Source organism: Methylobacterium sp. 2A (assembly GCF_009806555.1).
GTDB lineage: Bacteria > Pseudomonadota > Alphaproteobacteria > Rhizobiales > Beijerinckiaceae > Methylobacterium.
The window spans coordinates 1-53,741 of the sequence record NZ_VUOK01000046.1; the positions used below are offsets into that span (position 1 = coordinate 1).

The 53,741-nt window shown below is 69.6% G+C and carries 58 protein-coding genes (1 of these 58 running past the window's edge); 21 read left to right on the top strand and 37 right to left on the bottom strand.

The genetic code is table 11. The annotated features are described in order from the left end of the window. Positions 1 to 73 precede the first annotated feature (73 nt). Entirely contained in the window at positions 74 to 895 is an 822-nt protein-coding gene (locus FVE89_RS20860) for a DUF429 domain-containing protein (RefSeq protein ID WP_160536181.1), read from the bottom strand. Positions 896 to 999: 104 nt separating this feature from the next. Here FVE89_RS20860 and FVE89_RS20865 point away from each other — a divergent pair, with 104 nt between their 5' ends. The 3 genes from FVE89_RS20865 (at position 1,000) to FVE89_RS20875 (ending at position 4,889) form a co-directional block, all read left to right on the top strand. Next, positions 1,000 to 1,881, top strand: coding sequence for a CoA ester lyase (locus FVE89_RS20865; RefSeq protein ID WP_160536184.1), 882 nt, complete (start codon positions 1,000 to 1,002; stop codon positions 1,879 to 1,881). Continuing rightward, positions 1,878 to 2,348, top strand: a complete 471-nt coding sequence (gene dut / locus FVE89_RS20870; RefSeq protein WP_160536186.1) for a dUTP diphosphatase — start codon at positions 1,878 to 1,880, stop codon at positions 2,346 to 2,348. The genes FVE89_RS20865 and dut overlap by 4 nt, the downstream gene beginning before the upstream one ends. A gap of 411 nt (positions 2,349 to 2,759) precedes the next feature. Continuing rightward, positions 2,760 to 4,889, top strand: a complete 2,130-nt coding sequence (locus FVE89_RS20875) for a TonB-dependent siderophore receptor (RefSeq protein ID WP_160536187.1) — start codon at positions 2,760 to 2,762, stop codon at positions 4,887 to 4,889. 7 nt (positions 4,890 to 4,896) lie between these two features. Here FVE89_RS20875 and FVE89_RS20880 read toward each other — a convergent pair whose 3' ends face one another. Next, positions 4,897 to 5,772, bottom strand: a complete 876-nt coding sequence (locus FVE89_RS20880; protein ID WP_160536189.1) for an ATP-binding protein — start codon at positions 5,770 to 5,772, stop codon at positions 4,897 to 4,899. A gap of 167 nt (positions 5,773 to 5,939) precedes the next feature. On the opposite strand from FVE89_RS20880, the gene FVE89_RS20885 reads away from it, so the two are divergent. From FVE89_RS20885 to FVE89_RS20905, 5 genes are all read left to right on the top strand, one after another. Continuing rightward, positions 5,940 to 6,383 carry an OsmC family protein gene (locus FVE89_RS20885; RefSeq protein ID WP_160536191.1) on the top strand — a complete coding sequence of 148 codons (444 nt, stop codon included), beginning with the start codon at positions 5,940 to 5,942 and terminating at the stop codon, positions 6,381 to 6,383. Between the two features lie 65 nt (positions 6,384 to 6,448). Further along, positions 6,449 to 6,814, top strand: coding sequence for a nuclear transport factor 2 family protein (locus FVE89_RS20890; protein WP_160536193.1), 366 nt, complete (start codon positions 6,449 to 6,451; stop codon positions 6,812 to 6,814). 83 nt (positions 6,815 to 6,897) lie between these two features. After that, positions 6,898 to 8,238, top strand: coding sequence for a serine--tRNA ligase (serS, locus tag FVE89_RS20895; protein ID WP_160536195.1), 1,341 nt, complete (start codon positions 6,898 to 6,900; stop codon positions 8,236 to 8,238). Continuing rightward, the gene (surE, locus tag FVE89_RS20900) at positions 8,238 to 9,002 is read left to right on the top strand and encodes a 5'/3'-nucleotidase SurE (protein ID WP_160536197.1); all 765 of its coding nucleotides are present in this window, start codon (positions 8,238 to 8,240) and stop codon (positions 9,000 to 9,002) included. The genes serS and surE overlap by 1 nt, the downstream gene beginning before the upstream one ends. Then, complete coding sequence (locus FVE89_RS20905) at positions 8,999 to 9,646, top strand: methyltransferase domain-containing protein (protein WP_160536199.1); 648 nt, start codon at positions 8,999 to 9,001, stop codon at positions 9,644 to 9,646. Before surE ends, FVE89_RS20905 begins: the two co-directional genes overlap by 4 nt. 366 nt (positions 9,647 to 10,012) lie before the next feature. Here FVE89_RS20905 and FVE89_RS20910 read toward each other — a convergent pair whose 3' ends face one another. The 8 genes from FVE89_RS20910 to FVE89_RS20945 all read right to left on the bottom strand — a co-directional run bounded on the left by FVE89_RS20910 (position 10,013) and on the right by FVE89_RS20945 (position 16,334). Next, positions 10,013 to 10,303, bottom strand: a complete 291-nt coding sequence (locus tag FVE89_RS20910; RefSeq protein ID WP_160536201.1) for a transcriptional regulator — start codon at positions 10,301 to 10,303, stop codon at positions 10,013 to 10,015. Further along, on the bottom strand, positions 10,303 to 10,680 hold the full coding sequence (locus FVE89_RS20915) for a type II toxin-antitoxin system RelE/ParE family toxin (RefSeq protein WP_246731075.1): 378 nt from the start codon (positions 10,678 to 10,680) through the stop codon (positions 10,303 to 10,305). The genes FVE89_RS20910 and FVE89_RS20915 overlap by 1 nt, the downstream gene beginning before the upstream one ends. A 178-nt stretch (positions 10,681 to 10,858) precedes the next feature. Next, positions 10,859 to 11,737, bottom strand: a complete 879-nt coding sequence (locus FVE89_RS20920; protein ID WP_160536203.1) for a phytoene/squalene synthase family protein — start codon at positions 11,735 to 11,737, stop codon at positions 10,859 to 10,861. Then, positions 11,737 to 12,135 carry an MTH938/NDUFAF3 family protein gene (locus tag FVE89_RS20925; protein WP_160536205.1) on the bottom strand — a complete coding sequence of 133 codons (399 nt, stop codon included), beginning with the start codon at positions 12,133 to 12,135 and terminating at the stop codon, positions 11,737 to 11,739. The genes FVE89_RS20920 and FVE89_RS20925 overlap by 1 nt, the downstream gene beginning before the upstream one ends. Before the next feature lie 13 nt (positions 12,136 to 12,148). Next, positions 12,149 to 13,090, bottom strand: a complete 942-nt coding sequence (secF, locus tag FVE89_RS20930; RefSeq protein WP_160536206.1) for a protein translocase subunit SecF — start codon at positions 13,088 to 13,090, stop codon at positions 12,149 to 12,151. 235 nt (positions 13,091 to 13,325) lie between these two features. After that, positions 13,326 to 14,930, bottom strand: coding sequence for a protein translocase subunit SecD (secD, locus tag FVE89_RS20935; RefSeq protein ID WP_160536208.1), 1,605 nt, complete (start codon positions 14,928 to 14,930; stop codon positions 13,326 to 13,328). 57 nt (positions 14,931 to 14,987) lie between these two features. Continuing rightward, positions 14,988 to 15,320, bottom strand: a complete 333-nt coding sequence (gene yajC, locus FVE89_RS20940; protein ID WP_160536210.1) for a preprotein translocase subunit YajC — start codon at positions 15,318 to 15,320, stop codon at positions 14,988 to 14,990. Positions 15,321 to 15,452: 132 nt separating this feature from the next. After that, complete coding sequence (locus FVE89_RS20945; protein ID WP_160536211.1) at positions 15,453 to 16,334, bottom strand: alpha/beta hydrolase; 882 nt, start codon at positions 16,332 to 16,334, stop codon at positions 15,453 to 15,455. 124 nt (positions 16,335 to 16,458) lie between these two features. Here FVE89_RS20945 and FVE89_RS20950 point away from each other — a divergent pair, with 124 nt between their 5' ends. After that, complete coding sequence (locus FVE89_RS20950) at positions 16,459 to 16,863, top strand: YidB family protein (RefSeq protein WP_160536212.1); 405 nt, start codon at positions 16,459 to 16,461, stop codon at positions 16,861 to 16,863. 1 nt (position 16,864) lies between these two features. On the opposite strand, the gene FVE89_RS20955 is transcribed toward FVE89_RS20950, so the two are convergent. Beyond that, on the bottom strand, positions 16,865 to 17,125 hold the full coding sequence (locus FVE89_RS20955) for a hypothetical protein (protein ID WP_160536270.1): 261 nt from the start codon (positions 17,123 to 17,125) through the stop codon (positions 16,865 to 16,867). Between the two features lie 153 nt (positions 17,126 to 17,278). Between FVE89_RS20955 and FVE89_RS20960 the strand changes: the two genes are divergently transcribed. After that, positions 17,279 to 17,632: a YidB family protein gene (locus tag FVE89_RS20960; protein ID WP_160536213.1), complete on the top strand. Its 354-nt coding sequence runs from the start codon at positions 17,279 to 17,281 to the stop codon at positions 17,630 to 17,632. Between the two features lie 64 nt (positions 17,633 to 17,696). On the opposite strand, the gene FVE89_RS20965 is transcribed toward FVE89_RS20960, so the two are convergent. Then, complete coding sequence (locus FVE89_RS20965; protein WP_160536214.1) at positions 17,697 to 19,166, bottom strand: peptidoglycan DD-metalloendopeptidase family protein; 1,470 nt, start codon at positions 19,164 to 19,166, stop codon at positions 17,697 to 17,699. 191 nt (positions 19,167 to 19,357) lie between these two features. On the opposite strand from FVE89_RS20965, the gene FVE89_RS20970 reads away from it, so the two are divergent. Then, on the top strand, positions 19,358 to 19,912 hold the full coding sequence (locus FVE89_RS20970) for a GNAT family N-acetyltransferase (protein WP_160536215.1): 555 nt from the start codon (positions 19,358 to 19,360) through the stop codon (positions 19,910 to 19,912). Positions 19,913 to 19,955: 43 nt separating this feature from the next. On the opposite strand, the gene FVE89_RS20975 is transcribed toward FVE89_RS20970, so the two are convergent. The 6 genes from FVE89_RS20975 to FVE89_RS21000 all read right to left on the bottom strand — a co-directional run bounded on the left by FVE89_RS20975 (position 19,956) and on the right by FVE89_RS21000 (position 25,270). Further along, positions 19,956 to 20,213, bottom strand: a complete 258-nt coding sequence (locus FVE89_RS20975) for a hypothetical protein (protein ID WP_246731077.1) — start codon at positions 20,211 to 20,213, stop codon at positions 19,956 to 19,958. A gap of 333 nt (positions 20,214 to 20,546) precedes the next feature. Further along, positions 20,547 to 21,833, bottom strand: coding sequence for an outer membrane beta-barrel protein (locus FVE89_RS20980; RefSeq protein ID WP_160536217.1), 1,287 nt, complete (start codon positions 21,831 to 21,833; stop codon positions 20,547 to 20,549). A 223-nt stretch (positions 21,834 to 22,056) separates the two neighbouring features. Further along, positions 22,057 to 22,905, bottom strand: a complete 849-nt coding sequence (gene rlmJ / locus FVE89_RS20985; protein ID WP_160536218.1) for a 23S rRNA (adenine(2030)-N(6))-methyltransferase RlmJ — start codon at positions 22,903 to 22,905, stop codon at positions 22,057 to 22,059. Positions 22,906 to 22,961: 56 nt separating this feature from the next. Beyond that, positions 22,962 to 23,624, bottom strand: a complete 663-nt coding sequence (locus tag FVE89_RS20990; RefSeq protein ID WP_160536219.1) for a ribonuclease T2 — start codon at positions 23,622 to 23,624, stop codon at positions 22,962 to 22,964. 16 nt (positions 23,625 to 23,640) lie between these two features. Further along, positions 23,641 to 24,102 carry a hypothetical protein gene (locus FVE89_RS20995; RefSeq protein ID WP_160536220.1) on the bottom strand — a complete coding sequence of 154 codons (462 nt, stop codon included), beginning with the start codon at positions 24,100 to 24,102 and terminating at the stop codon, positions 23,641 to 23,643. A gap of 178 nt (positions 24,103 to 24,280) precedes the next feature. Continuing rightward, the gene (locus FVE89_RS21000; RefSeq protein ID WP_160536271.1) at positions 24,281 to 25,270 is read right to left on the bottom strand and encodes an extensin family protein; all 990 of its coding nucleotides are present in this window, start codon (positions 25,268 to 25,270) and stop codon (positions 24,281 to 24,283) included. A gap of 109 nt (positions 25,271 to 25,379) precedes the next feature. Here FVE89_RS21000 and FVE89_RS21005 point away from each other — a divergent pair, with 109 nt between their 5' ends. Beyond that, entirely contained in the window at positions 25,380 to 26,609 is a 1,230-nt protein-coding gene (locus FVE89_RS21005; RefSeq protein ID WP_160536221.1) for an amidase, read from the top strand. A gap of 157 nt (positions 26,610 to 26,766) precedes the next feature. Here the strand turns inward: FVE89_RS21005 and FVE89_RS21010 are convergent, their stop codons facing one another. Beyond that, positions 26,767 to 27,912: an AI-2E family transporter gene (locus tag FVE89_RS21010; RefSeq protein ID WP_160536222.1), complete on the bottom strand. Its 1,146-nt coding sequence runs from the start codon at positions 27,910 to 27,912 to the stop codon at positions 26,767 to 26,769. A gap of 202 nt (positions 27,913 to 28,114) precedes the next feature. On the opposite strand from FVE89_RS21010, the gene FVE89_RS30625 reads away from it, so the two are divergent. After that, on the top strand, positions 28,115 to 28,261 hold the full coding sequence (locus FVE89_RS30625) for a hypothetical protein (RefSeq protein ID WP_202130968.1): 147 nt from the start codon (positions 28,115 to 28,117) through the stop codon (positions 28,259 to 28,261). Positions 28,262 to 28,267: 6 nt separating this feature from the next. Here the strand turns inward: FVE89_RS30625 and FVE89_RS21015 are convergent, their stop codons facing one another. After that, positions 28,268 to 28,735 (bottom strand): molybdenum cofactor biosynthesis protein MoaE, encoded by a 468-nt coding sequence (locus tag FVE89_RS21015; RefSeq protein ID WP_160536223.1) that lies wholly within the window; start codon positions 28,733 to 28,735, stop codon positions 28,268 to 28,270. Between the two features lie 192 nt (positions 28,736 to 28,927). Here FVE89_RS21015 and FVE89_RS21020 point away from each other — a divergent pair, with 192 nt between their 5' ends. After that, positions 28,928 to 29,947: a gamma carbonic anhydrase family protein gene (locus FVE89_RS21020; RefSeq protein ID WP_160536224.1), complete on the top strand. Its 1,020-nt coding sequence runs from the start codon at positions 28,928 to 28,930 to the stop codon at positions 29,945 to 29,947. Positions 29,948 to 29,964: 17 nt separating this feature from the next. Here FVE89_RS21020 and FVE89_RS21025 read toward each other — a convergent pair whose 3' ends face one another. From FVE89_RS21025 to FVE89_RS21080, 11 genes are all read right to left on the bottom strand, one after another. Beyond that, positions 29,965 to 30,213 carry a hypothetical protein gene (locus tag FVE89_RS21025; protein WP_160536225.1) on the bottom strand — a complete coding sequence of 83 codons (249 nt, stop codon included), beginning with the start codon at positions 30,211 to 30,213 and terminating at the stop codon, positions 29,965 to 29,967. Between the two features lie 290 nt (positions 30,214 to 30,503). Continuing rightward, positions 30,504 to 31,232 (bottom strand): amino acid ABC transporter ATP-binding protein, encoded by a 729-nt coding sequence (locus tag FVE89_RS21035; protein ID WP_160536272.1) that lies wholly within the window; start codon positions 31,230 to 31,232, stop codon positions 30,504 to 30,506. Between the two features lie 151 nt (positions 31,233 to 31,383). After that, entirely contained in the window at positions 31,384 to 32,076 is a 693-nt protein-coding gene (locus FVE89_RS21040) for an ABC transporter permease subunit (protein ID WP_160536227.1), read from the bottom strand. A 50-nt stretch (positions 32,077 to 32,126) separates the two neighbouring features. Continuing rightward, positions 32,127 to 32,849, bottom strand: a complete 723-nt coding sequence (locus tag FVE89_RS21045) for an amino acid ABC transporter permease (protein ID WP_160536228.1) — start codon at positions 32,847 to 32,849, stop codon at positions 32,127 to 32,129. Positions 32,850 to 33,098: 249 nt separating this feature from the next. Then, a complete protein-coding gene (locus FVE89_RS21050) occupies positions 33,099 to 34,022 on the bottom strand; it encodes an amino acid ABC transporter substrate-binding protein (RefSeq protein ID WP_160536229.1) in 924 nt (307 codons plus the stop codon). A 396-nt stretch (positions 34,023 to 34,418) separates the two neighbouring features. Further along, positions 34,419 to 35,540, bottom strand: a complete 1,122-nt coding sequence (locus tag FVE89_RS21055) for a branched-chain amino acid ABC transporter substrate-binding protein (RefSeq protein WP_160536230.1) — start codon at positions 35,538 to 35,540, stop codon at positions 34,419 to 34,421. A gap of 49 nt (positions 35,541 to 35,589) precedes the next feature. Continuing rightward, positions 35,590 to 35,958 (bottom strand): DUF6867 family protein, encoded by a 369-nt coding sequence (locus FVE89_RS21060; protein ID WP_160536273.1) that lies wholly within the window; start codon positions 35,956 to 35,958, stop codon positions 35,590 to 35,592. A 5-nt stretch (positions 35,959 to 35,963) separates the two neighbouring features. After that, positions 35,964 to 36,761 (bottom strand): ABC transporter ATP-binding protein, encoded by a 798-nt coding sequence (locus tag FVE89_RS21065; protein WP_160536231.1) that lies wholly within the window; start codon positions 36,759 to 36,761, stop codon positions 35,964 to 35,966. Beyond that, the gene (locus FVE89_RS21070; RefSeq protein ID WP_160536232.1) at positions 36,758 to 37,663 is read right to left on the bottom strand and encodes an ABC transporter ATP-binding protein; all 906 of its coding nucleotides are present in this window, start codon (positions 37,661 to 37,663) and stop codon (positions 36,758 to 36,760) included. Before FVE89_RS21070 ends, FVE89_RS21065 begins: the two co-directional genes overlap by 4 nt. Continuing rightward, entirely contained in the window at positions 37,663 to 39,057 is a 1,395-nt protein-coding gene (gene livM / locus FVE89_RS21075; RefSeq protein WP_160536233.1) for a high-affinity branched-chain amino acid ABC transporter permease LivM, read from the bottom strand. Before livM ends, FVE89_RS21070 begins: the two co-directional genes overlap by 1 nt. Further along, on the bottom strand, positions 39,057 to 39,974 hold the full coding sequence (locus FVE89_RS21080; protein WP_160536234.1) for a branched-chain amino acid ABC transporter permease LivH: 918 nt from the start codon (positions 39,972 to 39,974) through the stop codon (positions 39,057 to 39,059). Before FVE89_RS21080 ends, livM begins: the two co-directional genes overlap by 1 nt. 240 nt (positions 39,975 to 40,214) lie before the next feature. Here FVE89_RS21080 and FVE89_RS21085 point away from each other — a divergent pair, with 240 nt between their 5' ends. From FVE89_RS21085 to FVE89_RS21105, 5 genes are all read left to right on the top strand, one after another. Then, positions 40,215 to 41,495 carry a dicarboxylate/amino acid:cation symporter gene (locus FVE89_RS21085; protein WP_160536235.1) on the top strand — a complete coding sequence of 427 codons (1,281 nt, stop codon included), beginning with the start codon at positions 40,215 to 40,217 and terminating at the stop codon, positions 41,493 to 41,495. Between the two features lie 270 nt (positions 41,496 to 41,765). Further along, on the top strand, positions 41,766 to 42,680 hold the full coding sequence (locus FVE89_RS21090; protein WP_160536236.1) for an amino acid ABC transporter substrate-binding protein: 915 nt from the start codon (positions 41,766 to 41,768) through the stop codon (positions 42,678 to 42,680). 77 nt (positions 42,681 to 42,757) lie between these two features. Further along, positions 42,758 to 43,432 carry a DUF1007 family protein gene (locus FVE89_RS21095; protein WP_160536237.1) on the top strand — a complete coding sequence of 225 codons (675 nt, stop codon included), beginning with the start codon at positions 42,758 to 42,760 and terminating at the stop codon, positions 43,430 to 43,432. Next, the gene (locus FVE89_RS21100; RefSeq protein WP_160536238.1) at positions 43,423 to 44,415 is read left to right on the top strand and encodes a nickel/cobalt transporter; all 993 of its coding nucleotides are present in this window, start codon (positions 43,423 to 43,425) and stop codon (positions 44,413 to 44,415) included. The genes FVE89_RS21095 and FVE89_RS21100 overlap by 10 nt, the downstream gene beginning before the upstream one ends. Before the next feature lie 61 nt (positions 44,416 to 44,476). Beyond that, the gene (locus FVE89_RS21105) at positions 44,477 to 45,193 is read left to right on the top strand and encodes a hypothetical protein (RefSeq protein ID WP_160536239.1); all 717 of its coding nucleotides are present in this window, start codon (positions 44,477 to 44,479) and stop codon (positions 45,191 to 45,193) included. Here FVE89_RS21105 and FVE89_RS21110 read toward each other — a convergent pair whose 3' ends face one another. Together FVE89_RS21110 and FVE89_RS21115 are read right to left on the bottom strand one after the other, a co-directional pair. Next, positions 45,194 to 45,781 (bottom strand): histidine phosphatase family protein, encoded by a 588-nt coding sequence (locus FVE89_RS21110; protein ID WP_160536240.1) that lies wholly within the window; start codon positions 45,779 to 45,781, stop codon positions 45,194 to 45,196. It abuts the gene before it with no gap. 46 nt (positions 45,782 to 45,827) lie between these two features. Then, on the bottom strand, positions 45,828 to 46,223 hold the full coding sequence (locus tag FVE89_RS21115) for a VOC family protein (RefSeq protein WP_160536241.1): 396 nt from the start codon (positions 46,221 to 46,223) through the stop codon (positions 45,828 to 45,830). A gap of 432 nt (positions 46,224 to 46,655) precedes the next feature. On the opposite strand from FVE89_RS21115, the gene FVE89_RS21120 reads away from it, so the two are divergent. Further along, a complete protein-coding gene (locus tag FVE89_RS21120; RefSeq protein ID WP_160536242.1) occupies positions 46,656 to 48,347 on the top strand; it encodes a methyl-accepting chemotaxis protein in 1,692 nt (563 codons plus the stop codon). 109 nt (positions 48,348 to 48,456) lie between these two features. Here the strand turns inward: FVE89_RS21120 and recF are convergent, their stop codons facing one another. Both recF and dnaN read right to left on the bottom strand, forming a co-directional pair. After that, the gene (gene recF, locus FVE89_RS21125; protein ID WP_160536243.1) at positions 48,457 to 49,611 is read right to left on the bottom strand and encodes a DNA replication/repair protein RecF; all 1,155 of its coding nucleotides are present in this window, start codon (positions 49,609 to 49,611) and stop codon (positions 48,457 to 48,459) included. A gap of 209 nt (positions 49,612 to 49,820) precedes the next feature. Further along, entirely contained in the window at positions 49,821 to 50,942 is a 1,122-nt protein-coding gene (gene dnaN, locus FVE89_RS21130) for a DNA polymerase III subunit beta (RefSeq protein WP_160536244.1), read from the bottom strand. Between the two features lie 210 nt (positions 50,943 to 51,152). Here dnaN and FVE89_RS21135 point away from each other — a divergent pair, with 210 nt between their 5' ends. Next, a complete protein-coding gene (locus tag FVE89_RS21135) occupies positions 51,153 to 52,457 on the top strand; it encodes an MFS transporter (RefSeq protein WP_160536245.1) in 1,305 nt (434 codons plus the stop codon). Here the strand turns inward: FVE89_RS21135 and FVE89_RS21140 are convergent. Next, positions 52,454 to 52,675 carry a hypothetical protein gene (locus FVE89_RS21140; protein WP_160536246.1) on the bottom strand — a complete coding sequence of 74 codons (222 nt, stop codon included), beginning with the start codon at positions 52,673 to 52,675 and terminating at the stop codon, positions 52,454 to 52,456. The genes FVE89_RS21135 and FVE89_RS21140 overlap by 4 nt on opposite strands. A 90-nt stretch (positions 52,676 to 52,765) precedes the next feature. Then, positions 52,766 to 53,741 carry the 3' portion of a hypothetical protein gene (locus FVE89_RS21145; RefSeq protein ID WP_342389600.1) on the bottom strand. Its footprint extends 278 nt past the window's final position, so 976 of the gene's 1,254 nt are visible here — the last part of the coding sequence; the start codon falls outside the window, past its right edge; its stop codon occupies positions 52,766 to 52,768.

The window sequence follows — 53,741 nt, forward strand, 5'->3', positions numbered from 1 at the left end:
TGATGGCATCGCCGGCTCCTTCATCCGTCAACGCCGCAAACGCTGATCCGTCGCAACGTCTGCGGGAATAGCTCTAGGGCTCCTGGCCGCGTGACAACGCGCTTGCGTCCGAAAGAACGGCTTCGCCACCGAAATCGATGTCCCCGATGGCGGGCGCCCCCTTCGGCTCGGCCGGAGCCCAGATCACCACCGGCAGCCCGTAAGCGTCGCGCTCCGTCGCATCCGGCATCGGCACGGCCTGGCCTGCGAGGATGTCGCGCGCCACCGCCAGCGCGGCGAGCGCATCGAGATGATCATCGGCTGGGACACCCTTGGCGCGGGCCTCGATCAGCGCCCTGGGGAGCCCCGCCGCGGCAAGCAGTCCGCGCCGCAGGTCGAGCCCCTCCCGGGCTCGTGGTCCCTTCTTGGGCAGGCCGAGCGGCCGGCCGCCGTTGAGGGCGTGGAACGCCACCTCCGGGTGGACCTCATGGACCCGGCTGCACAGCTCCGGCCGCGCCCGCAGGAGCATGTCCACCGCGCGGACATAGCGGAAGATGTTGTAGCCCTGGATCGAGGGCGCGAAGGGCGGGTCGCTGGCCGCCCGGGAGACCGCCTTGGCCGCTTCGTAATCGGCCGCGTAGATCGCAGCCCGCGGCGGCATCGGGAAGACCGACGACCGCGCCGGGCCGAGCTTGGCGCGCGCCGCGAGATCGGCCGGCCGGCCGCCGCCGAGGATCCGGTCGGGCAGGCCGATCGGCACGTCGATCCCGACCACGAGCGGCTGCTCCGGCGCGTCGAGGAGCGCGACCACGTCCGGGAAGAGGGCGCAGCGGTGCCGGTCGGGGTCGTCGAGGTCGAGCAGGGCCCCCGCCCAGGCGCCCCGGCAGCCGTCGAGCCCCGCGATCCACCGCGCCATCGCGCTCCTCCCCGTGTGCAACCCGGCCCGCGCTGCCTTCTTGTCCGGGCTGGCGCGGACAGCTATCCGCATCGCACGGCCGCCGCCGAACCGGGAGTAGCGTGATGAGCGAGATCCGTCCCCGCCGCAGCGTGCTGGCGATGCCCGGTTCCAACGCCCGGGCGCTGGACAAGGCGCGCACGCTGCCCGCCGACGTCATCCTGATCGACCTCGAGGATGGAACCGCGCCGGAGGCCAAGGAAGCCGCCCGCGCGCAGGTCGCGGCCGCGGTGGCGGCCCGGGGCTTCGGGGCGCGCGAGGTCGTGGTGCGGATCAACCCGCCCGAGACCGAGGACGGCGAGGCCGATCTCGTGGCCCTCGCCCCCGCCGCCCCGGACGCCATCCTGGTGCCGAAGGTGCGCAGCTCCGATACGCTGATCGCCGTCGGCTCCCGTCTGCGCCGGCTCGGCGCGCCGCTGGCGACGCGGGTCTGGGCGATGATCGAGACGCCGATGGCGGTCGTCAACGCCGCCGAGATCGCCGGGGCGGCGCGGGACGTCGACGGGCGGCTCGCCGCCCTGGTGATCGGCCCAAACGACCTCCTGAAGGCGGCCCGGATCCCGCCGCCGGGACGGGCCGCGCTGGTTCCCTGGCTGATGACGGTGCTGGCCGCCGCGCGGGCCTACGAGATCGAGGCGATCGACGGCGTCTTCACCGACCTGACCGACGCGGCCGGCTTCGAGGCCGAGTGCGCGCAGGGCCGCGACCTCGGCTTCGACGGCAAGATGCTGATCCATCCGAGCCAGATCGGCCCGGCCAACCTGGCCTTCGGGCCGGACGCCGAGGCCGTCGCGAAGGCGCGGCGGATGCTCGACGTGTTCGCTGCCCCTGAGAATCGCGAGCGCGGGGTCGTGACCGTCGACGGCAAGATGGTCGAGCGCCTGCACGTCGAGGCGGCCCGGCGGATTCTGGCGCTGGCCGAAGCGATCGAACGGCTCGGCGCGTGAGCGACCTGCCCGAGGTGGGCCTGCGGATCCTCGACCCGCGCCTGACGGGTTGGGGCTTCCCGCGCTGGGGCTCGGCGGCGGCCGCCGGCCTTGATCTGCACGCCTGCCTGGACGCGCCGCTGATCCTGCCGCCCCGCGAAGCGCCAGCCCTGATCCCGGCCGGGTTCAGCGTGCTGATCCGGGACCCCGCATGGTGCGGGTTGATCTTCCCGCGGTCCGGCCGCGGCCACCGGGAGGGGCTGGTGCTGGGCAACGGCACCGGCGTGATCGACGCGGATTACGAGGGGCCGCTGATGGTCTCGGCCTGGAACCGTGCCGAGGCCGGCCCGATCCGGATCGAACCCGGCGAGCGGATCGCCCAGCTGGTCTTCACGCGCATCGCCCGGCCGGTCCTGACCGTGCTGGAGGGCGAGGCCGGCTCCGGCTCGGGGCGCGGCACGGGCGGCTTCGGGTCGAGCGGGCGCTGATCCGAAGGCCGATCTCCGCGCCCCCAGCGAAAAGGGCTCTGTCACTCTGCGCGCGTCCGAGCGGATATGATGAGCCCGCAGCTGTTCGACATAAATATAGGTCACAGCTGTACAAGCTCGGTGACTGTATTAACAATCATATCTCGACCTTCTGCGCTTTCGCGTGGCCATATCGTCGCAGCGAAGTGCCGAAGCGCAAATTTAGACTTGAATTCATTCTAAATCATGACGCTTGATCCCCGATTTTACGTTTGATAACGGCATATCATGCCGGATCATTAGCAGATCACACCGACCTGAGCCGGCCGATTTGACCGACCAGACGGTGTATTTGTGCCAAAATCCACAAAAATGCTCTTTATCTTATCCGAACTCATAAATGTTCGGCGCGCGCGCCGGATCGCTCTGCTGATGACCTGTCTTTCGACCGCGGCCTCACCAGGACGCGCCGAGGATGCCGGCGTCACATCGGTTCAGCTCGACACACTCTCGGTGGAATCCCATGGACCGGCTGGGGCGAACACCCTGCCGCCGTCCTTCGCGGGCGGGCAGGTGGCCCGCGGCAGCCGGCTCGGGCTGCTCGGCAACCGGGACTACATGCAGACGCCGTTCAGCACGGCGAGCTACACCGAGAAGACCATCCGCGACACGCAGGTGATCAGCGTCGGCGATCTCCTGACCCGGACGGACCCCTCGGTGCGCGCCGCGATCGGCAGCGGCAACCGCTATGACGCCGTCACGATCCGGGGCTTCCGCATCGAGAACCGGGAATTTGCGCTCAACGGGCTCTACGGCCTCGTGCCGGACTACCGCATCGACCCGGCGCCCCTGGAGCGGGTCGAGATCCTGAAAGGTCCGGCCGCCTTCCTGTTCGGGGTGCCGCTGAACGGCGGAATCGCCGGCACCGTGAACGTCGTCACCAAGCGGGCGGGCGACGAGCCCTTGAACCGGGTCACGGTCGACTATGCCTCCCCGGGCCGCGGCGGCGCCGAGGTCGACGTGGCCCGGCGCTACGGCGATGCGAAGCAGGTCGGCGTGCGGATCAACGCCGCGGGCCTCGACGGCACCACGCCGATCGACCTGACCGGGCAGCGCAACGCCGTGGGCTCGCTCGGCCTCGACTATGCCGGCGAACGCCTGCGGCTCTCAGGGGACGTGATCTATCAGCACGACGCCTATGACAGCCAGACCCGGGGCGGCAACCCGCTGCCCGGCATCCGGATTCCCCGCGCGCCCGACCCGCGCAGGAACCTGTCCCAGCGCTTCGACTTCTCCCGCTCCGACAGCATCACCGGCCTGGCCCGCGCGGAATACGACCTGACCCAGGACCTGACCCTGTTCGCGGCTTTGGGTTCGAACCACTTCACCTACGCCAAGCAGGAGAACCCGGCCTTCACGCTCCTCGACGCGACGGGCCGGGCGCGGTCGAATTCCGTCTTCCAGAGCGGCGACACGGTCTCGATCTCGGGCGAGGCCGGAGCCCGCGCCCGCTTCGCGACTGGCGACATCCGTCACGAGGCGGTGTTCACCGCCACCGCCCTCGATCAGGATCTGACGCTCGGCCAGATCACCTATCCAAATTATTCCACGAACATCTACGCGCCGGTGCGCCTGGCCTCGCCCGGCAAGCCGGATCTGAAGGCGTCGTTCCCCCGCGGCCGGGCGAGCTACAACCGGCTGACGAGCCTCGCGGTCGCCGACACGATGACCTTCGCCGACGGCCTCGTCGAGCTGCTGGTCGGGGTCCGGCGGCAGGCGATCGAGGCCGGCAACTATGCGCCGGTGACCGGCCTCCTCAGCACCGCCTACGACAAGAGCGCGATCACGCCGGCCTTCGGCGTCGTGGTGCGGCCGACGCCGGTCCTGTCGCTCTACGCGAACAGCGTCGAGGGGCTGACCGCTTTGCGCGCACCGAGTTCGGCGATCAACGCCAACGAAACCTTCGCGCCCGCCCGCACCCAGCAATACGAGATCGGCTCGAAGCTCGACTTCCAGAGCTTCGGCGTGACGCTGGCGGCGTTCGAGATCACCAGCCCGGCGGGTCTGCTCGACGCGCAGACGCAGCGTTACGGCATCGTCGGCGACCAGCGGAACCGCGGCTTCGAGGGCACCGTCTTCGGGGAGATCCTGCCCGAACTGCGGGTGATCGCCGGCGCAACCCTGCTCGACGCGCGGTGGGCGCGGACTCCGGGCAGGCCCTATGCCGGCAACCCCGCGACGGGCGCGCCGCGGTTCCAGACCACCCTGGGCTGGGAATGGGACACGCCGTTCCTGCGCGGGCTCACGGCGACCGCAACCGTCGTCTATACGAGCGGCTCCTATGCCGGCACGGCGTTCCAGGCGGTCCTGCAGAAGATCCCGGACTGGACGACGGTCGATCTCGGCCTGCGCTACGCCACGACGCTCGGCGACAAGCCCGTCACGCTGCGGGCCAGCGTGAGCAACATCGCCGACAGCCACCATTGGATCGCCAACCCGAACGGCGCCCTGATCCTCGGCGCGCCGCGCACGGTCTGGCTGTCGGCCTCGATCGATTACTGAAGGCGGATCAATCCAGCGTCTTGCCGAGCCGCCCTGCGAGATCCTGGATGAACTGGAACGCGGTGCGGCCCGAGCGGGAGCCGCGGGTGGTGGCCCATTCGAGGGCGTCCGCCCGCAACTGCTCCGGCGCCACGTCGAGGCCGTAGCGCTCCGTATAGGCGCGGATCATCGCCAGATACTCGTCCTGGCTGCACTTGTGGAAGCCGAGCCACAGGCCGAACCGGTCCGAGAGCGAGACCTTCTCCTCCACCGCCTCGCCGGGGTTGATCGCGGTCGAGCGCTCGTTCTCCACCATATCGCGGGCGAGCAGGTGGCGGCGGTTGGAGGTCGCGTAGAACAGCACGTTCCCGGGCCGGCCCTCGATGCCGCCGTCCAGCGCCGTCTTGAGCGACTTGTACGAGGTGTCGTCGGCATCGAACGAGAGGTCGTCGCAGTAGACGAGCCAGCGGTGCGGGTCGGGCCGCAGCAGGGCCATCAGGTCGGGCAGGGCCTCGATGTCCTCGCGGTGGATCTCCACGAGCTTCATCGGCAGCGAACCCGCCGGCCGGCGGGCGTTGATCTCGGCATGGGCCGCCTTGACGAGCGACGACTTGCCCATCCCGCGGGCGCCCCACAGCAGGGCGTTGTTGGCCGGCAGGCCGCGGGCGAAGCGCTCGGTGTTCTCCACCAGGGTGTCGCGGGCCCGGTCGATCCCGGTGAGCAGTCCCATCTCAACGCGCGCCACCTGCGGCACGGGCGTGAGCCGGCGCTCGGGCCCCCACAGGAAGGCGTCGGCGGCATTCGGGTCGAAGGCCGGCGGGGTCGGGGGCGCGGCGCGCTCCAGCGCAGTGGCGATGCGCTCCAGCAGCGGCATCAGGGCGTCGAGTGTGGGGGCGCTCGTCATCGGCTCGGGGGGTTCGGGTTCACGTCGGTCAGGGGGCCGGTTCTACGGGGAAGACCGGCGGAAAGCATCCGGTTGCGGATGCATGGCGTAATCAGCCGAACAGGCGCGCGGATCGGGCGTTGGATCCCTCGGTGGGTCGAGGCACGCGCCCCCGCTGGAGGGGAAGAATGGATGCGGGACCGACGATCCGGATCACCCAGGTCGATGCTTACGTCTTCACCGTCGATTTCGGCGCCGCCCTGCCGGCGCTCGTCACCGACGAGGCGCCCCCGATCGGCGGCGGGACCGGGCCGTTCCCCGAGCAGATCCTGATCTCCGGCGTCGCGAACTGCCTCTGCGCCAGCCTCGTCTTCGCCCTCGGAAAGTTCCGGCAGGACGCGCGCGGCGTCGCCGCCGAGGCGCAATGCCGGGTCGAGCGCAACGCCGAGGGCCGCCTGCGCATCACCGGGATCGACGTGCGGATCGGCCTGGGCGCAGCCGCCGCCGAGATGCCCCGGATCGACCGGGTGCTGGAACAGTTCGAGCGGTTCTGCACCGTCTCGGAGAGCGTGAAGGCCGGAATCCCGGTCGCCGTCTCGGTGACGGATCGCGACGGAACCCGCCTGACATGAGCCCGCCCGCGGAAAGATCCGCCGCCCGGCGCATTCCCGCAACGCGAACCGGATCAGGAGACGCCATGTCGGATGAGACCCGTGAGCCCGCCCGTGCGCCCGAAGCGCTGGCCATCCTCTTCAATCAGCGCGCCAATGCGGGCGACGTCGAAGGCCTCGTCGCCCTCTACGAGCCGGACGCCATCCTGGCCGCGGGCCGCGTGGTGGCCACCGGCCATGCCGAGATCCGCAGCTTCTACACCGACCTGCTGGCGCGCAAATCCGATTTCCCGGCCCCCGAGACCCTGCCGCCCCTGCGCAATGGGACGCTCGCCATGACCGTCGCCCGGCTGCCCAGGGGCGCCTTCTCGGTGGAGGTCGCCCGCGAGCAGGCGGACGGGACGTGGCTCTGGGTGATCGACCAGCTCAAGCTCGCGCCGCCGAAGGACTGAGAGGCGCGCTTGTCCCACTGGACGCGATGCGGCAAAGCGGGGCGCGCGCGCTCAACGCCGCGCCCAAGACCCGAGCCGACTCGATGCACGACATCCGCGCCATCCGGGAGAACCCGGACGCCTTCGACCGCGACCTCCAACGCCGGGGCCTCGCGCCGCTCTCGGCCGAGTTGATCGCGCTGGACGAGGCGCGGAAGGCGTCGGTCTCGGCCGCGCAGGCCAACCAGGAGCGGCGCAACGCGCTCGCCAAGGAGATCGGCGGCGCCAAGAAGGCGAAGGACGAGGAGCGCGCCGCCGCCCTGATGGCGGAGGTCGCGGCGCTAAAAAGCGCCGAGCCGGAGCTGAAGGCCGCGCAGGACGCCGCCGACAAGGCCCTGTTCGACCGGCTCGCCGCCATCCCGAACCGGCCGAAGGCCGACGTGCCGGAGGGCGCCGACGAGCACGGCAACGTCCTCTACCGCAGCCACGCCCCGACCCGCGAGCGGCTGACCGAGGGACGCGAGCATTTCGAGCTCGGCGAGGCCGCCGGCCTGATGGATTTCGAGGCCGCGGCCAAGCTGTCGGGCTCGCGCTTCGTGGTGCTCAAAGGTCAGCTCGCCCGGCTGGAACGGGCGCTCGGCCAGTTCATGCTCGACCTGCACACGCAGGAGCACGGTTATCTGGAGGTCGCGCCGCCGGTGCTGGTGCGCGACGCCGCCATGTTCGGCACGGCGCAGCTGCCGAAGTTCGAGGACGACCAGTTCTCGGTCTTCAAGGGTCTCGACGCCGTGAGGACGTTGGAGACCGGAGCGGATCCGGCTTCGGGCAACACCGAGAAGTTCTGGCTCGTCCCCACCGCCGAGGTGCCGCTGACCAACCTCGTCCGTGAGTCGATCCTCCGCGAGGAAGAACTCCCCCTGCGCTTCACCGCGCTCACCCCCTGCTTCCGGGCCGAGGCCGGGGCGGCGGGGCGGGATACCCGCGGCATGCTGCGCCAGCACCAGTTCAACAAGGTCGAGCTGGTCTCAATCACAACACCGGAAGAGTCCGCCAACGAGCACGAGCGGATGCTCACCTGCGCGGAAGCCGTCCTGAAGAAGCTGGATCTGCCCTACCGGGTGATGACCCTCTGCACCGGCGACATGGGCTTCGCGAGCCAGAAGACCTACGACATCGAGGTCTGGGTGCCGGGCCAGCGCACCCACCGCGAGATTTCCTCGTGCTCGGTCTGCGGCGAGTTCCAGGCCCGGCGGATGAACGCCCGCTACCGGGGCAAGGACGGCAAGCCGGCCTTCGTCCACACCCTCAACGGCTCGGGCGTGGCGGTCGGCCGCGCGCTCATTGCCGTCATGGAAAATTATCAGAACCCGGACGGGAGCATCACGATCCCGTCGGTGCTCCACCCCTACATGGGCGGGCTCAACCGGATCGAAGGGCCTCGCTGATGCGCATCCTGGTCACCAACGACGACGGCATCCACGCGCCGGGCCTCGCAACCCTGGAGGAGGTCGCCCGCGAGCTGTCGGACGACGTCTGGGTGGTGGCGCCGGAGAGCGACCAGTCGGGCGTGTCGCACTCGCTCTCGCTGAACGATCCGCTGCGGCTGCGGCAGGTCTCGGAGCAGCGCTTCGCCGTGAAGGGCACGCCATCGGACTGCGTGATCCTCGGCGTGCGCCACATCCTGGGCGATCACGGGCCGGATCTCGTCCTGTCGGGGGTGAATCGCGGCCAGAACGTCGCCGAGGACGTGACCTATTCGGGCACGATCGCGGCCGCCATGGAGGGGACCATTTTGGGCATCCGCTCCATCGCGTTGAGCCAGGCCTACGGCGCGGGCGGGCGCGGCGCGCTGAAGTGGGACTGCGCCCGCACCCACGGGCCGAAGGTGATCCAAAAGATCCTGGACACGGGCATCGAGCCCGGCATCCTGATCAACGTGAATTTCCCGGATTGCGAACCGGACGCCGTGCAGGGCATCGCGGTCGCGGCGCAGGGTTTCCGCAATCAGGCGCTGCTGTCGATCGATGCGCGGGTCGACGGGCGCGGCAACCCGTATTTCTGGCTGGCCTTCGCCAAGGCGCGGTTCGAGCCGGGCCACGGCTCGGATCTCAAGGCCATCGCCGAGAAGCGGATCTCGGTGACGCCGCTGCGCCTCGACCTGACCGACGAGCCGACCCTGACACGCTTCGCACAGGCCTTCTCGGCGTGATCGACCTGGGCAGCCTGGAGGCGGCTGCCGGGAACGCGGCCTTCGTGATGGCGCTCCGGGGCCGGGGCTTGCGCGACACCGCGGTGCTACGGGCGATGGAGCAGGTGCCGCGGGAGGCCTTCGCGCCGGCCCCGTATCGGGAGCACGCAAGGCGAGATATCGCCCTGCCGTTGCCCTGCGGCGCGTCCATGACGGCGCCGTCCACCGTGGCGCTGATGCTGGCGCTGCTGCGGGTCGAGCCGGGCCAGCGCGTTCTGGAGATCGGCACCGGCTCGGGCTACGTCACGGCGCTGCTCGCCCGGCTGGGCGCGAGTGCGGTCCTGAGCCTGGAACGCTCGGTGACCCTCGCCGTCGAGGCGACGCGGCGGCTCGCGGCGCTGCCGGAGGCGCATGTCGTCCGGGCGGACGGGCTGGCCCCGGAGTTGCCGGATGGCGGCTTCGACCGAATCCTCGTCCACGGCAGCGTGGAGGCAATCCCGCCGCACTGGCGCGCGGCGCTCGAACCGGGTGGACGGCTGGTGACGGGTCTCAGCGGCGGCGACCTGTGCCGGGTCGCCGTCCTGGCCTCACCGGAGGCCGAGGTAGAGCCGGGCGCACCGGTTCGTCTGGCTGCGCTGGTGCCGGGACTGGCGCGGGTTCTCTGATCGGGCGCTCCCTTGCACCGCGGGGGCGGGCTCGTCATCCTGCCAGCATGTCGGTCGAGGCGCATTACATCGTCAGACGCAACGAGTTGCGACCGGACTTCCGAGATCGCGATTGGGTGGCCTGAAAGCCGCTGCGGTGACGGATGACGGTGTCACGATGGAGGCGGGGTCCGAGGGGACGATCGTCGGCGCCTGGCGTGATGGTGAGGCCGACGAGGTCGAATTCGCGGAGCCGGCCGATGCGCTTGCCACCGTCGAGGCGACAGACCTGCGCCTCGTGAAACGGACAGCCGCTTGGGTCCTGCGAGCTAGCCGCTCGAACTTCGCAAGATCGACGGCTATTTGCCCGGTGAACCTGTGTCTCCCTCAAACCGTCGCCAGCGCCCGAGCCACGGCCTCAGGCTCCTTGTCGATGACCAGCAGCAGGGTTCTGGCGGCTGGATCCGGCGTACGGCGATGTTGCTCCCAATCGCGGATCGCGGCGACTGACAGGCCGAAGCGCTGTGCGAAGCGATCCTGGGACAGACGAGTCTTCTTCCGGATCGCGGCGACATCGATTTGCGGGGGCGTGAAGACCCGCGCGGGCTGAGCGTCGCCACGCGCAATGGCCCGGGCCTCCTTGGCGCTCCGCAGAAGGCGCTCACCGAGCTTGCTCATCAGATCCTCCTTTTCAGCTTAGCAAGGCGTGCCGCGATACCGGCACGATAGTCGTCGGCGAGTTGGGAGAGTTCATGGGCGAGGGCGTTCCGCTCGGCCTTGGTGAGATTGTCCCGCTCCCCCTTGTCGATCAAGGCCAGCAGAAACAGGGGCACGTCGTCGCCGCCGTAATAGTGGATCGTCCGGTAGCCCCCACTCTTGCCCTTGCCCTTGCCGGCGAACCGCACTTTTCGCGCGCCTCCGGTCCCTTGCATCACGGCGCCCGCTTGCGGGTTGGCGGATAGCCACTGGACCATGGCGCCGATCTCATCCTCGGAAAGACCGGCAGCCTCCGCATCGGCCTCGAACGAGTCGGTGGTGAGGACCGCATGCATCATCGATATATACGGCAATGCCGTATACGCGGCAAGAGAAAACCGCGTCGTTCGGGGCTGAGCACTGGGCGGGTGGTTCAGACCAACCCGTCGGCAATGTGCAAAGGGTCGACAACGGTGCAGTCGCTGACCGAAAAACCCGACTTTTCCCGCAGGGGCCGATGAACCTGAGCGCGACCGCTCACCCCAACCGCCGCGCGGCCCGCCACAGCCGCCACAGCCGGCGCCAGCGCGGCATCTCGACGAGCGTGTTGAGCGGGTCGTAGCTCGCCCGCTCCATCGCGGCGAGGTAGGGTTCCACCAGAGCCACCGGCAGGAACGCGGCGCCGGCCGAGGGCGCGATGGTCGGGCGCGCCGCCTCGAAGGCCTTCAGGTGCTGCCGGGCGAGGGCGCGCAGGTCGGCGCAGGCCCGGCGCAGGCCCGGACCCCCGCGGCCCGTGACGATGTCCTCGCGGGTGACGCCGTAGCGGCCGAGGATGTCGGCCGGCAGGTAGACCTGGCCCGAACGGGCGTGCCAGGGCAGGGCGCGCAGCAGACCGGTGATCCCGTAGGCGACGCCGGCATGCCCGGCCGCCCCCGCGCCGCCCGGCTCCGTGCCGTTGCCGATCACGAGGCTCGCCAGCCGGAACAGGGCCGAGGCGGTCTCGCCGCAATAGCCCTCCAGGTCGTTCACCCGGGGCATCGGATCCTCGTAGAGGTCGAACACCCGGGCATCGATCAGATCGACGAAGGGCTGGCGGCCGAGGCGGTTCACCCGGATCGCCTCTTCGAGCGCGGCCGCCACCGGGTTGGCGCGGACATCGCCCCGCGCCTCGCCCTGCAGCGCGTCGCGCCACCATTGCAGGCGGATCTCGCCGGCCATCGGGGCCGAGACGGCCTCGCGGACGCGGGCGATGGTCAACGAGAAAGCGTAGAGCGCGAAGAGGTGGGGGCGGGCGGCGGCCGGCGCGAACAGGGTCGCGTAGTAGCGATCCGGATCGCCGGACCGCACGAGCTCCTCGCAGTGCGACTGCGCGAAGGCGAGCCCGGTCTCGGCGGTCTGGCCCTCCACCTCCGGCATCAGGCCACCGCGATCAGGGCGGCGGCGACCTTGCGGTTCTCGGCCACCAGGATGTTGTAGGTCCGCGCCGCGGCCCCGGTCTGCATCACGTCGAGCCCGACGCCGACATCCTTGAGCCAGCCCCGGAGCGCGGGATCGATCGCCGCGATGTCGAGGCCGGTGCCCACCAGCAGCAGCTCGATGTCGCCGGCCTCGGCCTGGACCGGGCGGAGTGCCGTCCGGTCGATCGCCCGGGGCTCGGTCACGTCCCAGGCGCGCACGCCGGAGGGCAGCAGCAGGATCGAGCCGCGATGCGACATCCCGGCGAAGCGGAAGCCGCCATTGCCGTAGGTGTCGATGATGTGGCGCCCCGGCACGAAGCCGGACTCGAAGCTTTTCGGGTTTGGCTGATCGGCCATCGCGGAAAAAGGACTACTCCGCCGGTTGCGGGACGCCGGAGCGCTCCGAGGCCGCGCGGGCGCCGGAGAGCATCAGCCCCAGATAGATCAACACCGGAGTCGAGATGAAGATCGCCGAGTAGGTGCAGATCAGGACGCCGCAGAGCATCACGGTCGCGAAGCCCTTGATGGCCTCGCCGCCGAACAGGACGAGCGCCAGCAGCGACAGGGCGGACGAGATCGAGGTCATCACCGTGCGCGACATGGTCGAGTTGATCGACAGGTTGAGCAGGTCGACGGTCGGGATGGTCTTGTACCGGCGCATCAGCTCGCGGGTCCGGTCGAACACCACGACGGTCTCGTTCAGCGAGTAGCCCACGATGGTGAGGATCGCCGCGATCGAGGTCATGTTGAACTCGATCCGGGTGATGATGAACACGCCGACCGTGAGCACGATGTCGTGGAGGGTGCCCACGATGGCACCGAGCGCCAGCTCCCGCTCGAACCGGAACCACAGGTAGAGCAGCACCGCCACGACCGAGAGCACGACGCCGAGCGTGCCGGACTGGACCAGCTCGCCGGAAACGCGGGGACCCACGGTCTCGGTCCGGCGGAAGTCGTAATCCGTGTCGAAGGCGGCGTGCGCCTTGTTCATCACCGCGGTCTGGCCCTGCTCGCCGGGCTGGAGCGGCAGGCGGACCAGCACGGTGCCCTGGTTGCCGAGTTCCTGCACCTCCGGCTCGCCGTAGCCGAAGGCCGCCGCCGTATGGCGGATCGCGGCGACATCCGCGGTGCCGGACTTCGCCTGCAGCTCGACCAGGGTGCCGCCCTTGAAGTCGATGCCGAAATTCAGCCCGACGGTCAGGAACAGCACCACCGTGGCGAGCGAGAGCACCGCCGAGAGCGGGAAGGTGACGCGCCGGAATCGCATGAAGTCGAAATGCGATTCATCGGGCCAGAGGCGGAGCAGGCGCATTTTTTCGGACCTAACGTTGGGAAGATCGCAGCACCAGCTCAGCTCGCTTCTCCAATCTCCGACCTCATCCTGAGGTGCCGGAGCGGAGCGGAGGCCTCGAAGGAGTCCTCCAGTGACAGCTGCGATCCCCGGAGCCCTCCTTCGAGGCCCGCTCACGCGGGCACCTCAGGATGAGGTGGTGGTTTGGATCAAGGGATCAGGCCAGCGGTGATGCGTCTCCCGAAAGTGAGTTCATTCAGAACGGCAGGGCCTTCGGTCGGAAGGTCTTGTACCACACCGCGATCATCATCCGGGTCAACGTCACCGCGGTGATGACCGTGGTGAGGATGCCGAGGATGAAGACCACGGCAAACCCCTTCACCGGGCCCGAGCCGAGGAAGAACAGGATCAGGGCGGCGATCGCCATGGTCGAGTTCGAGTCGATGATGGTGGCGAACGCCCGATCGAAGCCCGCCTGGAGCGCCGAGATCAGCGACCGGCCGGCCCTCTGCTCCTCACGCATGCGCTCGTAGATCAGCACGTTGGAATCCACCGCGGTGCCGATGGTGAGCACGATGCCGGCGATGCCGGGCAGAGTCATGGTGGCCTCCAACACCGACATCAGGCCCAGGATCAGCCCGACATGGACCATCAGGGCGATGTTGGCGATGAAGCCGAAGGTCCCGTAGGTCGCGAACATGAAGCAGACCACGAGGCCCGCCGCCACCAGGGTCGCGAGCTTGCCGGCCTCGATCGAGTCGCGGCCGAGGCCGGGGCCGACGACGCGGCGCTCGACCACGGTGAATTTGGCCGGCAACGCGCCCGCCCGCAGGAGCACCGCGAGGTCGTTGGCCTGCTGCACGGTGAAGTTGCCGGTGATCTGACCCGAGCCACCGGTGATCGCCGAGCGGATCACGGGGGCCGAGACCACCTCGTTGTCGAGCACGATGGCCATGCGCCGGCCGACATTCTCCGAGGTCGCCTGACCGAAGCGCTGCGCCCCACGCAGGTTGAACTTGAAGCTCACCATCGGCTCGTGGGACTGCTGGTCGAAGGAGGGCTGCGCGTCGGTCAATTCGCCGCCATCGGCCATGACCCGGCGCTCGACCGGGACCTTGGCGCCCTTCTCGTCCTTGGAGGGCAGCAGGTCGACATCGCCCGAGGGGCTGTCGGCGAGCATCCGGAATTCGAGCTTGGCGGTGGAGCCGAGGAGCTTTTCCAGGCGCTCCGGGTTCTGCTCGCCCGGCACCTGGATCAGGATCCGGTCGGCGCCCTGCTGCTGGATCGAGGGTTCGGTGGTGCCGGTGGAATCGAGACGCCGCCGGATGACCTCGATGCCCTGGCTGACGGCCCGGCGGGTGCGATCGGTGATGCCGGCATCGGTCAGAGTCAGGCGGACGAGGCCGCCGGGCTGCTCGGAGATGTCGAGGGTGCGGGCGGCGGTCTGGCCGAGGGACATCGTGATCGGCTGCGACAGTTCCTGGAGCTTGGGCAGCACCTTGGCCCGTGCCGCGTCGTCCGCGATCTTCACCTGGACGCCGCGCTGGAGCAGGCCGATGCCGCCGTCGGCCCGGACATTCTCCTGCTGGAGCACCCGGCGCACGTCATCGCGCAGGGCCTTGGCCTGGGAGGCGATCAGCTCGTTCTGATCGACTTCGAGCAGGAGCTGCGAGCCGCCCTGGAGATCGAGCCCGAGCACGATGGCCCGGGTCGGCACCACCCAGCTCGGGAACCAGGAGGGCAGGCTGGCGACGAAGCCCTTGCGCTGCTCGGGCGAGAAGAAGCTCGGCACGGCGAGCATCAGCCCCACCAGGATCAGGCCCAGCGTCGCGATGATCTTCGCACGGGAGAAGCGCAGCATCGGCCGTCTTTTTCTCTTGTGGGCCGGCGCGTTACGCCGGCCGTTTCAACCGGGAGTTCAGGCGGCCTTCACGGTGCCCTTGGCGCGGACCTCGGAGATCATCGACCGGACGACCCGCACGCGGACGTTCGGGGCGATCTCGACCTCGATCTCCGGCTGATCGTCTGCCGCCTTGGTCACGCGCCCGACGAGGCCGCCATTGGTCACCACCGTGTCGTCCCGGCGGACGGACTTGAGCAGCGCCTGGTGGTCCTTGACCCGCTTCTGCTGCGGCCGCAGGATCAGGAAGTACATGATCACGAAGATCAGGACGAACGGGATCACCTGAAAGGCGATCTCCGCTCCGCCAGCGGCCGTACCGGCCCCTTGCGCGAAGGCGGGGGTGATCAACGAGCGTCTCCTGCAAATGGCGATCGGGCCTGCCGCCGGTTTTCGGCGTGGGCAGACCTGTCGAAAAGCGCGCGGACTATAGCCAGGGGCTTCCCGAAAGCAACGTCGAAGCGACGGACCCCTGTGAGGCCGTCAGAGACGAGCGCGCACCGCCGCCGCGAAGGCGTCCGGCGCCTCCTGCGGAAAGTTGTGGCCCACCCCCGCGACGATCTCACGCCGGTACGGGCCGGTGAAATGGCGCGCATCCGTATCGGTCGCGGGCGGCGGACCGACGCCGTCATCGGCGCCGAGCAGCACGATCGACGGCACCGTGATCTCGGGCTGAGCCGCGAGGCGGGCTTCGATCTCGACGAGGGCCGGGTCGCCCGGCACGAGGCCGAAGCGGTGGCGGTAGGAATGCACCACCACGTCGACGAAATCGGGATTGCCGAAGGATCGGGCGGTCTGCGCGAAGGTCTCGGCGTCGAAGCCCCAGCTCGGCGACCAGAGCTGCCAGAGCAGGCGGCAGAAGGCGTCACGGTTGGCGGCCAGACCGGCGCGGCCGCGCTCGCCGTGCAGGTAATACTGATACCAGAGCCGATATTCGGCCTCGGGCGCGACGGGCCGCCCGGCGGCCGGGATGTTCTGGATGTTGTAGCCGACGCCGCAGCTCACGAGCCCTTTCGCCCGCTCCGGCCAGAGGGCGGCGACCACGCAGGCCGCCCGGCCGCCCCAATCGTAGCCAGCGAGCACGGCGCGCCCGATGCCGAGGGCGTCGAGGAAGGCCAGGAGGTCGGCCCCAAGCGCGGCCTGCTCCCCCGAGCGCGGCGTCGCGGGATCGAGGAACCGCGTCGGCCCATAGCCGCGCAGGTACGGGATCAGGCAGCGTATCCCGGCAGCCGCGAGCCGCTCGGCCGCGACGTCGTAGGCGTGGATGTCATACGGGAAACCGTGGAGCAGCACGGCCGGCGGCCCGTCCGGCGGACCTTCCTCCCGGTAGGCGATCTCCAGCACGCCGGCGCGCACGCTCTTCATGACGAGTCCCGCAGTTCTGCAAGCCGCAGCTTACGCGATCCGCCGCGGAATTGCCGCACGCGCTTGCCGGCAGCGCTTCGCGCCCGACTTCTCCCGTGGAACGCAAGCGTGACGGGGGAGAACCATGGGCCTGCTCGACGGTGCGAAGAACCTGATCGGCGACCTCGCGGCCGCGGCGGATCGGGCCCTGGAAGACACCGGCAGCGGCAAGCTCGCTTTGGCGCTGGCGAAGTTCTATCCGGGCGGCCTCGTGGCCTTCCTCGATCGCCTGCGCGAAACCGGCCATGGCGGCGCGGTCGATTCCTGGCTCGCGACGCAGACGCCGCCGGACGCACGGCGGGCCGTTCCGGCCCCGGCCATCGCGGCGTGCCTGCCGGAGGCCGTCACCGAGCGACTGGCCTACGATCTCGGCATTCCCGCGGGGCGGGTCGCCACCTCCCTCTCGGAATTCCTGCCGGCCGCGGTCGCGGCGCAGAGTGAGAACGGCGTGCTGAAGCCGCAGCCGAATTTCAGCACGCAGGTCCGCTGAGCTACGGGATCGCGCATTTCATCAGCGGCGGCGCGGTGGCGCAGCTCAGGTAACAGCTCTGCTTCTGGAAGCAGTACCACGTCAGTGAACCGCTCTTGAGGCAGGCGCCGCCGCAATGCCGGTAGACGCCGTAGAGGGGCCGGACGAACACCGCGTCCGTCAGGGTGCGCTCGTCCGGCGCCGCCCGGGCCGCCTCGGCATGCGCCGGCAAGGCCGCACCGGCCCAGACCAAGAGCAGCAGGGACAGGGCCGGAAGTCTCATCACCGCGCGACCGGGAAACCGACGTCAGAGCGGCATAGCGGGCCATGCCGGTCGCCCTGTCGATTAAATTGCCGTTCACGCGGCCCCGGCCTCCCCCGTGCCGAGGATGCGCCCTAGACTGGTCCTGGTTGAATCGGTCGACGGGGAAACACCATGAGCTTGCTCGACTCACTGGGTGGCGCTTTTGGCGGCTCGCTCGGCCAGATGGCGCTGAAGGCGCTGCCCGGCATCATCCAGCAGGTGCTGCCCGGCGGCCTCAACGCGCTGCTCGATCAGCTCCGCCGCTCCGGCTACGAGAGCCAGGTGAATTCCTGGCTCGGCCGCGGCCCGAACGAACCGATCACCGCGGACGACCTGCGCAAGGTGCTGGACAACGAGCAGGTGCGCCAGATGGCGCAGAAGCTCGGCATCCCGATGGATCAGCTTTTCCCGACCCTGGCCGAGGCGCTGCCGCAGGCGGTGGATCACCACAGCCCCGACGGCACGCTGCAGGTGCCCCAGGCCTGACGGCTCCGGAAACGCAAACGGCGGCCCCTCGGGGCCGCCGCTCACTTCCGATCGAACGCGCCGCTCAGTTGCTGGCGAGCTGGGACATCGGGTCCACCGGGGCGCCGCCCTTGCGGATCTCAAAGTGCAGCTGGGGCGAGGTCACGTTGCCCGACGCGCCGGACTTCGCGATCACCTGACCGCGCTTGACCTTGTCGCCGGGCTTCACGTCGAGCTCGCCGTTATGGGCGTAGGCCGAGACGTAGCCGTTGGCGTGGCGCACCAGCACGAGCTTGCCGTAGCCCTTCACGTCCGAGCCGGCATAGGCGACCGTACCCTCCTCGGCGGCCTTGACGGGCGTCCCCTCCGGCACCGCGATGTTGATGCCCTCGTTGCCGGAGCTGCCGTAGCCCGAGATCACCCGGCCCTTGGCGGGCCAGCGGAAGCTCTCGGAAGCCGCGGCCTCGGCGACCGAACCGGTGGCGGCCGGCTCGGGCTTCGCCGGCGCGGCGGCCTTCGGCGCTTCCCTGGCGGCGACCTTCTCGGCGGCGGCAGCCTTCTGCGCGGCCTCCTTGGCGGCCTTGGCCTCGGCGAGCTTCTGGGCGGCCTCGGCCTTCGCGGCGGCCTTGGCTTCGGCCTTGGCCTCCATCGCCTTCGCTTCGGCCTTGGCCTTCGCCTCGGCCTTGGGATCCGGCTTCTTCTCGTCGGCCTTGGCGACCTGTCCCGGACGGACGTGGCGCGGCTTCTCGTCCACCTTCGTGGCTTCCTTGGCGGCCTCCTTCACGGTCTCCTTGCGGGACTTCGTGTCGGCGACCTTGCGGGCGGCGGCATCGCGGGCCAGCGCTTCCTTGCGCTCCGCTTCCTTCTCGGCGGCGCGCTTGGCAGCTTCCTTGGCGGCTTCCTTGGCCTCCTCGCGCTTGACCTCCTCGCGCTTCGTTTCCTTGGCGGCTTCCTCGCGCTTGGCGGCCAGCTTGCCCTCGATCTGCTTGGCGTCCTCGCGCTTCTCCTCCGCGGCCCGGGCCGGCCGGGCGGTCATCGGCGCGGCGGCCGGGTTCATGCCCGAGGCATTGTAGACCGGGATCACGATCTGCCGCCCGGGCGTGATCTGGCTCGCGCTGGTCAGGCCGTTGGCCGACAGGATCGCCGAGGCGGGAACGCCATACCGGGTCGACATCTGGTTCAGGCTGTCGTTCTGCGAGACGGTGATCTGGGTGCCGCCCTGGGCGCTCCAGCCGACCTGCCCGGTCGAGGCGACGCGGGTGGCGGGCGCCGCGGCATGGGTCTGGGCCGGAGGCGCGATACTGGCCGTGCGCGGCGCCGTCGGCGCGCCCAGCGCTTCCGACTGGATGCGGCCGGTGCGGATCGCGGGGGCCGGCTTGAGGCTGCCGTCGGGCAGGCTGCCGGTGGCCGAGGGCTCCGAGTCGAATGGATTCGAGAACGGGTTGCTCAACCGCGATGCATCCGACGAACAGGCGGCCGCCGCCCCGCCGATGATGCCGATGAGGGCGACCCGCGACAGCGTCCGCAACATCCGACCCTTACCGCGCACCCGCATCGACGCACCCGTTTGCCTGACGCAACCTGATGCCCCAATGAAGACGGATTCAGGTTAAGCAACCGTTCCCGTGCCGCGTGACTGCATCCCTTGCGCGAAGGGCGACAGAGGATTTTCGCTGTATTCGCCGGATGATCGTGGGGGCCGCGACCGTGCCTTTTCCGCACCGATCGGCACCCCATCTCGAAGGGATGTTTACCATCCGCGCCGCCCGCGCCAGCCTCTGCGACCTGCCCGGGATCGAAACCCCGCGCCTGTCGATCGCGGCTTTGCGGCCCGAGGATGCGGATGCCCTGCGCCGGCTCACGGACGATCCCGCCATCACCGCCGCGGTGGATTTCCTGCCCGCGCGGTTCACCCTGCAGGACGCCGAGGATCTGATTCTCAGCGGGCGGCGGGGGCAGGACCGGTTTCTCGGCGCCTGGCGGCGCGAAGCCGGCGCCGCGGACCCATCCGCCGGGTCCGCAGGCCGTGAACTCATCGGCGTCGTGGGCACGCATCTGCGCGGCGCGGGCACGATCGAGATCGGCTACTGGATCGGCGGCGCCGCGCGCGGGCGCGGATTCGCGTTCGAGGCGGTCTCGGCGATCATCGGCCTTCTCGCCAAGCGCTTCCCGAGCCGAACCATCGTGGCGGAGTGCCGGCCCGCCAACGTCGCGTCATGGGAGCTTCTGAGGAAGCTCGGCTTCCGCGACACGGGCGAGGAAGGACATCGGCCGGGCCGGCGGCTGCTCCGGCGCAGCTAGACCCATCTTCCGACCGGAGACGCTCAGCCCGCGCGCTCGTCGCTCAGGCGGCGACGGCGGTCTCGGCTACCGGCGCTTCGACGGCTTTGCGCTGCTTCTTCTTCCGCCGCTTGCCGATCGTCATGGGCGGCTCGTCGGAGGGTATACGCTCGGCGAGCGCGAATCGGTGCAGCGCATCGAGGGTCTGTGCGTCCTGAGACCGGGCCTCGATCAACGCGTAGAAGGCCGCGCGCACGATATCCTTCTTCGACGCCTCGGGATGGCTCGCGCGGACAGCCGCACGCAACGCCTTCGGCGTCATGCCCGGCGCTGCCAAGCTCCACAGAGCTGCCGACAAGGCTTCCATCGAAGTCATTCCCTAATCCCCGATCCGGCTGGAGCCGGCCCGGACCGAGATCTACATGACGCAGCCGTGACGTTTCAAGAGAAAATCTGTTTACATTAGCCGGATGTCAAGATCAGATCTTGAAAACGAAGATCCTCCTTCAGCATCAATACTCGCAAAGCGCATACATACGCGCAGCATAATTCTGGCCATGGAATGCGTCTGAGCTTCACCGGCGACAAATAAAAAAGCCCCCGGCTCGCGCCGAGGGCTTCGTGCGGCCGCCTCAGCGGCCGGGATGGGACAGACTCAGAAGGTGATGCCGGTCTCGACCATGTAGCGGTCCTGCGAGGTCCGGTTGCCCGTCCGGCCGAAGCCGGTACCGGGCGTGAACAGGCCCGCGTCGTCGATGCTGGCCTTGGTGATCCCGCCGAGTTCGACGTGGGCGTACTCCACCCGGAAGAAGAAGCGGTCGAAGGTGAAGGTCGGCGTCACGGTCACCGAGAACGCGTTGCTGCCGGCGCCGAAGCCGAGCAGGTTCGTTGTCCCGGAGCCGCGGACGCCCGTCTGCTCCGTGTACTCGATGCGGCCGGCCAGCGAGAAATTGTCGGTGAACGAATAGGCCGCCAGCAGAGCGCCGCTATAGGTCGAGGCGGAGGTGTAGATCCCGACCCGCGGGTCCCGCTCGACATTCGTGAACTGGAAGTACGGCGACACGATCCACGGACCGTTCGCGTAGGTGTAGTTGATGTCGAAGATGCCGCTATTCTGCTGCAGGTAGGGCGTCGCGAACTGGTAGCGCGGGCTGCGGACCAGCGCGTTGGTCCGGCCGAGGTTCAGGCCGCCGTTGACGCCGATCGTGTTGTAGTCGTCCAGCTTGTAGGCGACGTTACCGGTGAACCACGTGATCTCGTTGGAGAAGAACCCGTCCGTGCCGGCGAGCGACACCGAGAGCGGGCCGCTGCTGTAGTTGACCTGCACGCCCTGGTTGATGAAGTTCTCCTGCACGAACAGCAGGCCGCGGTTGATGTTCAGGTTCTGATAGGTGAACAGCAGCTCGGTGCCGATCAGGGTGAACATCCGGCCGCCCTGGACCGACCACTCGTCATTGATCTGGATCTTGCCATAGGCGACCGGGACCGGGCCGAACAGCAGATCGGTCTGCGTGAAGGTCGCGAGGGTCGGGAAACCGAGCTGCGGGACCGAGTAGCCGCCCGCCTGCACGTAGAACTGGAACCCGCCCTCGGGCTTCTGGATGACGCCCTGGATGTTCGAGAAGTCGAACCGCGCCGCCCGATCCCGGTCGTTCGGCGCTGCCGGCGTCGAGAACGAGGCGAAGGGATTCGTCTGCGTGTAGCCGTAGCCGGTGATGGCACCGCCGACATAGAGGTCGCCGAGCGGGCCGGCGGCGAAGCAGGTCGGGGTCGGGTTGGCCTTGATCACGCCGCCATAGGTCGGGCCCAGCAGCGTTGCCTTGCAGGGCTCGGCCGGGGGTGCGACGGGGGCGGGGGCGGGCGCCGCCAGATCGGCCGCCAGGATGCTGGTCGAGGACAGCAGGACAGCAGCAAAGCCGGCCAGGGTGGATCGCGTCAGCATGGAATCGCAGCTCGTTGGTGTTCGCCTACGGTCAAGCTGACACCGACGCGCCCGTGGTACAAAATCAAACATATGGCAATTGCATAGTTTTTGGGCATTTTCACATCGGCGCGATCAGTCACCGCTCAAATGTGTCTTTGCGGCAACAAGAGCTACCCGGGCAACGCTTTCTACTTCCCGTTGATTTAAATCGGTCGTTCGCCGATCGGCCTAAGCTGCCGAGTCAGGTGTTGGGACCGATCGGATCGCAGCGAAATCCTCCGACGTCATGCCGGGCGAGGCGCTCCGCGAGGGCCGGCAGAACCACGAGGGCCTCCTCGGCGAGGCGCCAGGGCGGATTGACGACGACCAGCCCGCTGCCGGTCAACCGGGTCGGATCGTCGGGTCGATCGATCAGCAGGTCGAGGCGCAAAGCCGGGCGGGGCAGAGCGCCGTGGAGATCCCGAATCATGCGATCGAGGGCGGCCGCATCCTTGATCGGGTACCACGCGAGAAATACGCCGGTCGGCCATTTCGTCACGGCCCGGACCAAGTGGGCGCCGATCCGCTCGATCTCGCCGGGCACCTCGTAGGGCGGGTCGATCAGCACGAGGCCGCGCCGCTCGGGGGGCGGGATCTGAGCGTTGACCGCGGTCCAGCCGTCGAGGCTCATGACCTTCGTGCGCGAATCACGCGCGTAGCGCGCCCGCAGGGTGGCGGCATCCGCCGGGTGCAGTTCGACGAAGACGCCCTTGTCGCCGGGCCTCAGGGCTTCACGGATCACGGCGGGCGAGCCGGGATAGGCGGTGGCGCCGTACCGCGCCTGCACCGCCGCCACCGCGTCCCGGTAGGGGGCGAGCAGCGCCTCGACATCCGGCGCAAAGGGGGCCTCCATCCGGCCCCAGCCGTCCCGCCATTCGCCAGTACGGGACGCCTCGTCGGCCGCGAGATCGTAGACTCCGAGGCCCGCGAAGGCGTCGAGCGCCCGGAACGGCTTCTCCTTGAGCCGCAGATGATCGAGCACCCGTGCGAGTATGAGGTGCTTGAGCACGTCGGCGTGGTTGCCGGCGTGGAAGGCGTGCCGATAATTCATGCGAGCGCGGTGAAGCGGATCCGGCGGCCCGGGTCCAGCGCCTGGGCCTGAAAAACTCAGCGCGCGGCGTCGAGGGTGATCTCCGGCGCCCGGCAATTGCCGCGGGCGACCTCCGGACAGGGCGTGAAACCCTTCAGGTCCTTTCCGAAGCAGATCCGGACTTCCTGCAACTGCCCCCGGGTGCAGGTGACCGCCATCATGTCGGGGCGCAGGCCGCGATTGGCGGCCACGAACTGCCGGGCGATCTCGATCGGCGCCAGGGTCTGCGGCGGGCCGCCGCCCTTGAGGGTATCCGGGATCGTCACAGCCAGCCGGGCATCCCGCGCCGCCGCGAAATAGGCCGCCGGATCGAGCCCAGAGCAGGTGCCGTGCTTGCGCCATTCGTGGCGGGCCAGCCCTTCGCTCGGATAGACCTGACCAGCCACCTCGATCGCCTGCCGGGTCGGCGCGCGTTCCACGGCGGAGCAGTTCTCGGGATAGCCCCGGCTGTATTGCGGCCACAGACCGTGGACGACGAATCCGAGCCCGCGGCCCGGCGCGCATTGGACGTCATCCCGGCGCTCGCCCGCGCCAGCGCAGTAGGTCGGCGACCACGACAGAGCCAGCACGTAGAAGTCGAATTCGCCCGGCGTGCTTCGGCGGGCGAAGCCGCCGTAATCCTGGGCGGCGGCCGGGCCGGCGAGCAGCAGGGCGGCGAGGCAGGCGGCCCCAGCGCGCATCGTCAGGCTCGCACCGTCAGGGGCGCGCCATCCGGCAGGCGGTGGCGTAGGCGTAGGCCAGTTCGCGGTCCAGCCCGTGGACGCAGAACTCGACACCCCAGGTCGCGCCGATGATGCCGAGGCTCTCGCGGACCGAGTAGTCGACCTTGCGGCGCACGCCATCGGAGGTCGTGACGGTCGCGGTGCAGAAGCGGCGCGGGTAGGTGTCGAGCCCCCAGGGGCGCCACGCGGTGCGCTCGATCGTGTCGAAGGACAGGATCGTCATCGACGAATTCCAGAACTTCGCCTCCTTCTCGGCGAAGTTGGTCGAGACCCGCTCCAGCACCGACGGGTCCTGGCAGCCGGGGATCTGCGCGTCGAAGGGGAATTCCCGCTCCTCGGCCGGCTCGATATCCTCGCGCGCCGAGCGGGCCAGAGCCGGCTGTGCCAGGGCGATGAGAGCCAGCCCGAGGGCGAGGCCGTGACGGATCGAACGCATGGCGCGGGCCTCGGGGGATGTAGGGTCCTGCATCCCGGGACGATGACCCGGCTGCGCCGTCAGTCAAGCTCCGGCAGCGATTCGGCGGTGGTTTAATATCCCGTGCGGCGCGGCCGCTACAGTGGTCCACCGGTCGTGCTGACGGCCTGAGTACCGGCAGTAACAGCGTGATTTTGCCTCAGTAGATCGGCCCGGTACCGGGTGACGGCGCGCCGAGCTGGAGCGGCTCGTCGTAGCCCTCTGTGGCTTCCGCGGGAGCGGCCGTCGCGACGTGCGGCGCAGGCCGCACCGGCGGCGCCGAGGTGTAGGCCGTGGCCGCGGGCGGGCGCGCCGGGGCGCGGGCGACCTGCGTCGGGCTCGCCGCCTTCGACATCGGCGCGACGCCGTAGGGATCGTCCTCCTCGATCTCCACCGGGGCCTGCGGGGCGGCGGGCTGGCGCGGCGGCGGCACCGGGCGCGACAGCGGCCGCTCGACGCCGGCGCCGAGCTGCGGCGTGAACTTGATCAGCGGCTGGCAGATCCGCCTCAGCCCCCGCGGGTCATGCCGGGCGAGGTCCACGTGGATGTGGTCGTAGTGGAATACGTTCGAGCCGGGCGCCAGCACCGTGGTGAAGCGCTGGCAGGCCCCCAGAAAAATCTCGCGCAGAAAACCCTGCTCGGCCTCCGTGCCGCGCCAGCCGCCCTTCACGGTGATCACGTGCCCGTCGGCGAGCTTCACCGACATCAGGTCGACCGCATTGCCGAAGCCGTGCTCGGAAAGCTTGGCGCCGGGCTGGTTGTTGCGGCCGCGGCAGGAATAGGAGCCCGCGTTGATCTCCACCACCGGCACGCCGAAATAGAGGTTGGCGGCGGGCTGGATCGTGTCGGCGAGCCATGCCTCGGCCTCGGCCAGAGCCGGACAGCCGAGGGTCATCCGCTGCTTCAGCACGACGGAGCCGCCGCCGAGCCGCGTCACCCGGAAGGGCTGCTGCATGCCGCACGGACCCGGACCATCCATCGCCGCCACCGGCGTGACGAATTCGGTGGGTTCCACCAGCTTCTTGGCCAGGCAGACCTGCTCCGCCTGATCGCGCCACGGTTCGCGTCGCTCGAAATGGTTGATCGAGCACGCGGTGAGCCCCGCGCCGAACAGCGCCAGGGCCGATAACAGGGATACGCCACGCCACATGACCCGGACGATGCGCACTTTCCCGTAAAGCGTTCGTATACGCCGTTTCCCGAATGCCGCGCCCTGTGGCTCTGTTGACAGAGGCCCCCTCCGGAGCACTGAATACAAAATGCTCTCGCTCCTCGACCTCCGCGCCCGCATCGACGCGGGCACCCTGACGCCCGCGGGCGCGATCGACCTCTGCCGGGCGGCGATCGCCGCCCGGGAGCCGGAACTGCACGCCTTCGTCACCCTCGACGCGGCGCCCGCGATCCCGGAGACGGGGCCGCTCGCCGGGATCGCGGTGGGCGTGAAGGACATCATCGACAGCGCCGGCCTGCCGACCCAGATGGGCTCGTCGATCTACCAGGGCTGGCACCCGCGGGGAGATGCGGCCGTGGTGGCGCGGCTGAAGGGCCTCGGCGCGGTGGCGCTCGCCAAGACCACCACCACGGCCTTCGCCAGCAGCGATCCGACCGCGACGGTCAACCCGCGCGATCCCGGCCACACGCCCGGCGGCTCGTCTGCGGGATCGGCCGCCGCGGTCGGGGCCGGGATGTTGCCGCTGGCGCTGGGCACGCAGACGGCCGGCTCGGTGATCCGGCCCGCGAGCTATTGCGGCTGCGCGGCGGTGAAGCCGTCCTTCCGGCTGATCCCGACCGTCGGCGTGAAGACCTATTCCTGGGCGCTCGACACGGTCGGCCTGTTCGCCGCCGGGGTCGCGGACGTCGCCCACGCCCTGGCGCTGGTGACCGGCCGGCCGCAGATCGCGGGGGCGGAGACGGGATCGGCGCCCCGCATCGGCCTCGTCCGGCAGGATTTCGCCGAAGCGCCCGAGCCGGAGGCCGAGGCCGCGCTGGCGCGCGCCCGGCAGGCGGCCGAACGCGCCGGCGCTCAGGTCACCGACCTCGCGCTGCCGCCCGCATTGGCCGAAGCCTGGGAGCGCCACCGCATCATCCAGAACTACGAGGGCCGGTTGGCGCTCGCCTGGGAGTACGACACGCAGGCCGAATCCCTGCCGCCCCTCGTCCGGGCGCATCTCGATGCGGGCGCGGCGATCGCACCGGCCGCGTATGACGATGCCCGCCGCCACGCCCACCGGGCCCGCCGGGTGCTGAAGGACCTGTTCGCCGATTACGACGCGATCCTGACGTTTTCCGCGCCGGGGCCGGCGCCCGCGACGCTCGCCTCGACGGGCGATCCGCGCTTCAACCAGCTCTGGACGCTGATGGGCGTGCCCTGCGTGAACGTGCCGGTGCCTGGCGACCAGCTCCCGATCGGCGTCCAGGTGATCGGCCGCTTCGGCGACGACGGACGGGCACTGGCGGTCGCCGGGCTGATCGAGGACGCGCTCCGCTAGCGCGACCAAATCACGGGTTCCCAAAGGGCGAGCCCTTTGGCGGGGTGTCGGGGCGGAGCCCGACATCGGTCGAAGACCGACAATCGGGCTTCGCCCGAGCCCCGCAGGGTTCCACCCTGCACCCGCGAAAGGTCCCGGACCTTTCGAAACCGGGACCTTACGTGCTCGGCTGCTCGTGGAGGGTGTCCTCGACGTAGAGCTGTTCCAGCAGGACCTTGATCACCGCCATGAGCGGCAGCGCCAGCGCGATGCCCCAGAGGCCGAAGATCACGCCGAGGATCAGCTGGCCCGCGAAGATCGTGGCCGGGGGGATGTCGAGGGCGCGCTTCTGGATGAAGGGCGTCAGGCCGTAGCTCTCCAGGCATTGCACGCCGAGGTAGACGCCCACCGCGCCGATCACCGCCTTGGTGCCGGAGGCGAGGGCGGCCAGCACGATCACGAGCCCCGCCACGAGGGGGCCGACCGTCGGCACGAAGGCGAGCAGGCCCGCCTGGAGCCCCAGGATCAGCGCGCCGCCGATCCCGAGGAAGGCCAGCCCCGCCCAGGTGCACAGAAAGATCACCGTCATGATGATCAGCTGGCCGAACAGCCAGTGCCGCAGGGTCTCGCCCGCCCCGTCGAGGACCTGCGACGCCCGCCACCGCTTCTGCGGCGGCACGAAGCGGACGACGCCGTCCCGGTAGGCCTTCGGGTCGGCCGCGAAGGCGAGCCCCAGGAAAGCGATCACCAGCAGGTTGCCCAACGCGTCGAACAACCCGAGGATCACGGCGGCGGCCGGCCCCAGCACGCTGCCGGCATCCGAGACGATCGAGCCGCTGCCCTTCAGGAGGCCGTTGGCGAGGCCGCCGAGCCCGCCCTCGCGCTGCCCGGATTCCGTCGAGCCGTCCTTGCCGCCGGCCTGCGGCGCGAAGCTCGGCACGTCGATGCCACGCTCGGAGAGCCACCCCGTCACCGTGCCGGCCTGATCCTTGATCGTGGTGCCGAGGTCGCGCCCCTGCTGCACGATCGTGGCGCCGCCGTAGCTGCCGAAGCCGATCGCCGCGACCGCCACCGCGAGGCTGGCGATGGTCAGCCGGAGGGGCCGGGGCAGGGGCAGGACATGGCCGATCCCGCGCGTCAGCCCGTCCAGGAAGACGCCGAGCAGCACGCCGGCGAAGATCAGGAGCAGCGTGCCCACCGACATCCAGGCCAGCGCCAGCGCCGCCGCGAAGCAGACGACCGCGATGCCCGAGGCGGCCAGCGGCGCCGCGCCGCGCCATGGCCCGACCGGGCCTTCGAACTCTTGCAGCTTCCTGTCCAACATCATCGCTCCCGCACCGCGGCCCCACGAACGCCGCGGTTCCACCCGGGTCAAGTGCGCCCGGCGCGGGATGTGCGGGGGGTCGCCAACCATTTCGGCGTGGAACACCGCCCTCAACGCAACCCGAGTGGGACCGGAGAGCCTCTCGCGCGTTGGTTGCGGCTGTCCGGCCGATCGAGGCGCCGGCCCCTCCAGGAGATACGCGATGCGCGACCCTTACGGCGAGACGCCGGTCCGTTTCCTCGGCCCCGGCCACACGGTCGATTCCGCCGATCAGCTCAGCAGCGTGGTCCTGATGGGCATCGCCATCGCGGGCGGCGCGCTCGCGGTGTTGCTCAACGCAATCTTGTAGGCGGGCTCAGCCCCAGCGGCCGGCCGCGGCGTCGTCCTGCGCGGTCGCCTCGACCCAGGCGCCGACGGTGCCGTCGGCGAGGTGTTCGCGCTTCCAGAACGGCGCCCGGGTCTTGAGGTAGTCCATCAGGAAGCTCGCCGCCTCGAAGGCGGCGACCCGGTGGCTCGACGCCGTGATCACCAGCACGATACCGTCGCCGGGGCGCACAAGACCGAAGCGGTGGATCACCCGCACGGCCTGGAGCGGCCAGCGCGCCGCCGCCTCTTCGGCGACCCGGGACAGCTCCGACTCGGCCATGCCGGGGTAATGTTCGAGTTCCAGGGCCGCCAGTCGCCCGTCCTCGTCCCGGCACAGGCCCGAGAAGGTGACGACGGCGCCGGCCCGGCCGCCGAGATCGGCGGTGATGCGGGCGATCTCGGCCGCGGTGTCGAAGGGCTCGGCCTGGATGGCGATGCTCGGGGCGGGCGCGCTCATGCTCCGGTCCATAGAGGGCGCGGCCGACGCAGGCCAGACCCCCGGTCCACCAGACCTCCGGCACGCCAGACCTCCAGCACGCCAGACCTCCAGCCTGTCACACCGGCTCATGCCTCTATATGACACACTCTGCCGCGCCCCGCCGGCCCCGGGCCGCGTTGCCATAGACCGGCGGTGGAGAAGGATATCCGCGTGACCCCCGACCTGATCCTGCCCTACGACGGCGTCCAGCCCGATTTCGCGAGCCGGCCGGTCTGGTGCGGACGCGGCAGCACGGTGATCGGCGCGGCCCGCATCGGCGTCCAGGCCTGGATCGGCGACGACGCCGTCATCCGCGCGGACGGGCAGAGCGTCATCCTGGGCGACCGGTTCTGGCTCGGGCCACGCTCCACCGTCCACATCGCCACGCTGGCGCGGGGCACGCAGGTCGGCGACCGGGTGACCGTCGGACGCAACAGCGTCGTGCATGCCTGCACAGTCGGCTCGGATGTCGTGATCGAAGACGACGTGGTGATTCTCGACGGGGCGGAGATCGGCGACGGCGCCGTGATCGAGGCGGGCTCCACCGTCTTCCCGCGGGCGCAGCTGCCCGGCGGCCACGCCTATGCCGGAAGCCCGGCGCGGCCGAAGCAGCCGGTGAATGCCGACGACGTCGCCGAGCGCGCCGAGCGCCTGCGCGAGCGGATGGGCGAGGGGCCGACTCCTTCGGCCGGAGAGCCGCCCGAGGTCGAGGCCAGCGTGTTCGTGGCCCGCACCGCGACCGTGCGCGGGCGGGTGAGCCTGGGCGCCGGTTCGAGCGTGCTGTTCTGCTGCGATCTCAACGCCGAGGCCGGGCCGATCGTGATCGGCGCCGACACCAACATCCAGGACAACACCGTGATCCGCACCCGCGGCGAGGGCGTGGTGATCGGGCGCGACACGACGATCGCCCACAACGTGCGGATCGCCGACAGCCGGATCGGCGCCCGCTCGCTCATCGGGATCGGCGCGGCGATCGCCCCCGGCACCCTGATCGCCGACGACGTGATGCTGGCGGCCGGCGCCACCACGGATCCCGGGCAGATTCTCGAAGCCGGCTATCTCTGGGGCGGCCGCCCGGCGCGGATCCTCGCGCCCCTCGACGCCGAGAAGCGCGCCACGATGATCCGCATCGTCGAGGGCTATTGCCGGCACGGACGCGAGTACCGCGCGGCGCAGGAGGCGCTGGGGTAGGTGGCCGCCCTCAGCGTTCACGATCGTGGATCGACGGGCTCCAAGAACCAATCATAGGCATCGACGTTCAGCGGCGCACGGATTTTCGAAGCGAGCGCGCGAACCGCGGACAGGCTGAGCGGATAGGATCCGAGAGCCTCCCGGTCCGTATCGGGCACCTCGGCAAGGATCCTCACTTTCTCGAAGAGAGAAGCCGGAACATCGTGCTCGATGGCGAGCCGTTCCGTCGCCTTGTCGTATCCAGCTACGATATGCCCGATGGTCATGGCTCTACGCGCCTCGTGCTGTCCGCTCGCGACACTTGCTCACCGGTGGCAGCGTCGAACCCACCGATATGGCTACCGCGGGCATCATATTTCTCGACGTGCCCGTGCTGGTAGTCCCATTCATAGATTGCGCCGCTCGCGTCCTTCCACCGCATCCGTAAGCCGCCCCCGGGCCGGGGCGTCTTGGGCCGCACCCGCATCGCGGCCGGAAAGCCCGGCAGGGTCCGCGGTGGCGGCACCATCGTGTCGCACCAAGCCCCGTCGATCGGCGCCGGCCCGCGTCGCCCCTCTCAATGCTGCAGGATCTTCGACAGGAAGGTCTGCGCGCGCTCGGACCGGGGGCTTCCGAAGAACTCCTCCTTCTTCGCGTCTTCGACGATCTCGCCGCGATCCATGAAGATCACCCGGTCGGCGACCTTGCGGGCGAAGCCCATCTCGTGGGTCACGACCATCATGGTCATGCCCTCCTTGGCGAGTTCCACCATCACGTCGAGCACCTCGCCGACCATCTCGGGGTCGAGGGCCGAGGTCGGCTCGTCGAACAGCATCACCACCGGGTTCATGGCGAGGGCCCGGGCGATCGCCACGCGCTGCTGCTGGCCGCCCGAGAGCTGGCCCGGGAACTTGGTGGCGTGGGCGCCGAGACCGACCCGGGCGAGCAGGTCGAGCCCGCGCTTCTTCGCGTCCTCGGCGCCGCGGCCGAGCACCTTGCGCTGGGCGATGGTCAGGTTGTCGGTAATCGACAGGTGCGGAAAAAGCTCGAAGTGCTGGAACACCATGCCGACCCGCGAGCGGAGCTTGGGCAGGTTGGTCCCCTTGTCGGCGACCTTGGTGCCCGCCACCGTGATCTGGCCCTTCTGGAACGGCTCCAGGGCGTTGACGCACTTGATCAGGGTCGACTTGCCCGAGCCCGAGGGGCCGCAGACCACCACGACCTCACCCTTGGCGACCTTGGTGGTGCAGTTCGTCAGCACCTGGAAGTCGCCGTACCATTTGCTGATGTTGTCGATGGCAATCATCGTCTCGCCGGGCGCCGCGACGGGCGCGCCTGAGACGAGGTGGCCGGGCTGGAGGCCCGCATCCGCCGGCGCATAGGCCGCCTCGGCGGCGGGCTCGGTGGCGTGCGGGGCCGGCATCGGGGACGAGGTCATACGCGGTCTCCAGTGTCGGTCAGCGGATGATGGCCACGCGGCGCTGCAGGCGGCGCACCAGGAACGAGGCCGAGAAGCAGATCACGAAATAGACGACCGCCGCGAAGATATACATCTCGACGAGGCGCCCGTCGCGCTGGGCCACCTTCGAGGCGGCGCCCATGAAGTCGGTGAGCGAGAGCACGTAGACCAGCGAGGTGTCCTGGAACAGCACGATCGTCTGGGTCAGCAGCAGCGGCAGCATGTTGCGGAAGGCCTGGGGCAGGACGACGTTGCCCATGGTCTGCCAGTAATTCATGCCCAAAGCCTGCGCGGCGGCCGTCTGCCCCTTGGGGATCGACTGGATGCCGGCCCGCATGATCTCCGAGAAATAGGCCGCCTCGAAGGCCATGAAGGTGATCAGGGCCGACGGGAAGGCGCCGACCTGGATCGGCGTGGACGAGCCGGTCACGTAGGCGCCGATATACGGCACGAGGAAGTAGAACCAGAAGATCACCAGCACCAGCGGCAGCGAGCGGCACAGCTCGACATAACCCTTGGCGACCTGGGTGAGGCCCGGCACGCCCGAGAGACGCGCCATCGCCAGCAGCGTGCCGATGATCACGCCGCCCAAGGCCGCCATGGCGGTGAGCGTCACGGTGAAGACCATGCCCTGCCCGAACAGGTAGGGCAGGGAAGAGACGATGACGGAGAAGTCGAAGTTCGAAAGCATCGGCGCCTGTTCGCGGTGGCCGTCGGGCGGGTGTCGGGGGCGGGTGATCCTCAGCGCTGGCCGGGGATCGCCACCGCCTTCTCCAGGAAGGTCGCCGCCGTGACGACCACGAGGTTGATGATCACGTAGAGGATCGTGGCGGCCGTGAACGCCTCGAACACCTGGAAGGAGAATTCCTGCATCGAGCGCGCCCGGGCGGTCAGCTCCAGCAGGCCGATGGTCAGAGCCACGGACGTGTTCTTCAGGTTGTTGAGGAATTCCGAGGTCATCGGCGGCAGGATGATCCGATAGGCGTTCGGCAGCAGCACGTAGCGGTAGGTCTGGTAAGTGGTGAAGCCCATCGCGGTGCCGGCCATGCGCTGGCCCCGGGGCAATGACTGGATGCCGGCACGGACCTGCTCGGCCACGCGCGAGGCGGTGAAGAAGCCGAGGCACACCACCGCCGTGTAGAACGGCGCGTCGGGCAATTGCTTGATCGCATCGCCGAGCCGGGTCGGCACGACCTCCGGCAGCACGAAGTACCAGAGGAACATCTGCACCAGCAGCGGCACGTTGCGGAACAGCTCGACATAGGCCGTGCCGATCGCGTTCGCGGGCTTCGACGGCAGGGTGCGCAGCACGCCGATCAGCGAGCCTAAGAAGAATGCGATGATCCAGGAGCAGAGCGCGGTGGCGATCGTCCACATGAGCCCGGAGAGCAGCATGTCGAGATAGGTGCCGTTGCCCTCCGGCGAGGCGTCGAAGAAGATCCGCCAGTTCCAGTTGTAGTTCATCGCGCTGCTTCTGACATGAAACGTGTGAGCCCGGTGCGTCCCGATCACACCCTCATCCTGAGGTGCTGCGCAGCAGCCTCGAAGGAGGGCTCCAGATGTCTCCGCGATCCCTGGAGGTCTCCTTCGAGGCCTCCGCTGCGCTTCGGCACCTCAGGATGAGGGTGGGGATGGGGGCGCGGTCGACGATGGACCGTGCGTGACGCACCGCAGGGCCTTGCCCGCGGTGCGCCTCATCGTGTTGGCCCGATCTCAGTAGGCTGCCGGATCCGGGCTCGCGATCGGATGGGCGAACTGCTTCTTCATCTCCGCGCTCATCGGCAGGTTGAGGTTGATATTGCGCGGCGGGATCGCCTGGGTGAACCACTTGTCGTAGAGCGCCTTGCCCTCGGCGCTCGTGTAGAGCTTGGCGGTGGCGTCGTCCGCGACCTTCTTGAACTCCGTGTCGTCCTTGCGCAGCATGATGCCGTAGGGCTCGGGCTTCGACAGGGCCTCGGTGGAGATCTCGTAGGCCGAGGGATCCTTCGAGGAGGCGGCCAGCGAGGCGAGCAGCACGTCATCCATCACGAAGGCGGCGGCGCGGCCGGTCTCGACCATCAGGAACGCCTCGGCGTGGTCCTTGGCCGGCAGGATCGTCAGGCCGAGCTTGCGCTCCGTGTTGGCCTCGTTGATCTGCCGGATGTTCGTGGTGCCCGAGGTCGACACGACGGTCTTGCCCTTCAGGTCGTCGATCGTGTGCAGGTTGGCCGACTTCTTCGAGACGTAGCGGGTCGCGGTCAGGAAGTGTGAGTTGGTGAACCACACCTGCTTCTCGCGGTCGGCGTTGTTGGTCGTCGAGCCGCATTCGAGGTCGATCGTGCCGTTCGCCATCAGCGGAATGCGCGTGGCGGAGGTGACCGGGTTGAGCTTCACCTGCAGGTTCGGAAGGTTGAGCTTGGCCTTCACGGCGTCGGCGATCTTGTAGCAGATGTCCAGCGCGTACCCGATCGGCTTCTCGTCGCCGCCGAGATACGAGAACGGCACGGAGGCGTCGCGGTAGCCGATGACGATGGCGTTGGCGTCCTTCACCTTCTTGAGGGTGCCGGTCAGCTCCTGAGCCCGAAGGCTCAGCGGGGCGAGGGCGAGGGTCAGGCCCAGCGCCGCGGCGACGCCGCGGCGGGCGATATCAAACTGCATCGGTACGGAACTCCTGAATCGGGCCGAACAGTGTCGGCTGGCGGCTGGACCTGCGGGCCCGCCCGCTCGGGCGACGCCTTTGCAATGATGGTGCCGGGAGGCGGATCGCGGTGCCGCGCGCGGACGCGGCCAAAGACCGACAGGGCGCAGCCAAGCTTGTGACGTCGCCCGAAGACGCGATCCCTGTCCCCCGCATGGCCTCCTCCGTGACGTCGAGCCAATCTGCCGCTCGCGCCAGCGGCATCATGCACACTTCTTAGGCGCACGCACGGGGTCCTGGGGACGGATCCGCCATCAAGGCTGACGAATTCACCGCGTCCCAAACGAGGACGCCGCCCCGCCGGGTGATGCGGAGCGGCGTCGGACGGTGTGACGGGACGGGCGACCCGCCGCGATTTACTTCGTCAGCTCATTCCCGGCGTAGTCGATCTTGCCGTCGGCACCCTTCTTCCACTCGTACATCACGTAATCGGGCCGGGTGATGTCGCCCTTCTTGTCGTAGGCGATCGGCCCGACCACCGTGTCCACCGGTTTGCCCTGGTGCAGCCAGTCGGCGAGCTTCTTGCCGTCGCTGGAGCCGGTCTCGGCCATGGCCTTGGCCAGAACCTGAACGGCCGCGTAGGAGTACAGGGTGTAACCCTCGGGATCGATATTCTTGGCCTTGAAGGCGGCGAGCGCCGCCTTGGCGTTCGGGTTCTTGCGCGCGTCCGGCGGGAAGGTGGTCAGCGTGCCCTCAGCGGCCGGGCCGGCAATCGCCACGAGCTCACGGTCGACCATGCCGTCGCCGCCCATCATCGGGGCTTTCAGGCCCTGGTCCCGCATCTGGCGCAGGATCAGGCCGGCCTCGGTGTAGTAGCCGCCGTAATAGACGACATCGACGTTAGCGGATTTCAGCTTGGACACGAGGGCGGAATAGTCCTTCTCACCCGGGTTGATGCCCTCGAACATCACGTCCTTGCCGCCCTTGGCCTTCAGCGCCTTCAGGGTCTCGTCGGCCAGACCCTTGCCGTAGGGGGTCTTGTCGTGGACGAAGGCGATCTTCTTGCCCTTGAAGTGGTCGGCGAGGTAGGCGCCCGCCACCGCGCCCTGCTGGTCGTCGCGGCCGCAGGTGCGGAAGGTGTTCCACATGCCGCGCTCGGTGAACTTCACGTTCGTGGAGGCGGGGGTGACCTGGATGATGCCGGCGTCGAGATAGACATCGGAGGCCGGGATCGACACGCCCGAGTTGTAGTCGCCGACCACCATCTTCACGCCGTCGCTGGCGAACTTGTTGGCCACCGAGACGCCCTGCTTCGGATCGGAGGCGTCGTCGCCGACCGTCACGGTCAGCGTCGTGCCCTTGAGGGTGCCGGCCTTGTTGAGGTCCTCCACCGCCTGGCTCGCGCCGTTCTTGAGTTGCGCGCCGATGGCGGCGCTGTTGCCGGTGATCGGCGCGGCGATACCGAGCTTGACCTCGGCGGCCTGTGCCCCGGCCATCATGGCGCCGAGGGCGAGCCCGGCCAGCAGAATCGATCTCATCAGCGTTCTTCCCCTATGGTCAGGACCGCACGTGCGGATCCGGCCGCACTCATCGGACCCCGCCCGCTTCCGGCGCCCGTTCGCGCCATGTCAGCGGGGAGGTCTTCTCGTAGAGCCAGCGATACTGGCTCGTCATCTGGCGCGTCCGCGTATAGCGGAAGCCCGCCGCGCCGATAATCATGACCACGACGGCATCGACCACGTAATAGTGCAGCGACAGCAGCGTGCCTGAAAACAGGGCATAGTGGATGAAGCGCACGGCAGCGGCCACGAGGAGCAGCGCCAGCGCGCATTGCCAGAACGGCCGCCAGCCCCGGGCGATGCCGCGCGCGGCCATCCAGCCGGCCCAGCCGCCCATCACCACGGTGACGAGCAGGAACAGCCAGGCCGAATCCTCCTCGAAGAGAAGCCCCTGCAGCATGCTCATGCCCCGACCGGGCCGGCATGGCCCCCCTCCAGATAGGCGGCCTGGACGTTCGGATCGTCGAGCAGCGCACGGCCCGTGCCGCTCATCGTCACCCGGCCGTTGACCAGCACGTAGCCGCGATGGGCGAGCTTCAGGGCGTGGTAGGCGTTCTGCTCGACGAGGAAGATCGTCATGCCGTCGGTCCGGTTCAGCTCCCGGATCGCGTCGAAGATGCCCTTCACCACGAGCGGCGCGAGGCCGAGCGACGGCTCGTCCAGCAGCAGCAGGCGCGGGCGGCTCATCAGCGCCCGGGCGATCGCCAGCATCTGCTGCTCGCCCCCCGACATGGTGCCGGCGCGCTGGTTCAGGCGCTCCTTCACACGGGGGAACAGGGCGCAGACCTTCTCCAGATCCTCGGCGAAGAAGCGCCCGTCATGGAGCGCCGCGCCCATCTGGAGGTTCTCGTAGACGCTCATCCGCGGGAAGACCCGGCGGCCCTCCGGCGACTGGGCGATGCCCAGCCGGGCGATGGCGTGGGTCGGCAGCCGGGTGATGTCGCGCCCGTCATAGGTGATGGTCCCCGACCGCGCCTGGGGGCTGCCGAAGATCGTCATCATCAGGGTCGACTTGCCGGCGCCGTTGGCGCCGATCAGCGTGACGATCTCGCCCTCGGCGACATCCAGATCGACGCCCCGCAGGGCGGCGATGCTGCCGTAATAGGTCGAGACGTCCCGCAGCGCGAGGAGCGGCGGCCGCTGCCCCGCCTGGATCGCCCGCGTTTCCTCGACCAGGACGTTGATGCCGGCGACGCTCATGCCGGAGCTCCCGTATGGGCGTCGTCGCCGTGCGGCACGCTGATCCCGACCTCGGCCTCCACGGCCTCCACCTCCTCGTCCTCGACGCCGAGATAGGCGGCGATCACCCTGGGATCCGAGCGGACCTCGGCGGGCGTACCGTCGGCAATCTTCTGGCCGTAGTCGAGCACCACCACGTGATCGGAGATCTCCATCACCACCGACATGTCGTGCTCGATCAGCAGCACCGAGGTGTCGTGCTCGTCGCGGATGTGGCGCAGGAGACCGTTCAGCTCGGCCGATTCCCGCGGGTTGAGGCCGGCCGCCGGCTCGTCGAGGCAGAGCAGGACCGGATCGGTGCACATCGCCCGGGCGATCTCCAGGCGGCGCTGGGCGCCGTACGGCAGGGCGCCGGCCGGATCGTCGGCGCGCTTCATCAGGTCGATGCGCGTCAGCCACGCCTTGGCGCGCTCGATCGCGGCGTCCTGCGCATCGCGAAAACCCTTGAGCCCGAGCAGGCCGAGGATCGTGTAGCCGGAGGCGCGCATCAGCGGCTTGTGCTGGGCGACCAGCAGATTCTCCAGCACCGTCATGCCCTGGAACAGGCGGATGTTCTGGAAGGTGCGCGCCACCCGGGCGGTGCGGTTGACCTCGTGGTTCGGCAGCCGCTCCAAGAGGTGCGTCGTGCCGTCCGCATGCGCCAGGGTCAGCATGCCCTCCGTCGGCTTGTAGAAGCCGGTGATGCAGTTGAACACCGTGGTCTTGCCGGCCCCGTTCGGGCCGATCAGCGCGGTGATGTCGCCGCGCCTTGCCTGGAAGGACAGGTCGGAGACGGCCACGAGGCCGCCGAACCGCATGGTCAGGTGCTCGACGGTGAGCACCGGCGGGGTCGCGGTCGCCCGGGTGTCGGGATGCGTGGCCATCAGCCGTGCCCCTCGCTGACATGGGCGCCCGAGACGGCGCGGCGCTCGCCGAGCGAGACCGAGGGCAGCCGCACCGAGATCAGCCCGCGCGGGCGCCAGACCATCATGGCCACCATGGCGAGGCCGAACAGGAGCAGGCGGTACTCGTTGGGGTCGAAGCCCTCGCCGAACACGGCCTTCAGGAAGCCGAGGTTCCTCAGCATCTCCGGGCCGCCGACCATCGCCACCGCGGCGATCGCGACGCCGACCTGGCTGCCCATGCCGCCCAGCACCACGATCGCCAGGATGATGGCGCTCTCCAGGAAGTTGAAGCTCTCCGGGCTGATGAAGCCCTGGCGCACCGCGAAGAAAGAGCCGGCGAAGCCGCCGAAGGCCGCGCCCAGCGCGAAGGCAGTGAGCTTCGTCGCCGTCGTGTTGATGCCGAGCGAGCGGCAGGCGATCTCGTCCTCGCGCAGGGCCTCCCAGGCGCGGCCGATCGGCAGGCGGCGCAGGCGCAGGGTGACGAAGTTGGTGATCAGGGCGAGCGCCAGGATCAGGTAATAGAGAAACACCAGCCGGTGCATCGAATCGTACGGGATGCCGAAGGTCGCGGCGAACCCGTTGTCGCCCGCCGTGAACGGGATGCCGAAGAAGGTCGCCCGCGGGATCGACGAGATGCCGGCGCCGCCGCCGGTCACGTCGGTCCAGTTGATCAGGACGAGGCGGATGATCTCGCCGAAGGCCAGCGTCACGATGGCGAGGTAGTCGCCGCGCAGGCGCAGCACGGGGAAGCCGAGGATCATGCCCCACAGGCCGGCGAACAGCCCGGCGAGCGGCAGGCAGACCCAGAACGACAGGCCGAAGGTGGTCGAGAGCAGCGCGTAGGAATAGGCACCGACCGCGTAGAAGGCGACGTAGCCGAGGTCGAGGAGGCCGGCGAGGCCGACCACGATGTTCAGGCCCCAACCCAGCATCACGTAGGTCAGGATCAGGATGCCGAGATCGATCCAGTAGCGCGCCGAGGACAGGCCGCCGGTGGCGAGCGCCGCGATCATCGGCAGGGTCAGGGCCACCGCGATGAACAGGGAGAGCCCGACCTTCGAGGTCTTCTGCCCGGCATCGGGCTCGCCATGGACCGCCTCGGTCGCCTGGGCCGGGGAGGGGGTGAGCGCCCGGCGCGCGTCCCGGCGCAGCAGCACCAGACGCTGGACGATGCGGGCGACGAAGATCGCCGCGCAGAGCGCCGCCACCAGACCCCAGCGCGGGACGAGGACCAGCTCGGTCCCCGGCCCGGGATCGGTGCGGTAGGCGATGATCGGCACGCACAGGCCGAAGGTGACGAGGGCGTAGAGGGCGGCGTCGCGCAGGATGCCGGCCATCGCGTTGCCCGGGAGCGCGGTCTGGGAGGCGGCCATCAGACTTTCTCGACCTCGGGCCGGCCCAGGATGCCCGAAGGCATGAAGATCAGCACGATCGCCAGGATCGAGAAGGCGGCGACGTCCTTGTACTCGATCGAGAAGTAGGCCGACCAGAAGGTCTCGATCAGCCCGATGATCAGGCCGCCGAGCACAGCCCCCGGCAGGGAGCCGATGCCGCCGAGCACCGCCGCCGTGAACGCCTTCACGCCGGGAACGAATCCGTCCGAGAACGACACGACGCCGTAATACATGAGGTAGAGGACGCCCGCGACCGCCGCCAGGGCGGCGCCGAGCACGAAGGTCAGCGAGATCGTCCGGTCGACGTCGATCCCGAGGAGCGCCGCCATCTTGCGGTCCTGCTCGCAGGCGCGCTGGGCCCGGCCGAAGGGCGTGCGCTGCACGAGGTACCAGAAGCCGGTGAGCAGCACGGCGGTCACCGCCATGATCAGCACCTGCTTCCAGGCCAGGAACACCGCGTAGCCGTCACGCTCGAACAGGGTGATGCCGCCCGAGAACATCGGCGGAGTCGGCTTGTTGCGCGCGCCCTGCACCACCTGCACGAAGTTCGACAGGAAGATCGAGACGCCGATCGCCGAGATCAGCGGCGCCAGCCGGAACGAGCCGCGCAAGGGCCGGTAGGCCACGCGCTCGATCGCCCAGCCCCACAGGGCGGTGAGCGCCATGGCGACCACCAGCACGACCAGGAAGGCCAGCGCGATCGAGCTGATGCCGAGCCAGACCGTCAGCAGCAGGAAGGTGATCAAAGCGATGAAACAGGAGACCATGAAAACGTCGCCATGGGCGAAGTTCACCATGCCGATGATGCCGAACACCATCGTGTAGCCGATGGCGATCAGGCCGTAGATCGAGCCGAGCGTCAGCCCGTTGATAAGCTGCTGTACGAAGACGTCCATGTATTCTCGCGCGCCGGGGATCCGTGCCGCCTACGGAGACCGCAGACAGCTTGGCAGGGCAAGTCCCGTACCGCAGCCGTAGCACGCCGGCCACAGGTTTCATCCACGCCCGAGCGTCGCGCGAAAACAGTCGAAGACGCTAGTAATGGCCGGTACCCGGGCTTGCGCATGGCGCGGTTCGTGCTTCACGTTAACGAATTGTAATGCTCACTCATCCCGGCACAGGCGAGGAGCCGTCCCATGACAGGTTCACGACTCACGACGATGATCTTCGTCGGCATGCTCCTTGGGATCGCGGTGGGCTATGCCTGCAGCATCACCTGGCCGGATCCGCAGACCGCCAAGGAGATCGCCGGCTACATCGCGCTGATTTCCGACGTGTTCCTGCGGCTGATCAAGATGATCATCGCCCCGCTCGTCTTCTCGACCCTCGTGGTGGGCATCGCGCATCTCGGCGACACGGCCGCGGTGGGCCGGGTCGGCGGCAAGGCGCTGCTCTGGTTCGTCGGCGCCTCGTTCTGCTCGCTGATGCTGGGGCTGGTCCTGGTGAACCTCATGCAGCCGGGTGTGAACCTCAACCTGCCGCTGCCCGATGTCGGTGCCGGTACGGGCCTGAAGACCGCCTCGCTCTCGCTCAAGGAGTTCGTCACCCACCTCGTGCCCAAGAGCGCCGTGGAGGCGATGGCCAACAACGAGATCCTGCAGATCGTGGTGTTCTCGATCTTCTTCGGCGTGGCGCTCGCCGCCCTCGGCGAGAAGGGGCACTTCCTGGCCAAGGGCATCGAGGGCGTGGCCGACGTCATGCTGAAGGTGACGGGCTACGTCATGATGTTCGCCCCCGTGGCGGTGTTCGCCGCCATCGCGGCGACGATCACCACGCAGGGCATCGGCGTGCTGATCACCTACGGCAAGTTCCTGATCGAGTTCTATATCGGCCTCGCGGTGCTCTGGGCGCTGCTGATGGGCGTCGGCTTCCTGATGCTCGGGGGCGGCGGCATCATGCGGCTGATCAACCTGATCAAGGAGCCCTTCGTGCTCGCCTTCTCGACCGCGTCGAGCGAGGCGGCCTACCCGAAGATGCTGACGAACCTCGAACAGTTCGGCGTGCCCAACCGCATCACCTCCTTCGTGCTGCCGATGGGCTACTCGTTCAACCTCGACGGCTCGATGATGTACTGCACCTTCGCGGTGATGTTCATCGCCCAGGCCTACAACATCCCGCTGACCTGGGGTCAGCAGCTCACCATGCTGTTCCTGCTGATGGTGACCTCGAAGGGCATGGCGGGCGTGCCCCGCGCCTCGCTGGTGGTGATCTCGGCGACGCTGACGCAGTTCAACATCCCGGAGGCGGGGCTGCTGCTGATCATCGGCATCGACCAGTTCCTCGACATGGGCCGCTCGGCCACCAACGTCCTGGGCAACAGCGTCGCCACGGTGGCGGTGGCCAAGTGGGAGGGCCAGCTCACCGCCAGCGACCAGCGGCTGGATCATATCGGGACCGTGGTCTCGCCGGCAGAGTAGGAATCGATATCCCTGGAGGCCGGTTTCGCAGCACCGGCCTCCAGGGATATCCGGCGCGGGAGGGCCATCCAACCCACCACCTCATCCTGAGGTGACCGCGAAGCGGGCCTCGAAGGAGGGCTCCAGGGATCGCAGTGCTATCTGGAGGGCTCCTTCGAGGCCTCCGCTGCGCTCCGGCACCTCAGGATGAGGGGCGATGGGTGGGAGAGCCCGGGCTTTAGGCACTCCCGAGTGCGATGTGGCTTGGTTGTGCGCCCCGGAGGACGGGTGATGGCAAGGTTTTCCGTCGCGGTTCTAGTCCTGGCCCTGGCCCTGGCGGGCGCGTCGCCGGCTTCCGCCATCGAGGTGCTCACCGGCACGCTCAAGAGCGTCGCCGAGCGCGGCGAGATCGTGCTCGGCTACCGCGAGAGCTCGGTGCCGTTCTCCTTCGTGGCGGGCAAGAATCCGGACGGCAGCCCAAGGGCGATCGGCTACGCCCTCGACCTCTGCGGCGAGATCGCCGACGACATCCAGGCGGCGATCGGCCGGCCGGTGAAGATCCGCTACGCGCCCGTCACCGCCGAGACCCGCATCGAGGCGGTGACATCGGGCAAGATCGACCTCGAATGCGGCTCGACCACCGCCAATGCCGAGCGGCGCAAGCAGGTCGCCTTCTCGCCGGTGGACTATATCAGCGCGACGCAATTGCTGGTGAAGCGGGGCTCGGGCATCGCCTCCTACCGGGATCTCGGCGGCAAGATTGTCGTGGTCACCGCCGGCACCACCAACGAGAAGGCCGTGCGCGACCTGCTCGCCCGCGTGAGGATCGACGCGCAGGTCGTGACGGCCCCCGACCACGCCGCCTCCTACGCCATGGTGAAGGCCGGCAAGGCCGACGCCTTCGCCACCGACGACGTGCTGCTCTACGGGCTGATCGCCACCGACGCTCAGGACGGGTCCAGTTATACGGTGCTGCCCGACAAGCTCTCCTACGAGCCCTACGGCATCATGTTCCGCAAGGACGATCCCGAACTCGCCGGCATCGTGCAGCAGACCTTCACGCGGCTCGCCGAGTCGCGGGCTTTGCGCTGGACCTACGAGCGCTGGTTCCTCAAGCGCCTGCCCAACGGCGAGCGCCTCGACATCCCGATGTCGAACGACCTGCGGGTGAGCTTCCAGCTCATGGGCCTCGACGCGGGCGAGTAGGGGGCGCCTCGCTTTCGCCCAACCGGAGCGCGAGGAAGGGCGATCAGTCCCTCCCGTCTCGAGCGCGCCTCCTGCCCATGACGATCGCAGCGCACTGCCCGAGCTTCCGTGCCGCAGCGTTGGGCGCCCTGCTCGCCTGCGCCGCCTCGGGGGCTTCTGCCCACCCCCACGTCTGGGTCACCGCCAAGGCGCAGCTCGTCTACGAGGGCGGCAAGCTCGTGGGCGTGCGCGACACCTGGAGCTTCGACCCCGAATACACGGCTTTCGTCACGCAGGGCCTCGACACCAACAAGGACGGCACGCTCAGCCCCGAGGAACTCGCCGGGCTCGCGGCCGAGAACACCGCCAACCTCGCCGAGTTCGGCTACTTCACGAAGCTGAAGGTGGGCGGCAAGGAGCAGGCCTTCGCCGATCCGAAGGAGCCGGCGGCGCACATGGAGGACAAGGCTCTGGTCATGACCTTCCTGCTGCCGCTGAAGAGCCCGGTCCAGCAGGGGCGGGGGGTCGCGGCGCTGGAGGTCTACGACCCGACCTACTTCGTCGCCTTCGCGTTCGCGGAGGGACCCGAGGCGGCGACGCTGGCAGGCGCGCCGCAGGGCTGCGCCGCCACCGTCACCCGCCCGAAGACCGAGCAGCCGAAGACGGCGGATGCCGGTTCTCCGGGCATGACCGAGGCGTTCTTCGAGGCGCTGACCGCCGCCTCGACCTACGGCGTGCAGTTCGCCAGCCGGGTGCTCGTCGCGTGTCCGTAGGGATCGGGATCGCCGCGCCGGCCGGGGCGGGGCGGCTGGGTTTAAGGCTCGGCCTCATGGCGGCGGCCATCGGACTGGCAGCACTGCTCGCCGCCGGGATCGCGTGGCTGGTGGCGCCCGGCCTCGCCGCCCCGCCCCCGCGCTCGCCCTTCGGCATCGGGTTTCGCGAGACCGCCCCGGCGGCGACCGGCCTCGGCGGCATCATCCTGGCCCTGCAGGCGAGTTTTTCGCGCAGCCTCAACGCGGCGGTCAGCGCGCTCCGGGGCGGCGGCAGCTGGAACCCGCTGATCGGCCTCGCCTTCGCGTATGGGGTGTTCCACGCCGCCGGACCGGGCCACGGCAAGGCGGTGATCGCCGGCTACATCCTGGCGGGCGAGCGGGCCTTCCGGCGGGGCTGCGCGCTCAGCCTCTGCGCCGCCCTGCTCCAGGCCCTGGTGGCCGGGGCGATCGTGGGGATCGGCAGCCTGGTCCTGAACGCCACCGCGGCGGGCATCACCCGGGCCGGCACCCTGATCGAGGCCGTGAGCTTCGCCCTCGTCGCGCTGATCGGGCTGGTGCTGACCTGGCGCAAGGCCGGGCGCCTCGTCCAGCTCGACGCGGCATGCGGGCCCGGCTGCAGCCACCTGCCCGGGCCGCAGGCGCTCGCGACGATGGAGACGTGGCGCGAGCGGGCCGGGGTGGTCCTGGCCGCCGGCTCGCGCCCCTGCGCCGGGGCGGTCCTGGTGCTGATCTTCGCGGTGTCGCAGGGCGTTCCCGGCGCGGGCGTGCTGGCGGTGCTGGCCATGGCGCTCGGCACGGCGCTCACCACGACGGCGCTCGCCGGCCTCGCGGTTTTCGCCAAACGCGCAGCCCTGCGCCTCGCGGGCGGACGGGGCCGGGTGGGGCTGCTCGCCCTCGGCGGCCTTGAGCTGATCGCCGCGGCCTTCGTGCTGGTGCTCGGCGCCGCGATGCTGTCGGGCCTCGCGCCCACCTTGGGCGGCTGAAGGGCCTCGCCAACCGAGCCGCGGCGTGCGACGCTGCGCGCCCGAGACGGAGAGCGCGCCGATGCATCCCGACTTCGCGACGATCCTGAACTGGCGCCTGCTCGCCGGATCGCACCCCTTCCCCGGCCCGGATGGCGGGACCTGCATCAACGAGGCCGCGATCGTGGCCGCCGGTCTGCCCTACCGGGCGATCCGCTCCAGCGCGGATTGCCCGCCCTGCTTCTCGCGTCCGATCGCCGCCTACGCCCTCGGGCTCAACGACGCCATGCCGGACGCCGTGCGGCCGCAGCTGATGGGCTTCGTGCTGCGGCTCTCCGGAAGCGCCGACAGCCCTGAGATCGAGGCCGCGCGCACGAGGCGGCTGGCCCTCGAGAGCGTCCGGCGCATCCTTGCGCCGCTCTGCGCGCTCGCCGGGATGGCGGAGGATGCCGAGGCCTGCGCCGGGGCGCCGGACTGGCCCGGGGCGTTTGCGGCGGCGCGCTCGGCCACGTGGCGGGGCGGCGCGCTCTCACAGGCGGCCGCCCGGACGCGGCGCTGGCGCGAAGGCGCCCTGACCGCGGCCGTCTCTCGAACCGCCACGGCCGCGCAGAGGGCCGGGGAGGATGCGCGTTGCGCCGCGGAGGTCGCGGAAGGGGCCGCCCCGTTCGTGGCCGGGACCTGGGGCGAAGCCTGCGCGATCCTCGACGCGACGCTGACGATCGGCCGGCAGGCCCCGGAGATCGCCGTCGCGGGCGCCCGGGAGCGCCTGGACGCGGCGAAGGCCCTGGCGCCGGCCTGATCAGGCGGCCGCGGGCGCGGCGTCGAGATCCAGCTCGATAGACCCGCAATTCTCCAGGAACGTGCCGGTGAGGTGATAGAAGAACGTGCCGTGCCCGACGACCGCGATGGTCCGCTCGGGCCGCGCCCGCAGCCACGCCCGGAAGGCCGCGACCCGGGCGTCGAACAGGGGGCGCGGCTCCACCGGATAGCCGCCGACCTCGCAGCCCGGCTCCGCGTGCCACCACACTTCGGGCAGATGCCCGACATCGAGATGCGGGAACTCGGCGGCGATCTCCGAGGCCGCCCGCCCCACGTCGCAGCTGCTCTCCTGGCATTCCCGGTGCAGCACCTCGACCAGCACGCGGGGCCGGTTCGGATGGTCGCCGAACAGGATCGCGGCCGTCTCGATCGCCCGGGTGAGCGGCGACACCACCACGAGGTCGAACGGGATCGCGCGCAGCCTGTCCCGCGCGGCCCGCGCCTGAGCCTGCCCCAGCTCGGTCAGCCGGGCGTCCGGCAGGCCGGGATCGCCGCCCCCGAGCTTGTGGGCGGCGTTGAAGGTCGACTGACCGTGGCGGATGCAGACGATACGGGTCGCTGGTGGCATGGATCTCGGCTGCGTTCCCCGGCGGATCGGGATGGGTCGGCTGCGGTCAGGCGAAGCGGCCGCCGCGCTGGATGACCTCGATCTTGTAACCGTCCGGGTCCGTGGCGAAGAAGAACCGCGCTAGCACGTCCTCACCGTGCTTGAGCGTCTTCACGTCGGTCGCCGTAAAGCCCTCGCGCGTGTGGCGCGCGTGCTCGGCCTCGACATCGTCGACCACGAACGCGATGTGGCCGTAGCCGTCGCCGAGATCGTAGGGCTTGTCGCGCCCCTTGTTGACCGTGAGCTCCAGCTCGAACGGCGAGGCGGGGTCGCGCAGATAGATCAGGGTGAAGTCCGGGAAGTCGAAGCGATCCGACACTTCGAGCCCGAAAGCACGAGCGTAGTAGTCGCGGGCACGTTCCTCGTCGAGGACGCGGATCATGGCGTGGACGGGCTTGGACATGCGCTTGCGGTTTCCGTGGGCACGCGGCCGGCGTGCTGGACCACCTATGTGGCGTCGTCGGCGCGACTGAAAAGGCCGGTGAGCGCCGCTCCTGTGCCGAGGGTTGCGTCCGCCCCGGCCACGCTGCCTAGCCCACAACCGGAAGAATGTTAGCCGCGGCATATTACCGGACGCGTTATGCATGTAAATGCAGAACAAGAAAACTAATGATGGGTTATAATCTTCTGAAATTGAATACCTCTATAAATATTAGATGAAACTACTGGTTATGTTCGCCATATTCAGGTGATTGATAAATTACTTTTGAGAGATCTACGAATGATCCCTTGACATTGATGGATAAGTAACACAATTTTTACGGATTAAGACCACACCAAAGGCTGTGCAGATCGAGTCGCCAGTCGCCGCTTTCGATCGGGAGGCTAGAAGACCGTGTTACGCCTATCGAACATCAAAGTTCTGCCGAAACTGGTCGCGGTCATTGCTTTGATCGGCCTGATCGTCGGCGGATGCGTCTGGTACGCCCAGGCGCAGATGACCAAGATCGACGATGCCTACACCCGCTTCATCAACAACGAGGCGGTGGCCGTCGCCGAGGCACGCCGTCTCAATCGCCTGGTGATCGAACTCAACTACTGGGTCTACCGGATCATCGCCGAGACCGAGATGAATCAGATGCAGGCGGCCAACAAGGGCTTCGAGGCTGCTCTGCCCATGGTTCAGGAACTGCTCCCATCCTTGCGGACGCACGCCCCGAGCTTCGCTGCGCGCATCGACGAGCAGGCCGCCCGCGTGGAGCGTTACGTCCGGGAGGTGACGGAGGTGCGCCGGCTCGGCACCGCCAACCAGAACGATCAAGCCATCGCGCTGGTCCATTCTGCGATCGACCCGACCTTCTCCGCCATGCTGGCCAGCGGCAACACGCTCGCGGAGGACATCGGCACCTTCATGCAGAAGGGGTCGGACGATCTGACCGATCAGACCAACGCCACCCGCCGGACCCTGCTGATCGTCACCGGCCTCGGCATGCTCGCCGGCATGCTGGCGGCGATCGTCGTCGCCGTGTCCGGGATCACGCGCCCGCTCGACCGACTGGTGAAGGTCCTGCAGCGCATGGCGCAGGGCGAGGTCGACGCCGCGATCAAGGAGGCCGCACGCCGGGACGAGATCGGCGCGGTCGGCAAGGCGGTCGAGGGCATCAAGGCGATGGTGGCCCGCACCGCCGCCGAGGAGGTCGAGATCAAGCACCGCGCCGACGAGGCCGCCGCGGCCGAGCGCAAGCGCACCATGCTGGAACTGGCCGACGGGTTCGAGCGCACTGTCGGGGGCATCGTCGGGATGGTCTCGGCCTCGGCCACGGAACTGCAGACCACGGCCCAGTCCATGACGGCCAGCGCCACCGAGACGGCGAGCCAATCCACCACCGTCGCGGCGGCCGCCGAGGAGGCCTCTGCCAATGTCCAGACGGTCGCCGCGGCCGCCGAGGAATTGGGCTCCTCGGTGCAGGAGATCGGCCGGCAGGTGCTCGGCTCGGCCCACCTCGCCCAGACCGCGGTCGGCGAGGCGGATCAGACCCAGCACCTCGTGCAGGACCTGAGCCAGGCGGCGAGCCGCATCGGCGAAGTCGTCGGACTGATCTCGAACATCGCCGGTCAGACCAACCTTCTGGCGCTGAACGCCACGATCGAGGCGGCAAGGGCCGGCGAGGCGGGGCGCGGCTTCGCCGTGGTGGCGGCCGAGGTGAAGGAGCTGGCCGGCCAGACCGCCAAGGCCACCGAGGAGATCAGCCACCAGATCATTCAGATCCAGGGGGCGACCGGGCAGGCGGTCTCGGCCATCGACACGATCGCGGCCCGCATCCGCGAGATCAACGGGGTCGCCACGACCATCGCGGCTGCCGTGGAGCAGCAGGGTGCGGCGACGCAGGAGATCGTCCGCAACGTCTCGCAGGCGGCGACAGGGACCGATCAGGTGACGAGCAACATCGTGGGGGTCGCCCAGGCCTCGGAGGCGACGGGCGCGGCGGCCACCCAGGTCCTGGGCGCGGCGAGCGAGTTGTCGCGTCAGTCCGAGCAGCTCGGGGCCGAGGTGTCCCGGTTCCTGAGCACGATCCGGGCCGCCTAGGAGGGCTCTCGGCCGGAGTGGCTGGCCGGTTGGCCGCAAGAGGGCGCGACCGAACAGAGGCTTGGAGCCGTGCCCGATTGCAACACGATCGGGCACGGCTCTGAAGCAATCAGGTTCCGATCCGCAGCACCTCGGTCCGGTCGCCGGCCTGCGCGAAGGCGTCCGGGTCGGCGCCGGTCATCCAGACCTGACCCGGCAGCGCCTCCAGCGCCTCGAACAGGCCGGCACGGCGCCGCGGATCGAGGTGAGCCGCCACCTCGTCGAGCAGGATCACGGGGGCGATGCCGCTCATGGCGCGCACGAGGCGCGCATGGGCGAGGACGAGGCCGATCAGCAGCGCCTTCTGCTCGCCGGTCGAAGCAGTGCCCGCCGGAACGTCCTTGGGGCCGTGGCGGACCACGAGGTCGCTGGTCTGCGGCCCGATCAGCGTGCGGCCCGCCGCCCGGTCCCGGTGGCGGCCGTTGCGCAGGGCGAGGCGGAAACGGTCCTCCGCCTCGATCGCCGGCCAGACCGCCACGAGGTCGTCGAGGTCGCCCTCCAGGCGGATCGAGGCCCAGGGGAAGGGCTGCGCGTCGTCCCGTGTCTCGGCGATCAGCCGGTCGAGGCGCTCCGCGGTCTCCCGGCGGGCCAGCGCCACGGCGACGCCGAGCTCGGCCACCTCCCGCTCCACCGCGTCGAGCCAGCGATCATCGTCGGGCCGCTCCTCCAGGAGGCGGTTGCGCGAGCGCAGGGCCCGCTCCATCGCCGAGACCCGCGCCCCGTGCCCGGCATCCACCGCCAGCACAAGCCGGTCGAGGAACCGGCGCCGGTCGCCCGCGGCCCCGCGGAACAGGCCGTCGAGATCCGGCGTCAGCCAGACCACCCGGAGGAACTCGCTGAACGCCACCGGGGAGGGGGCGGGGGCGCCGTCGATCCGGCACAGCCGGCTCGTGCGTCCATCCGGCCCCGGCGGCTCCAGGCCGGTGCCGAGCCGGTGCTCGGCGCCGTCGCGGTCCAGGGTGAGGGACACGGCGAAGCCCCCGGGGCCGCCGGTGCGCGCCATGGTGGCGAAATCGGCCCGGCGCAGGCCCCGGCCCGGCACGAACAGCGAGAGCGCTTCGAGCAGGTTGGTCTTGCCCGCCCCGTTCTCCCCGACCAGTGCGACGAACCGGGCCGCGGGGTTCAGTTCGAGGTCGGCGTGGTTGCGGAAATCGCGGGCGATCAGGCGGGTGACGCGCAGATCTTGACCGTCAGGCTCGATCCGCGATTCGATAGCATCGCTCATCGGCCGATCCGCAGCTTCGGAGCATCCGCGTTCAACCGACCCTTTGCTTCCGCCATCCCATCCAACCACCTCATCCTGAGGCGCCCGCATTAGCGGCCCTCGAAGGAGGCCTCCAGAAACAACTGCTCGAACTGGAGCCCTCCTTCGAGGCCTCCGCTTCGCTCCAGCACCTCAGGATGAGGGCGAGAGCAGGACGTTTCTTCGCACGCTCACACCCGCATCGGCATCAGCACATAGAGCGCCGGGGCGCCCTCGCGGTCCTGGATCAGGGTCGGCGAGCCCGGGTCGGCGAGCTTGAACAGGGCGGTGTCGCCCTCGAGCTGCGCCGTGATGTCGAGCAGGTAGCGGGCGTTGAAGCCGATATCGAGGTTGGCCGCCTCGTAATCGACGTCGAGCTCCTCGGTGGCGCTGCCCGAATCCGGGTTGTTCACCGACAAAGCGAGGCGGCCCTCGGCGAGCCCGAGCTTCACGGCGCGCCCGCGCTCGGACGAGATCGTCGAGACCCGGTCCACCGCCTTGGCGAAGGCGTCGCGCTCGACGGTGAGCCGCTTGTCGTTGTTGGCCGGGATCACCCGCTGGTAATCCGGGAAGGTGCCGTCGATCAGCTTGGAGATCAGCGTCAGGCCACCCGCGAAGCGCAGGCGGATCTTGGCCGGCGAGAGATCGACCGCGACGGATTCCCCGCCATCGTCGAGGAGCTTCTGGATCTCGGCCACGGCCTTGCGGGGCACGATCACGCCCGGCATGCCGACGCTGCCCTGCGGGGCGGGGATCTCGACCCGGGCGAGCCGGTGACCGTCGGTCGCGACCGCCCGCATCACCGGGCCGTTCTCGGTCTCCAGCGTGTGCAGGTAGATGCCATTCAGGTAGTAGCGCGTCTCCTCGGTGGAGATCGCGAACTGGGTCTTGTCGATCAGGCGCTTGAGGTCGGACGCGGCAATCTCGAAGCCGTGGGGCATCTCGCCGGCGGCCAGATCCGGGAAGTCGCCCTCCGGCAGGGCGCCGAGCGCGAAGCGCGAGCGGCCCGAGCGGATCGTCATCTGGCCGGATTCGCCGCCGGTCTCCAGGGAGACCTGCGCGCCCTCGGGCAGCTTGCGCACGATGTCGTAGATCACGTGGGCCGGCACCGTCGTGGCACCGGCATCCGACACGTCGGCCGGGACGCTCTCGGTGACCTCGATGTCGAGGTCGGTCGCCCGCAGCTGGAGCCCGGATCCTTCCGCGCGCAGCAGCACGTTGGACAGGATCGGGATCGTGTTGCGGCGCTCGACGACCCGGTGCACGTGGCCGAGCGACCTGAGCAGGGCCGCGCGCTCGACAGTGACTCTCATCGCAATACTCGACTGGTAGGGACGGCGCGGCGGCCGGCGTCCCGCGCGGATTAAGGCCGTTCAGCTTGGCGAAGGGGACCCGCGAACGCAAGGCCGGCACCGGTGCATCGCACAGGCGACCTGCTCCGGACGTGTTTTCGGGGTTCCCGCGCGCGCCGCACCGTGCGAAAGCGCCGCAACCCATTTGCCGTCGAACATCCCGACACCGTCATGCTGCAGACCGTCGAAGCCGCGAGCGCGACACACGTCCCCCCAAGCGCCGGGCGGATCCTCGCTGCGAGCTTCGTCGGCACGGCGATCGAGTTCTTCGATTTCTACATCTACGCCACGGCCACCGCCCTGGTGATCGGCCCGGTCTTCTTCCCCGCGGGAGCGCCCGGCGTGCAGCAGCTCAGCGCCTTCGCGACCTTCGCGATCGCCTTCGTGGCCCGGCCGGTCGGCGCGGCGCTGTTCGGGCATTTCGGCGACCGGGTCGGCCGCAAGGCGACCCTGGTGGCCTCGCTGCTGATCATGGGTCTGTCCACCGTCCTGATCGGCTGCCTGCCGACCTACGCGTCGGTCGGCTGGTGGGCGCCCGCGGCGCTCTGCGTCCTGCGCTGCGGCCAGGGGATCGGGTTCGGCGGCGAGTGGGGCGGGGCGGCGCTGCTCGCGGTCGAGAACGCGCCGCCGGGCCGGCGGGCGTGGTACGGGATCTTCCCCCAGCTCGGCGCGCCGGTGGGCTTCATCCTGGCCAATCTCGGCTTCCTGGCGCTGAGCTTCGGCCTGTCGCCGGAGAGCTTCCAGAGCTGGGGCTGGCGCCTGCCATTCCTGGCCTCGGCGGCACTCGTGGGCGTCGGGCTCTATGTCCGCCTGAAGCTCACCGAGACCCCGGCCTTCAAGGCCGCGCTGAGCCAGGCGCGGCCGGAGCGGGTGCCCTTCGCCACGATGCTGACGCAGCACGGGCGGGCGGTCCTGATCGGCACCTTCGCGATGGTGGCGGTCTATGCGGTGTTCTACCTCTCGACCGTGTTCGCCCTGGGCTACGGCACCGGCACGCTCGGCTACGCGCGGCCGACCTTCCTGCTGTTCGAGTGCATCGCGGTCTGCTTCATGGCGCTCGGCACGGTGATCTCGGGGGCCGCCGCGGACCGGTTCGGCCGCCGGCCGGTGCTGCTCTCCGGGATGGCCGGGGTGTTCCTGCTGGGCTTCCTGATGGGGCCGATGCTGGGCCACGCCGCCGGCACCGGGACATGGCCGCCGGTCCTCGGCTTCCTCTGCCTGGCCCTGCTGTCCATGGGCTGGGTGTTCGGCCCGATGGGCGCCGTCCTGCCCGAACTGTTCCCGACCCGGGTCCGCTACACGGGTGCCTCGGTCACCTACAATCTGGCGGGGATCCTGGGGGCCTCCGGAGCGCCCTACATCGCGCAGGAACTCGTCGCCCGCGGCGGGATCGGCTTCGTCGGATCCTACCTGGCGGTCGCCGCGATCCTCAGCTTCCTCGCCGTGCTGGCGATGCCGGAGACGGCCGAGCGTTAAATCCGCCCCGCGCCCGCAGGCTCGAACCGGCCGAGGAAGCGCGTCCGCTCCCAGAGCTCGACCGTGTTGCGCTCCGCCATGGCGCGGACCTGTCGCCGTGCGTGGCTGTCGTCCTCGGCCGCGACGATCTCGGCCGAGGCGACGCGGCCGGCCCGGTCGAGCTTGAACGCGCGGTAGGCGCGGCTGCGTCGGGCGGTCTCGGCATTCAAAGCGAGCATCGGGTCATCCTCCGGACCCGAGCCTTCCAGCGGATGGTTAACGGAGCGTTAGCGGGCCGCCTGCGGCCGCCACCGGCCCCGGGACGCGGCTCAGCTCCGCTTGTCGAGCGGGCGTCCCAGGAGACGCGCGAACTCGGCTTCGATCTCCTCCACCGAGAAGGGATTTCCCGCGGTCTTCGCGTCGGGGCGCGGCGGGGGTGCGGAAGGCTCCGGCTCGGGCTCAGGCTGAGGCCGGAATGCGGGCGGGGCCTTCGGCTCAGGCCGGGCCACGGGCGGCTCCGGTGTCGAAGGAGGCGGCGCGTGCGGCACCTCCGGAAGCAGGGATGCCTGCTGTCCTGCCGGAGCCACGGCCGGCGCGACCGGCGGTGTGAGCCGGGTTATGGGCTTCGTGGCGGGCTTGTCGACAATCGCGGGCGGCGGAGCCGGTTCGGGTGGCGTCACGGGCACCGGCGGGGCGGAGGCCATCGCGGCGGCCACCGGATCGACGGTCTCGACCGGGGCCGCAGCGGGCGGCGGGGCCGGGGTGACCGCCGACGAGGGCCGGGACAGGGCCGCCTGAAGCTGCCGGGCCATGTCGGAGAGAATCGCCGGATCGACGGTCCTGCGCTCGGACGGGACCGCGAGGCTCGGGGCCTGTCGCGCTGTCTGATCCGCGGCGGGCGCCGGATCGGGTCCGCGCTCCGAGGCCGGGCCGGGTCGCGGATCGACCAGCGGCGGCGCGGTCCGGCTCAGGATCCGGCGCGGCGCGCTCGGCTCGCGGGTCGGCGCGGTCGGGGGAACGGCGACTTTCGGTGAAGACGCAGGCGACAGGGGCGCGGACACGTCCTGCCCGGGCTCGTCACCGCCGAGCAGCGCGGGATCGAGCGGCAGGCTGACCGTCGGGCCGGCCCCGGAGCGCGGGACGGGCGGCGGCACGATCACCGGCATCGCGAAGCCCGGATCGAACAGGGGCTCGGTGCGCAGCCCGGCCGTTTCCGGCAGGGCGCGCGGCGGCTCGGGCAGGCGGCCGCCCTGGACCAGGGGGTCCGGCAGCGGCTCGTCGAGGGCGTCGGGCGCGGTCTCGGCC

Coding starts and splice junctions, on each gene's coding strand:
- FVE89_RS21015 (WP_160536223.1), bottom strand. CDS start 28,735: ATGAGCGCGCCCGCCCCGAGCATCGCCATCCAGGCCGAGCCCTTCGAC.
- secF (WP_160536206.1), bottom strand. CDS start 13,090: ATGCGCCTGCTCCGCCTCTGGCCCGATGAATCGCATTTCGACTTCATG.
- FVE89_RS21095 (WP_160536237.1), top strand. CDS start 42,758: ATGACGATCGCAGCGCACTGCCCGAGCTTCCGTGCCGCAGCGTTGGGC.
- FVE89_RS20880 (WP_160536189.1), bottom strand. CDS start 5,772: ATGACGAGCGCCCCCACACTCGACGCCCTGATGCCGCTGCTGGAGCGC.
- FVE89_RS21090 (WP_160536236.1), top strand. CDS start 41,766: ATGGCAAGGTTTTCCGTCGCGGTTCTAGTCCTGGCCCTGGCCCTGGCG.
- FVE89_RS20885 (WP_160536191.1), top strand. CDS start 5,940: ATGGATGCGGGACCGACGATCCGGATCACCCAGGTCGATGCTTACGTC.
- FVE89_RS21110 (WP_160536240.1), bottom strand. CDS start 45,781: ATGCCACCAGCGACCCGTATCGTCTGCATCCGCCACGGTCAGTCGACC.
- FVE89_RS20950 (WP_160536212.1), top strand. CDS start 16,459: ATGGGCCTGCTCGACGGTGCGAAGAACCTGATCGGCGACCTCGCGGCC.
- FVE89_RS20875 (WP_160536187.1), top strand. CDS start 2,760: ATGACCTGTCTTTCGACCGCGGCCTCACCAGGACGCGCCGAGGATGCC.
- FVE89_RS21000 (WP_160536271.1), bottom strand. CDS start 25,270: ATGTGGCGTGGCGTATCCCTGTTATCGGCCCTGGCGCTGTTCGGCGCG.
- FVE89_RS20990 (WP_160536219.1), bottom strand. CDS start 23,624: ATGCGCGCTGGGGCCGCCTGCCTCGCCGCCCTGCTGCTCGCCGGCCCG.
- FVE89_RS20980 (WP_160536217.1), bottom strand. CDS start 21,833: ATGCTGACGCGATCCACCCTGGCCGGCTTTGCTGCTGTCCTGCTGTCC.
- FVE89_RS21050 (WP_160536229.1), bottom strand. CDS start 34,022: ATGCAGTTTGATATCGCCCGCCGCGGCGTCGCCGCGGCGCTGGGCCTG.
- FVE89_RS21045 (WP_160536228.1), bottom strand. CDS start 32,849: ATGAACTACAACTGGAACTGGCGGATCTTCTTCGACGCCTCGCCGGAG.
- FVE89_RS30625 (WP_202130968.1), top strand. CDS start 28,115: ATGCGCGACCCTTACGGCGAGACGCCGGTCCGTTTCCTCGGCCCCGGC.
- rlmJ (WP_160536218.1), bottom strand. CDS start 22,905: ATGAATTATCGGCACGCCTTCCACGCCGGCAACCACGCCGACGTGCTC.
- FVE89_RS20920 (WP_160536203.1), bottom strand. CDS start 11,737: ATGCCGGAGGTGGAGGGCCAGACCGCCGAGACCGGGCTCGCCTTCGCG.
- FVE89_RS21080 (WP_160536234.1), bottom strand. CDS start 39,974: ATGGACGTCTTCGTACAGCAGCTTATCAACGGGCTGACGCTCGGCTCG.
- FVE89_RS20965 (WP_160536214.1), bottom strand. CDS start 19,166: ATGCGGGTGCGCGGTAAGGGTCGGATGTTGCGGACGCTGTCGCGGGTC.
- FVE89_RS21005 (WP_160536221.1), top strand. CDS start 25,380: ATGCTCTCGCTCCTCGACCTCCGCGCCCGCATCGACGCGGGCACCCTG.
- FVE89_RS21115 (WP_160536241.1), bottom strand. CDS start 46,223: ATGTCCAAGCCCGTCCACGCCATGATCCGCGTCCTCGACGAGGAACGT.
- surE (WP_160536197.1), top strand. CDS start 8,238: ATGCGCATCCTGGTCACCAACGACGACGGCATCCACGCGCCGGGCCTC.
- FVE89_RS21040 (WP_160536227.1), bottom strand. CDS start 32,076: ATGCTTTCGAACTTCGACTTCTCCGTCATCGTCTCTTCCCTGCCCTAC.
- FVE89_RS20910 (WP_160536201.1), bottom strand. CDS start 10,303: ATGAGCAAGCTCGGTGAGCGCCTTCTGCGGAGCGCCAAGGAGGCCCGG.
- FVE89_RS20945 (WP_160536211.1), bottom strand. CDS start 16,334: ATGAAGAGCGTGCGCGCCGGCGTGCTGGAGATCGCCTACCGGGAGGAA.
- FVE89_RS21055 (WP_160536230.1), bottom strand. CDS start 35,540: ATGAGATCGATTCTGCTGGCCGGGCTCGCCCTCGGCGCCATGATGGCC.
- FVE89_RS20960 (WP_160536213.1), top strand. CDS start 17,279: ATGAGCTTGCTCGACTCACTGGGTGGCGCTTTTGGCGGCTCGCTCGGC.
- FVE89_RS20915 (WP_246731075.1), bottom strand. CDS start 10,680: ATGATGCATGCGGTCCTCACCACCGACTCGTTCGAGGCCGATGCGGAG.
- FVE89_RS21025 (WP_160536225.1), bottom strand. CDS start 30,213: ATGACCATCGGGCATATCGTAGCTGGATACGACAAGGCGACGGAACGG.
- FVE89_RS20865 (WP_160536184.1), top strand. CDS start 1,000: ATGAGCGAGATCCGTCCCCGCCGCAGCGTGCTGGCGATGCCCGGTTCC.
- livM (WP_160536233.1), bottom strand. CDS start 39,057: ATGGCCGCCTCCCAGACCGCGCTCCCGGGCAACGCGATGGCCGGCATC.
- FVE89_RS21140 (WP_160536246.1), bottom strand. CDS start 52,675: ATGCTCGCTTTGAATGCCGAGACCGCCCGACGCAGCCGCGCCTACCGC.
- FVE89_RS21105 (WP_160536239.1), top strand. CDS start 44,477: ATGCATCCCGACTTCGCGACGATCCTGAACTGGCGCCTGCTCGCCGGA.
- FVE89_RS20860 (WP_160536181.1), bottom strand. CDS start 895: ATGGCGCGGTGGATCGCGGGGCTCGACGGCTGCCGGGGCGCCTGGGCG.
- FVE89_RS20955 (WP_160536270.1), bottom strand. CDS start 17,125: ATGAGACTTCCGGCCCTGTCCCTGCTGCTCTTGGTCTGGGCCGGTGCG.
- FVE89_RS21010 (WP_160536222.1), bottom strand. CDS start 27,912: ATGTTGGACAGGAAGCTGCAAGAGTTCGAAGGCCCGGTCGGGCCATGG.
- FVE89_RS20975 (WP_246731077.1), bottom strand. CDS start 20,213: ATGACGCCGAAGGCGTTGCGTGCGGCTGTCCGCGCGAGCCATCCCGAG.
- FVE89_RS21035 (WP_160536272.1), bottom strand. CDS start 31,232: ATGATTGCCATCGACAACATCAGCAAATGGTACGGCGACTTCCAGGTG.
- FVE89_RS20925 (WP_160536205.1), bottom strand. CDS start 12,135: ATGGCCGATCAGCCAAACCCGAAAAGCTTCGAGTCCGGCTTCGTGCCG.
- serS (WP_160536195.1), top strand. CDS start 6,898: ATGCACGACATCCGCGCCATCCGGGAGAACCCGGACGCCTTCGACCGC.
- FVE89_RS21065 (WP_160536231.1), bottom strand. CDS start 36,761: ATGAGCGTCGCCGGCATCAACGTCCTGGTCGAGGAAACGCGGGCGATC.
- secD (WP_160536208.1), bottom strand. CDS start 14,930: ATGCTGCGCTTCTCCCGTGCGAAGATCATCGCGACGCTGGGCCTGATC.
- dnaN (WP_160536244.1), bottom strand. CDS start 50,942: ATGAGAGTCACTGTCGAGCGCGCGGCCCTGCTCAGGTCGCTCGGCCAC.
- FVE89_RS20970 (WP_160536215.1), top strand. CDS start 19,358: ATGTTTACCATCCGCGCCGCCCGCGCCAGCCTCTGCGACCTGCCCGGG.
- FVE89_RS21085 (WP_160536235.1), top strand. CDS start 40,215: ATGACAGGTTCACGACTCACGACGATGATCTTCGTCGGCATGCTCCTT.
- FVE89_RS21135 (WP_160536245.1), top strand. CDS start 51,153: ATGCTGCAGACCGTCGAAGCCGCGAGCGCGACACACGTCCCCCCAAGC.
- FVE89_RS21070 (WP_160536232.1), bottom strand. CDS start 37,663: ATGGCCACGCATCCCGACACCCGGGCGACCGCGACCCCGCCGGTGCTC.
- recF (WP_160536243.1), bottom strand. CDS start 49,611: ATGAGCGATGCTATCGAATCGCGGATCGAGCCTGACGGTCAAGATCTG.
- FVE89_RS20890 (WP_160536193.1), top strand. CDS start 6,449: ATGTCGGATGAGACCCGTGAGCCCGCCCGTGCGCCCGAAGCGCTGGCC.
- FVE89_RS20995 (WP_160536220.1), bottom strand. CDS start 24,102: ATGCGTTCGATCCGTCACGGCCTCGCCCTCGGGCTGGCTCTCATCGCC.